Genomic DNA, 55153 nt, shown 5'->3' with positions numbered 1-55153 from the left:
TCGGCGAGCACCTGCAACTGGTGCGCGGCGCGGGCGCCTCGAAGTCCGGCTTCTTCCTGCGCGCCGAGACCATGCACTCGCTGTTCACTTACTACGAGGAGATCGGGGTGGGCGGGATGATGCACGAGCGCAGCCACGGTGAATCGTTCCTCGAGCTGGTCGCCGAGCGCTCCCGCATCCGCGGCCTCTGGATGCTCGACGAGCCCGAATCCGCACTGTCGCTGCCCGGCTGCCTGGCCCTGCTGGGGCTCTTGCGAGAGCTGGTCGACAACGGCTCCCAGATCATCCTGTCGACCCACTCCCCGGTGCTCGCCGCGCTGCCGGGCGCGGAGCTGTATGAGGTGGGGGAGTGGGGCCTGCGCCGCACCGACTACGACGACCTCGTCCTGGTGCGCACTTGGCGCAGCTTCCTCGACGCACCGCAGCGCTTTCTCCGATACCTGGACTGAGCGGTTCAGGGCTGCAGCCGGTGCCGCTCCCAGGTGCCGTCGGCCGCTGCGGTGTAGAGGATCCGGTCATGGACGCGGTGCGGGCGACCCTGCCAGAACTCCAGCGTCCGCGGGCGCACGCGCAGCCCGCCCCAGAACGGCGGCCGCGGCACCGGCCCGTCCGCGAACCGATCCTCGGCCGCGGCGTACTGCGCCTCCAGCCCCTCGCGCGAGGCGATGGACCGCGACTGATGGGAAGCCCAGGCCCCCAGCTGGGAGCCGCGCGGACGCAGCGCCCAGTACGCATCGGACTCCGCCGCAGAGACCTCCTCCACGGCGCCCTCGATGCGCACCTGCCGCTGCAGCGGATACCAGGGCAGCAGCAGCGCGGCCTGCGGCGTGGCCCGGGCCTCGCGGCCCTTGTCCGAGTCCAGGTTCGTGTACATCACGAAGCCGTCTGCGTCGTGCGCCTTCAGCAGCACGGTGCGCGAGCGCGGCCGGGGTATGCCATCGGCATCGAGCGCCACGGTGGAGAGCACCACGGCCGACGGCTCCGGCAGATCCCCGTGCTCCTCCCGGCGGGCGAAGGCCTCCGCCAGCCAGAGATCGAACAGGGCCAGCGGATCGGCCGGGGCATCATCGGGCAGCGATCCTGCGAGATAGTCGGTGCGCTCACCGGCGAGGCGAGGAAGGGTGGGACGGTCGGTCATCGGGATCTCCTGTCCCTCGGTGGTCATCATCGTCTCGCGGCCGCGACCCGCGCGCTCGGGAGCAGCGGGCCGCACGGGAGCGGTGGCGCCGACGACCGGTGGGGAGGACGTCCTCGTCCTGGGGCTGATCCTAGAGCGCGTGCGGACTTCATGCGCTGTGCTGTCCTGCGCCGTGCTGTCCTGCGCCGTGCTGTGCGGACACTGACCAGAGTGGCTGCTGATCTGACCGGCTGCTGATCAGCTCGGCATCGCGGGGTCGCCCTCGGCGATGGCGCGCAGCGCGGCCAGATGCCCGGCGAGGGCGGCATGGCCCTTCACGGTGAGCGAGACCCAGGTCAGCCGACGGGCATCATTCCGTACCGGAGAGAACTCCTTGCGCAGCTTCACCAGCTCCGCGTCGGCCAGCAGCTTGAGGTTCTTCGAGAGGTTCGCGTCCTTCAGCTGCAGGGTGTCGCGCAGCACTGAGAACTCGACCTCACTCATCGGGCGCAGCAACCCGCAGATCCGCAACCTCACCGGAGCGTGGATGAGCTCATGGAATTCTGGTGCGGGTTCCTGCCCTGCACGGGGAGCGGAAGCCCTGCTCATCGCTGCGTGGAGTGGTGGGAGGGGGTGGAGATCTCGGAGCGCAGCACCGCGTCGTACCGGCGCCCCAGCCACACCGTCGCGACGAAGCCGAGCACCGCAGGCACCAGCACCCACCACGGGGAGAGGCCGGCGATCTTCATCAGCACCCCGGATGCCATCAGCACGACCAGCGTTCCCAGGAGCAGCAGCATCATGCGCCGGCTGCGGGGGCCGGCGGGCTCGGACATCCAGACCTTGTACCGGCTGGTGTAGGCCTTGATCAGGAAGGGGATCCAGATGATGACCATCACGATCATCGACATGGAGGCGACCGAGGGCAGTGATTGGGCGATGATCGCCGCCGCGACCATCCCGCCGAGGATGGGGTGGTACCACCACGGCGTGACCAGGCGCGCGGCGAGCTGCGACGCGTCCGTGTCCATGGCGGCCAGCCTGGCGCGAGCCTCCGCGGCGGAGGGTGCGTCCTCGGGCCCGCCCTGCGCGATGTCGTTTTCCATGTTGGAAACTCTACGAGTCACTTCACTGTTCGTCAAGTGACTGAGGGTGGTGTCCGACCGTGCTCGGACTGCGGAGGCTCTCAGACTGTCGCGAGATCCCCGCGGCCACGACGCGGACGGTGATGGACTCCGGGCTCGCGCAGCAGGGAGGAGAACAGGCCCCGACGGCCCCGGCGCGTCATCACGGAGCGAGACTCCGGCGGGGAGGGGAGCGCCGCGAGCTCGAAGGTGCTGGGATCCTGGCCGCGCGCGGCGGCGCGAGCCTTCGCGGCGCGCACCTGCTGCAGCGACTCGAGCTCACCCCAGGTGGCCGGCAGCGGCCGGTAGTCGATGAGGTGGTCTTCGGTGGTGGCACGGGTGCGGCTGGTGGAGATGGTTGCGTTTCTCATGCCTCCACTGTGCGGCGCGGCGCACCGCCGCCGCGTCCTCCGGGAAGCGCGAGGGCGTCATCCCGTGGGTGGATCCTGAGAGGGTCGCTCGGGACAGTCATCCACACTCCGGGCTGACGGGCTGACGCGGGACCTCCGTCCCGCTTGCGTGATCGCAGGAGCCTGCTAGTGTTCCTCTCCGAACCACTGTGTTCACCGGATTGTCATCCCCCGTCCTTGACGGAGGAGCAAGACCTGGGACCTGCTCGTGCGCTCCAGCGCACCCGGCGGGGCCCGGGTCTTTTTCGTTGCCCGGAACCTGCCGCCCGCAGGTCCACCGACCCCAGGAAGACCGACCCAGGAAGGATGCGACGACGCATCATGAGCACCTCCTCACCAGGGACCACGTCGATCGCCGAGGACATCGTCCGCGGCGTCGGCGGGCCAGAGAACATCGAGAGCCTCACCCACTGCGCGACCCGACTGCGCTTCCAGCTCCATGACGGTGAGAAGGTGGACCGGGAGAGCCTGGACGCGCTCTCCGGCGTGATGGGCACCGTGCCCCAGTCCGGCGATCGCTTCCAGGTCGTCATCGGCGGCGCCGTCGCCGGGGTCCACTCCCAGATCATGAACCTCCCCTCGATGGCCGACGGCGGCACGCCCGTCGCCCAGTCCGACGCCGAGGTCAAAGCCGCGATCCGTTCCAAGGCGAGGGGGAAGTGGTCCTGGCTCGACAGCTTCTTCGAGTACCTCTCGGACTCCTTCCGTCCGCTGATGGGCGTGCTGCTGGGTGCTTCGCTGATCATCGCGATCGCCTCGGTGCTCGACGCCCTGGGCATGGTCGACTTCCGCGCTGAGGACAAGTCCGCGACCTGGGTGTTCGTCGATGCGATGTGGCGTTCGGTGCTGTACTTCCTGCCGATCATGGTGGCCTTCAACGCCGCGAAGAAGCTGCAGATCGACGGCTGGGTCGGCGCTGCGGTGATGGCCGCGGTGATGACCCCGGACTACATGGGCCTGCTCGACGGCACCACCCCGGGTGTCACCTGCACCACCAATGAGCTGCTGGGCACCCAGCAGTGCATCGCCCAGGTGTTCGGTCTGCCGATGCAGCTGAACGACTACGGCGGCCAGGTGTTCGTGCCGCTGCTGATGGTCGCGCTGCTGGCACTGGTCTACAAGGGCCTGCAGAAGGTCTTCCCGCCCAACGTGCAGCTGGTGTTCGTGCCCTTCCTCGCGATGCTGGTGATGATCCCGGTGACCGCCTTCCTGATCGGCCCCCTCGGCATCTGGGCCGGCAACGGCCTCGGCGCGGGCCTGGCCTGGCTGAACGGCAACGCACCGCTGGTCTTCGCGATCTTCATCCCGCTGCTGTACCCGTTCCTGGTGCCGTTGGGCCTGCACTGGCCGCTGAACGCGCTCATGCTGCAGAACATCAACTCCCTGGGCTATGACTTCATCCAGGGCCCCATGGGCGCCTGGAACTTCGCCTGCTTCGGCGCCACCGCCGGCGTGCTGCTGCTCTCGATCCGCCACCGCGAGGCCGAGATGCGCCAGACCGCCACCGGCGCGCTCGCCGCGGGCCTCTTCGGCGGCATCTCCGAGCCGTCGCTGTACGGCATCCACCTGCGCTTCAAGCGGATCTACCCGCGCATGCTCGTGGGCTGCCTCGCCGGCGGTCTGACCGTGGGCCTGCTCGGCGGCGTGAACACCTCCGTCTTCGCCTTCACCTCGCTGCTGACCATCCCCGTCTTCGACCCGATGCTCACCTACGTCATCGCGATCGTCATCGCCTTCGTGGTCGCCATGGTCCTGGTCTTCTTCTCCGACTACCGGACCGCCGAGCAGCGCGCCGAGGCGAATGCCCAGCGTGACGCCGCTGAAGCCGCCGCCGCGCCCGCCGCGGCAGAGGCCGTCGCACCCGCCGCGGAGCGCGAGCTCGCGACGGTCGGTGCACCCGCCGCCACCGGCGTCGCTGCCGCTCCCGGCGCTGCTTCGACTGGCGCTGCCGCGTCGGGCGCTGCTGGTCCCGGTGCTGCGCCGTCCAGTGCTGCGACGTCCGGTGCCGCCGCGAACGGTGCCGCCGTGCCCGGAGCCGGCGACGTGGTCCTCACCGCCCCCGTGGCCGGACGCCTGGTGCCGATCGGTGAAGTCTCCGACCCGGTGTTCGCCTCGAAGGCCCTGGGAGAGGGCGTCGGCATCATCCCTGTCGACGGGCGCATCCTCGCCCCGGCGGACGGCCTGCTGGCCACCGTCGCCACCACCGGTCACGCCTTCGGGCTGCTGGCCGACGGCGGCGCAGAGGTGCTGGTCCACGTCGGCATCGACACCGTGAAGATGGACGGTGAGGGCTTCGACGTCCGCGTCGAGCAGGGGCAGCGGGTGCAGGCCGGCGACCTGCTGGCCATGGTCGACCTCGAGGCGATCCGCGCCGCAGGATACGACTCGATCACCCTGCTGACCGTCCCGAACACCTCGACCTTTGCCGCGGTCGAACCCGCACCTGCGGCCGACGTCGTGGCCGGGGACACGGTGGTAGTGGCTCGCCGCTGAGCCGCTGGTCCGGTGCGCGTACCCTCCTGTCCAGAGGGTGCGCGCACCGTGGCAGCCGACCGCTGCCTGGCAGGAGGTGCACGTGCTCTCGACGACGAGGGCCGAGAAGAGAGGTGCTGTGCCGATGAAGGTGCTGAGGGTCCTCAACAACAACGTCGTGCTCTCCCGCGACGAGAACGGCCAGGGCGTCATCCTCACCGGGCGCGGCATCGGCTTCCGCGCGCAGCCCGGCCAGCAGGTCGACCCCGAGAAGATCGTGCAGATCTTCGTGCCGGCCGACGGGCGGGATCCCGACCACCTCGCCGAGGCGTTCGCGATGATCGACCAGGAGATCCTGCGGGCCGTCGTCATCGCGCTGCGCGAGACCGGCATCGAGGATCGCGAATCCCACCGCCCTACGCTCGCCATCGCCGTGGCCGATCACGTCTCCGGCGCCCTTGAGCGTCTGCACCAGGGGATCGAGATCGAGTACCCGTTGCAGGCCGAGGTCCAGACCCTCTATGCCGAGGAGTACGACAGGGCCCGCCGGCTGCTCGTCGAGGTCAACCGTCAGGTGGATCCGAAGCTGCCCGAGCATGAGGCGACAGCTCTCGCGCTGCACCTGGTCAACGCCGGGTTCGCGACGGGTGACCTGTCCTTCACCTACACCATGACCGGGGTCATCCAGCAGATGCTGGCGATCGTGGGGGAGCGGTTCGGGATCGTGGTGGATCGCCACTCGATGGCCGCCGCCCGCTTCATCACCCATGTGCGCTATATGTTCGTGCGCATCCAGCAGCATCGTCAGCTCGACGGTGAGCAGTCCCTGATCAGCCGCACCATCTGCGAGGCCTATCCCGAGGCGACACGCACCGCCGAGCAGCTCGCGGTGATCGTGCGGCTGCGGATGGGCGATGCTCTCTCCTACGACGAGATCGCCTACCTCGCGCTGCATGTGGCCCGGATGACCATGGAGGTGGAGGCCGCCACGACGGCGGTCAGCACGGTGGACAGCGGGGTCGGCATCACAGCCAGCAGCGGAGCTGGCGGCGCGGCCGACAACGCAGGCAGCGGCGCAGCTGGCAGCGCGGCCGACAACGCAGGCAGCAGCGCAGCCGCCAGGGAAGCCGATAGGGGAACCGACAGCGGAGCTTAGGCGCCGTCCGCGAAGGTCGGCGACCCCGCGGGCCGCCCGTGTTCCGGCTCCGCCGCCAGGGCCCAGCTCACCTCGATCAGGTGCTCCGGCTCGTGCAGATCCGCGCCGGTCAGCTCCTGGAATCGCTTCAACCGGTAGCGCAGCGTGTTCACATGCACCGGGATCGACGCGGCGGCGCGTGGGATGTTCAGTCCATGCGCCAGGTAGGCGCGCACCGTCTCCTGCAGCAGCTGCCCGAACGCACCCTCGGCGCGCAGCGGCTCGAGGCGGCGGCGCCGCAGCAGCTCGGTGGCCTCGGGGCTGGCCGTGATCCCCATCCGCCAGGAGAGCGTCCCGAGGTCGGCGAGGCCCCGGTGGCCGACCCGTGCCGCGGCCGTCTGCACACGGCTTGCCGCGACGAAGGACTCCGGCAGTCGAGCGAGAGGGCCGGGTGGGCCCAGCGCGAGGGACAGGCCCTCGGGGTCGACGCCGACGGCGGGCTCGCCGAGCACGAGGCCGACCTCGCCCATGCCGTGCGGAGTGCTCAGGACCTCCACCCCGGCGCGCGCCGCCCAGTCCTGGAGCCGGTGGGCGGTGTCGGCAGCGTCGGACCGGTCCTCGTTCTCCGGCTGACCATTCTCCAGCTGCCAGTTCTCCAGCTGTCGGGCGGAGGGAGCCGCGATGAGCGCACGTGCGGGCGCCTCGCCGGGAACGCCGTAGGCGGCGGCGCCGCTGAGCAGCTCGGTGCGCGGCAGGCCGGTCATCACCGCCTCGATCAGCCAGCGGGAGCGGCGGCCGGAGTCGGCGACGGCCTGGGCGATGCTGCGCTCCTGGTGGCCGATGACGGCGCGGGTGGAGAACGAATCCCCGAGCGACCACAGCAGGGTCGCCACGACCAGCACCTCCTCGGCGGGCAGTCCATGCGCCGGGGCGAGCCGCCGCAGGCGGTCCAGGATCTCCGTCATGCACAGGCGGAAGCCGGCCAGCACGCTGCCCAGCGGCACCCCCTGCCCCATCCGCTCGACGGCGAGCTCCTCCGCCTCGGCGATCTGCTCGGCATCCGGAGAGGCCCCGCGGCGCACGGTGCGGATGCTGAGGTCGATGTTGCGATGGATCGACGCTTCGAGCGAGGCGGAGGGGACCTCGCCGTAGCCGGGCAGGGCCGTACGGATCGCGCTCGAGATCTCCGGCACCAGGGACTCTTCGTGCTCGAGAGCGTCGAGCATCCTGTCCAGGGCCGCGCCGGCGGCGGGCAGAGAGCGGGGATGAGCCATAGGGGCACCCTATCGGCGCCATTGAGGCACCCTATCCGCGCCGTGGAGTCGCCCTTCTCGGCATGCTGGCCGGTCGGCTGACTTCCCTCCAGGTATGTGCAACCCGTAGTATCAGGAACATCAGGTAGCGTGCATCCCGCCGCACCCGCCGGCAAACCGCCCCCAGACATCGTCGTCGAAGGAGAACCCTCGTGCCCGAGGCCGTCATCGTCGCCACCGCCCGCTCCCCCATCGGTCGCGCCCGCAAAGGGTCGCTGAAGGACATCCGCCCCGACGACCTCGTCGGCCAGATGATCCAGGCTGCGCTCGACCAGGTTCCGCAGCTCGACCCCACCACGATCGACGACCTGCAGCTGGGCTGCGCGATCCCCGAGGGCCAGCAGGGCGGGAACCTCGCCCGCACCGTCGCGGTCCGCCTCGGCCTGGACACCGTGCCCGGCGCGACCGTCACCCGCTTCTGCGCCTCCTCGATCCAGACCACCCGCGCGGCCTTCCACGCGATCGCCTCCGGCGAGGCCCGCGTGGTGATCTCCGCGGGCGTCGAGTCGATCTCCTCGAGCTCCGGCAAGCTGATGGACGAGGACGCCCGCGACCCCCTGTTCCGTGACGCCTGGGAGCGCACCGAGAAGCGCGCCACCCGAGAGATCCCCGCCCCCTGGCACGACCCGCGCGAGGACGGCGAGCTGCCCGACGCCTACATCGCCATGGGCCAGACCGCCGAGAACGTCGCCGAGCTGCGCGGCATCTCCCGCGCCGCCCAGGACGAGTACGCCGTCCGCTCCCAGAACCGCGCCGAGGCCGCGATCGCCTCCGGCTTCTACGCACGGGACATCACGCCGGTCACCCTGCCCGACGGCACCGTGGTCAGCGCGGACGACTCTCCGCGCGCCTGTGTCACGCTCGAGGCCGTCGGCGGGCTGGACCCCGTCTTCCGCCCGGGCGGAACCGTCACCGCCGGCAACTGCTGCCCGCTGAACGACGGCGCCGCAGCGCTGATCGTCATGGAGGCGGAGTACGCGAAGGAGCTGGGCATCACCCCGCTCGCCCGCGTGGTCGCCACCGGCGTCTCCGGCCTCAGCCCCGAGATCATGGGCCTCGGACCGGTGGAGGCGACCCGCAGAGCGCTCGCACTCGCCGAGCTGACCATCGACGACATCGACCTGGTCGAGTTCAACGAGGCCTTCGCCGCGCAGGTGCTGCCCGCCGCCGAGGACCTCGGCATCGACCACGAGAAGCTCAACGTCCACGGCGGGGCGATCGCGCTCGGCCACCCCTGGGGCTCCACCGGCGCCCGCATGACCACCACCCTGCTCCACGGCCTGCAGGAGCGCGAGGGCCGCTACGGCCTGGCGACCCTGTGCGTCGGCGGCGGCCAGGGCATGGCCCTCATCATCGAGAGGATGAACTGATGACCAGCAACGACTCCCACGCCCAGCCCGCTCCGCAGCAGTCCGGATGGAACGCCCCAGTGCCCGGCCACATCTCCCCCGGGGGCAACCCCGGCGGCTCCGACGACGCCCGACGGGACAGCGTGGTCACCGACCGCGCCGTCGTCTCCGCACCGGATGCCACGGCCGCCACCCCGGCCGACCTGCTGCCCGCCGCGGCGGACCACTACGCGCTCTTCCAGGACGTCACCGGCGAGGACCTCCAGGCCTGGGCCGACGCCCGCTCGCTCGCCGCCGAAGTGCTTCCGCAGATCAACGACTGGTGGGACCGCGGCGAGTACCCGATCGAGCTGATCGCCCGACTCGGTGAGCTCGACCTGCTCACCGACGGCCTCGACGTGCCCGGCCACCGCACCCTCTCCCCTCTCGCCACAGGCCTGGTGAACATGGAGCTCTCCCGCATCGACGGGAGCGTCGGCACCATGGTGGGCGTCCAGGGCGGGCTTGCACTGCGCTCGATCATGCTGCTGGGCTCCGAGGAGCAGAAGCAGCGCTGGGCCGAGCCGCTCGCCACCGGCGCGGAGCACGCCGCCTTCGCCCTCACCGAGCCTGATCACGGCTCCGACTCCGTCTCACTCGAGACGGTCGCCCGCCGCGACGGGGAGCAGTGGGTGCTCTCCGGGCAGAAGCGCTGGATCGGCAACGGTGCGGGCTGCCACCTCTCCGTGGTCTGGGCGCGCGTGGATGACGAATCGCAGCCGGAGCTGCACGGCCAGGTCAGCGGGTTCCTCGTGGACCAGTCGCTGCCCGGCTACGAGGCCGAGGTGATCCGCGGCAAGGTCGCCCTGCGCGCCATCCACCAGGCCCACATCACCATGACGGACGTGCGGATCGCGCTGGATCAGCGCCTGCCCGGGGCCCGTTCCTTCAAGGACACCTCGAAGGTCCTGTTCGCCACCCGCGCCGGGGTCGCCTGGGGCGCGCTCGGCCATGCCGTGGCCTGCTACGAGGCCGCCCTCGAGCATGCCCAGAAGCGCATCCAGTTCGGCCGACCGCTGGCGAAGGCGCAGCACGTCCAGGTGCGGCTGGCGTCGATGCTGCAGACCCTCACCTCGATGCAGCTGCACTGCGTACGGCTCGCCGAGCTCGAGGCTGCCGGGAGGATCCGCCCCGAGCAGGCCTCGCTCGCGAAGGTGCACAACACCCGCGCCGCGCGCGAGATCGCCTCGGACGCCCGCGACATGCTCGGCGGCTCCGGGATCCTGCTCGAGAACCGCGTGGTCCGCCACCGCAGCGACATCGAGGCCCTGCACACCTACGAGGGCACCGACACGATGCAGTCACTCATCGTGGGCCGGTCGATCACCGGGGTCAGCGCCTTCGCGTGAGTCGCTCCTCCCGCCGGAAACGACTGTCGGGACAAGCGCAGATGCAGAGGCAGATGCAGATGCGGTGACGGGCCGGGCTCCGCGTCCGGCCCGTCACAGCGCGCGCAGCACCGTCGCGAGATCCTCGGTGACGTCGCCGGGGCACACCCGGTGCGTCCAGAGCGCTGCCGGCTCGCCCGCCCGGATGATCCGCATCTCGCCGGTGGGGTCCCCGCAGCCGATGCTGCGCCGCTCCAGGTGCACCTCGTTGACCGCGGTGAGCACGGTGCCGGTCTGAGCCCAGCTGAGCAGCACTCCCTCGGCCGCCTGCTCGACGTCCACCTCGGCGCCCCAGCCCTCCGGGGTGTTCGTCGCCGTCAGCAGCATCCCCTCGCCGCCCCAGCCCCGATCCAGGGAGTACCTCTCCGGCGGGGTGGCCTCGTCGGCGCCCTGGAGGGACTCGTCCCAGGGGCGGATCTCCACGGTCCACTGCTGCCATGGCCGGGCGAGGTGCTCATCGATCCGGCCCACTGCCTCGCGGGCCTCGTCCGACAGCGCGGCCAAGGGTGTCTCTCCCTGGCAGTTCTGCATCGTGGAGCGGTGCGTGATCGAGCCTGAGATCTCGACGATGTCGCTGCCGATGTCCGTGCAGGCGTCGCGGTCCGAGTCGGGGACCGTCGGCTCCCACTCGAGATACGCCTCGGCGGCCTGTTCGACGCGGGCGCGCTGCTCGGGCTCGAGCTCGGTCTCGACCTCGAAGAGCACGGAGTCGTCCGGCAGTTCGAAGCGCAGCACCACCCGATCGCGGTGGATCTCGACGACCTCGTCCCCGAAATCACCCTCCATCGCCATCTGGTGCGAGGTGTAGGTGATGACATCGTCGTGCGTGAGATCGATGCTGTCTGCCGCTGACCCACCGCCGCCTCCACCGCCGCCGCTGCCGGGGAATCCCGGAAGCGGCGGCAGGGTGCAGGCGCTCAGCACCATGGCGAGCCCGCCCAGCAGGGCGAGGCCCCGTGCCACCTGTGACGTCCTCATGCGGTGCCTCCTCGGCCCGGCGCTCCGAGCGCGCTTCCGGTGGATTCATGCAGGTCGATGCCCGAGCACCTGGAGTCATCATAGGGAGATGGCGGACGAATCGGACAGCAGGTCGGCAGGTCGGCAGGCAGCACGGCAGACGGGAGCGGCTCGACCGGAGACCCGCCGGGCACAGCCCTCCCACCAGCTCCGTCAACGTCATCAGAAACGGTCGCTGACGTACGCCGCAGAGCCCCGACTGCTCGCTCAGGGAATCATCCCGGAGGATGAGCGCGGTCTCGAGTGCTCCAGGGGAGGAGTTCCTGCTCCTGACCCTCGACGTCGAACACGGTGCCTGGAAGTTGTCGGACCCCGTGGAGCCACCACTCGTGCGCATCGTGGTGCGCGGCGCTGGCGGAGAGGTTGTCGCACCGCTGGACCCCACCCAGGTCCCGGGGAGCTGCCTCGTGCGGGTGGTCGCCGATCCTGCCCCGGAGGACGCGGTGCTCGAGGTGATCCAGTGGGGGAAGGCCCGGCGCCTCAGCCTGATCGACGGGTTCTCAGTGCTGGCGCTGTCGGCCCGGGACTTGCCGATGAACCGCTCCTTCGGCTGGGCGGGGGACGGAGAACAGCTGCTCCGGCTCGAGATCGATGCCTTCCACTGGTTCTCGCGTCGCGAGGGCGGCGCCGAGCGCCTGCAGCGGGGAATGCGGGTCGTCCTTGGACCTCGGACCCAGCACCCTGCGCCCAGCGCGAGATCGGCTCAGCGGTCCGGCCGGGAGTCCTCGTCCCACCCGGTCTGAGGGCTCTCGCAGGTCTCCCGGAAGACGAACTGGGAGGGCAGCTTCCGTTCGCGGCTGGACCAGTCGATCGCCGGGCGGCGCGATGTCTCGGGCAGGTAGCCGAGGCGGTAGACCGCCATCAGCTCGAGCTCGTCCGGGACCCGCAGGAGCTCGACGATCCCTCGCCAGTTCTCCGGCACCTCCATCGGGAAGGAGACGAACTGGATGCCCATTCCGAGCTGGGTGGTGGTCAGCCAGAGGTTCTCCATCGCCGCGCCCATGCTGAACACCGAGTAGAAGCCGGACAGCGCCTCGGGGCGATACTCCCCGCGCTCGAGCATCACCCCGATCAGCAGCGGCGACCCCGCCACCAGCTTCCGGTTCTCCTCGCCGAGCTTGCGCGGCACCCGCAGCCGATTCATCAGCTTCTGCCCCGAGCTGGTGAACACCTGGCTCGTGAAGGGGCGCAGCAGCGCCGGGAGACGGTCGAACAGCATGCCGCTGCGCGTCTCGTCCATCTCCTGCTGGGAGAAGCGGAAGTACTTGCGGTAGCGATGGAAGAATGTGCCCTCGCCCATCACCTGCGTCATGCTCTCGCCGCTGATCCGGGCGATCTCGCCGATCGTGTCCGGATCCTCGATCAGCACGAATCGCCACGGCTGGCTGTTGAACTGGGACGGGGCCGCGGCCGCGGCGCGGATCAGCAGCTGCTGATGCTCGGGACTGACGGGGTCGGGCCGGAACGGTCCATTGGTGGTGCGGCGGCTGAAGACGGCATCGAGGAATTCCATCATCATCTCCGGGTCAGAAGCAGGGCGGCGGCGAAGCAGGGGGCCGCGAGGGCGGCGGTCCGCGCATGGCGGGCCAGCGGACGTGACCCCCGGCGCTGCAGCAGCACGAGAGGGATCACCGCCGCGCCCAGGGCGACGGCCGACGGGTCGCGGCGGACCGTGCCGAGAGCGAGGGCCAGTCCCGTGGTGGAGGCGGTGGCGATGAAGAGCCCGTGGTGAATCCATCGCGCTCCCGAGGTGTCGACCAGGCCCGCCGCCACACTCAGCCCCAGCGCGGCATTGGCGGCGTAGCAGGTGCCGGCGATGCTCACCGCCGTGCGGACGATGCTCATGGGCGAGCCTCCTGGAGAGGTGGGGTGGTGGTGACGGGGACCCGCGGCGAGCTCAGCGGCTCCCGAGAGGCAGCATTCGCGCGAGGGCCTCCAGCCACGGTCCCAGCTCCCAGCCCTGCGCCGCGACCCAGTCATCGTCGAAGTAGGTGTCGGTGTACCGATCGCCGGGATCGCACAGCAGCGTCAGCACCGAGCCGGACTCCCCACGCTCACGCATCTGCCCGATCAGCTGCGCGGCTGCCACCAGGTTCGTGCCGGTCGATGCGCCGACGCGCCGCCCCAGATGCTCGGAGAGATACCGCGCCGCAGCGACCGACGCCGCATCGGGCACCCGGATCATCCGGTCCACCACCCCGGGCACGAAGCTCGGCTCGACCTGCGGGCGGCCGATCCCCTCGATCCGGGAACCGCGGTCCGTGGTGACCGTCGGATCCTGCTGCACCCACCCCTCGAAGAACGCGGAGTTCTCCACGTCTGCCACGCACAGCGAGGTGGGCAGACTGCGATACCGCAGCAGGCGGCCGAAGGTCGCGCTGGTGCCGCCGGTCCCGGCGCCCACCACGATCCAGCGCGGCACCGGATGGGGTTCGAGCTCCAGCTGCGCGAACGCGCTGACGGCGATCGAGTTGTTCCCGCGCCAGTCGGTGGCCCGCTCCGCGTGGGTGAACTGATCCATGAAAAGCCCGCCCTGCTCATCGGCCAGCCGCTGCGCCTCCCGGCTCATCGACTCCGCGCTCGCGACCACATGGCAGTGGCCGCCGGCGGCTTCGATCAGTGCGATCTTGCGGGTGCTGGTGCCGCGAGGGATCACCGCGACGAACGGGATGCCCAGCATCCGCGCCACATGCGCCTCACTCACCGCCGTCGAGCCGGAGGACGCCTCGATCACCGGCATCCCCGGCCGCAGCTGACCGTTGACCAGCGCGAACAGGAACAGGGAGCGGGCCAGACGATGCTTCAGACTGCCCGAGGCATGGGTCGACTCGTCCTTGAGGTAGAGCTGGATGTCCCATTCGGGGGGCAGGTCCACGTTCACCAGGTGGGTATCTGCGCTGCGTCGGCCGTCGGCCTCGAGCCGACGGATCCGCTCCGCCACCCATGCCCGCAGTGAATCATCGCTGCGATCCACATCCTCGAGGTGCTGCGGCCACGTCGCTGTGTCATCCATGCGATGACGGTAGCCCGTGCCGAGTCCTACTTGGTGCGCCGCGCAGGCTTCGGTGCGGCCTGCGCGGTGAGCTCGGCGTCCTCGAGCCGGAACACGACGTAGAAGACCGTGCCCAGCAGCAGCGAGAGGAGCACGATCACGCTCAGCGGGGTGGATTCCGGCAACAGCACGTGGAACAGGAGCGGCCCACCGGCCATCCAGCCGCTGAGCAGAGAACGGGGCCCGCCGATGGCAGGGAGGGAGGAGCCGCGGCCGTGGTGCCGGATCTGGGTACGGGCAACGATGATGGTGCCGATCGCCAGGATCAGGACCCCCAGCCCCAGCCCCAGGTCGCTCAGGGGCGAGGGGTAGCCCCCGAGCATCCCGTAGGTCCCGACGGTGTAGAGCGCGGCGCCGAGCAGGTGGGTTGCCCAGGACACGCGTTGTGCCGGGTGGGTTGGGTGGCCGGTCTGCGTGCTCGTCGTGGTGGGTGCTTCGGTATGCATCGTGCCCTCCTCGTTGCTCCCGCCACCGTACGGGCCTTGTGGCCAGCTGTCATGGAGTGCGCACGGCACCAAAGGTGAGCCGGCGCCGCAGCGCGAAGCCGAGCCTCTCGTAGCCGGTGATCGCTGCGGTGTTCTCGGCGGAGGCATGCAGCAGCGCGCGGTCTCCGCGCTCCTGGATGCGGAAGGCGACGTCGAGCACCAGGCGGGAGGCGAGTCCCTGGCGGCGGTGCGCCTCGTCCACGGCGACAGCGCTGATCTCGGTCCAGCCCTCGGGGTGCAGGCGCTCGCCGGCCATCGCGATCAGTCGGCCCTCGCGGCGGATGCCCACGTAACGGCCCAGCTCGTGGGTGCTCGGCTCGAAGGGACCGGGCCTGGTCCGGGCGACCAGTGCGAGCATGTCGGCGCTGTCCTCCTCGCCCAGCTCGATGGCCTCCTCATCAGGTCGCGGCGCGAGGCGGTCGGTCTGGACCAGCTGCACGCCGGGGATGGAGAACACCGGTGCCCACCCTGCGGGCAGCAGCGGATCGGCATGGGAGACGCTCACGGCCGCGCCATGGCCGAACACCTCGAGGATCGCGTCCCAGACGTCCGGATGTCCCCAGTCGCGCACTCCCACGAACGGTGAGACGTCGCTCGGATAGCGCAGCACGTGCTCGTTCCCCTCCGCGAGGTGGCGGTGGTGGCCGGTCAGCGAGGACCAGGCAGGGTTGTCCAGCACGGCGTGCTCCGCGGCGGGAGTGCTCGAGCCGGGAGTGCCGGAGCCGGGAGTGCTCGAACTGGCGGTGCTCGAACTGGGGATGCTCGAGCCGGCGGTGCTCGAGCTGGGGGCGGGAGCGGCGTCTGTCCGCGCCTTCCCGCGCGCTTCGATGTGCGGCGGCTCGGGGGCGGGGGAGTCCTGGAGCATCATGCGAGGTCCTCGTGCTGGGGAGGGTCGGCAGGGCCGACGGGTGACGCGGACACGCTACTCCCGACGGAGCCTCGGCATCCGATAGCGTGATCTCGTCCGCCGTGCCTCGGCGACCCCTCTCCAGGAAGGACCGCGGCCGTCACGGGCCGCACCGCGTCATGACTCAGCCTCCCCAGCCCCCTTCACCCTCCGACGCTCAGGGACCCTCCGACGCTCAGGGCTCGCAGCACCCCGGAGGCGCGCCGACGCCTGGTCCCGGTCAGACGCCCGGCCCCGGCCAGCAGCCGGGGGGCCAGCAGTGGCAGCCCGTGCCCGGCCAGGACCCCCAGCAGAGCCAGCAGGGCCAGAACGGCCAGTCCGGCACCGCCATTCCCGGCCAGCTCCCGGTCATGCCCCAGCAGGGTGCGGCAGGCGGGAAGTCCGGGCTCGGCAAGGGCCCGATCCTCGTGATGGTGGGCTGTGGCCTCCTGGTGCTGGTGCTGGTGCTCTCGCTCGTCGGGTTCTTCGGCGTCCGCGTGCTGATGGGCAGCGGCGATGATGAGCAGCCCACCTCCTCGCAGGAGGAGTCCCCGGCCGAGGAGGGGTCCACCGCGCCGGAGGAGACCACCGACCCCGAGGAAGAGACCTCGGAGCCCGTGGAGGGCGCGACCACCGAGCCCGAGGAGACCACCGAGCCCACCGAGGAGGCGGCGCCCGTCGGCGAGGCCAACGCAGTGCCCAAGGGCACCGTCGTCACCCTCGAGGACCCCAACGATTTCGCCGGCTCGATGGACATCGTCATCGGCGACGTGAACTGGGATGCCACCGAATGGGTGAGCGAGCAGAACAGCCACAACCCGCAGCCCACGGACCAGGGCAAATACATCATGGTCCAGGCCGAGATGACCTACCACGGACCGGACACGTTCAACTCCTTCGCGTTCGGTCCGATCGACTACGTCGCGGCCGACGGCACTCCCTATGAGGATGCCGGCGTCGTCACCCCGGATACCACCAGCAAGCTGGCACTGCAGGATGGTGAGTCCGGCACCATGCACTTCGTGTTCATGACGCCGGCCGACCTTCCCGAAGGCGGTCACTTCGTCGTCGCCGGCTCGCTCCCCCTGGATGAGGTGCTCGTCGAAGGGCAGTGGGTCGAGGCCGCCTGAGCCCCGAAGCCGCCTGATCCCGGGGCGGCGTAAGCCCCGCCCGCGGCAGCTCTCCCGCAGCGCCCCCGTTCACCCATGGTGACCGGGGGCGCTGCGCATGGGATCGGAGGGGTGGTCAGGCGACCAGCGCGTCGATCTGGTCGATCGCCGAGCGAGACCCCTCCTCCACGCCCATGTCGAGCACGGTCTGCAGTCCCTCCCGGCTGGCGAAGGTGGTCACGTAGACCGCCCGGGTGCCGCCGTCCTGCGCGGTGAAGGTGCTCACGCAGGTCGAGACCGGCAGCTCGGTGTTCGGTGAGAAGTCGTCATGGGCGAACCCGTCCTCGTAGGTGAAGGAGTCCGGCTCCTGGACCGCGAGCACGTTCCAATACCCCGGGAAGCGTTCGCCCTCGGGGCCGGTCATGAAATAGGTGACCCGGCCGCCGGGGGTGAGGTTGTGCTCGACCACGGTGGCGGGATACCCCACGGGCCCCCACACCTTCTCGAGCTGACGCGGATCCGCGTAGACCTCCCAGATCCGCTCCACCGGCGCGGCGAACTGCGCGGTGATCGTGAGGGTGAGGTTCTCCAGATCATGGGTGATGTCGGTGACAGGCATGGTCACTCCTTCGTGGTGGGCGCGGGGTCCCGGTGGGATGGAACGGGTGCGGGGTCGGACTCCAACAGCTCGTCAATACGGGTGATGTGGTCCCGCCAGCCGCGCTCGAGCTCGGTGAGGAGCTCGGAGGCGGAGCGGAGGGTTCCGGCGTCGCCGCGGGTCAGGGTCTCCCTGCCGTGACGGCGTCGGATGATCAGCCCGGCCCGCTCGAGCACCACAACGTGCTTCTGCACCGCCGTGAGGCTCATGGAGTAGTTCCGGGCCAGGGAGGACACCGACTGCTCGTGCTCCAGCACCCGGCGCAGGATGTCCCGCCGAGTGCGATCCGAGAGCGCGTGGAACCAGGCATCCGCTCTGGCGTCGTCGTTCCTCTGCATGCGAAAAACCTACAACCATTTGGTTGTGACTGGAAGGGGTGCAGACAGACTTCTTGCGGAGACGGCGGGCGGGGGTCGGCAGGGATGGCGCACAGCGGGCAGTGGAGGGGTCGAATCGCGGGCCCGGCGCGCCTATGCTCGATGGCATGGCACAGGGGCGGGATTCTTCCACCGGCTATGACTGGGAGGACCTCACCGACCCGTCCGAGCCGGCGCCTCTCGCGTTGCCCGATCGTGGGCTCGGCTCGACAGGCCGGGCGTCGGCGGCCGGCCCTGAGCCGCCGAGCCTCGGTGACGATCAGCCAGGCCGCAGCAGGGACGCCGCCCGTTCAGTGCCGGGGGAACCGGTCCCGCACGACATCGTCCAGGACGACGCACCTTTCGGGGCTCCCTCCTTCACCTACGACCCGCAGGAGCCCCTCGACGAGGAGCCGCGCCGCAGTGGATTGCCGGCCTGGGCGATCGTCGCCATCGTCTTCGTGCAGGCGGCCGCGCTGGTCGCGGTCGTCGGCCTCGTGGTGGGCGGGCTGCAGCGGCTCGGCGCCCCGTCCCCCGCGACGCCCGCAGCTGCCCCTGCCAGTGAGGAGGAGAGCGCGAGCGTGCCCGCCTCGCAGGCCTCCCAGGAACGGGAGCCAGGCACCGTCACCGACTCCGCAGGACGGGAGGTGACCGACGGGACCGGCGGGTACGACCGCCCGGCGACCATCGGAGAGCACACCGTCAGCTGGACGGCTTGGACCGATGGAGCTCTCAGCGTCACCCCGCTCGAGGTGGACCTCGCGGCTACCGCTCCCGGAGCGGACGGCAAGGACGTGGTCCAGGACGGCTACCGACTGGTCCTGGTGACCTTTGCAGTGCGCTACGACGGGCCCGGCCAGCTGGCTCCCGTGGAGGAGCTCTGGCTGACCGGTGAATCGGATCGCACCTACTTCCCCGATATCGCCCAGGGCCTGGTCCCGGACCCGATGACGTCGATCAGCCCTCTGGGCAGCGGCGAGAGCGCGCAGTTCCGCAGCGCCTACCTGGTCCCTGAGCGGGAGGTCGACACCTTCCGGCTGGGTGTGGAGACGTTCACCGGGGAGATCCTGTACTTCACGACCGCATGACCGCTGGCGGGCGCCCCTGCTCGAGGGCGCTGACCGGGGTGCTGAGTGAAGGTGCTCACCGCAAGCGGCCGCGCGTGCGCTAGCGTGACGGCGGATCGTGGAGTGCGATCCCGACCTGAACTGTCCGCCGAGGAGGGGAGACCGTCGCACTGCGGGCCACGAGTCCGCTCCCGCGTCGCGCACCGCCATGCACCAGAGCCCACCCCCTCACCCCTCGCACCGCACCGCCCTCACCGAGCCACTGCCTGCGCGGGCTCCTCGCACCTCCTTCTACCTGACCGTCGGCTGCCTCTCCGTGATCGCCGGACTCGTGCTCGGCGTCGGTGGATTCTTCGGCGTGCGCGCCCTCCAGCACGGGGGAGGGATCTCGATCGCCGGCGGAGGGTCCGACGGCGGCGGGGACGAGCAGGGCACGGAGACGACGCCCCCGACCTTCGACGAGATGCCGGTGGGGCCCGAGGATGCCGTGCCCTTCGGGAGCACCTTCCCGTTCCACTCCACCACGCTCGGAGCTGACGTCGACGTGACCGCGACCGCCATGGACTGGGATGCGACCTCCGAGATCCTGGAGGCCAACTCCCTCAATGCCGAGCCGGAGGAGGGAAACAAGTACGTGCTGCTCACGCTCGAGGGTCTCTATCACGGTGACAGCGACTACCCGTCGTCGTTGCAGGTCTGGATGCGGGCGGTCTATATCGCCGAGGACGGCACCGAGCACAGCCGTGCCTTCGTCGTGACCCCGCACTACGACGACCTCCTCGAGCAGCGCGGTGTCACCGCAGGAGGCACCTTCCTCTCGGAGCTCGCCTTCGAGCTCCCTGCAGAGGTCGAGGGTGGAGGGCACTTCGTGCTCCTCGACGATATGCAGGTGACTGAGGAGGGAGCCTGGATGGCGGCATCCTGAGCCAGCGCCCTGAGCCAGCGCCTCGAGCCAGTGCCTCGGGCTGCATCCTGGGCCGGCACCTGGAGCTGGCACGTGGAGCCGGTGACGTGAGCTGCCGCGCTCGCGGTGGGAACGGCTGGCGTCGGTGGACACCTGCCGTCGACCTGAGGCATGATCTACATGAAACCCGCAGTATCAGACAATCCTGCGGATGTCGCCTGCCCTCGACGAAGAGATCGCGAAAGGTCACTGATGAGCAGCTACACCGAGCACGTCACCCGAGTCCTGGCCGAGGACCGCGAGCATCCCGGACTGGGCACGGTAGCCGTGCTGACCTTCGCCCCGCCGGAGGGGGAGGAGCGACGTCCCGCCACCCTCGGGCCACGTTCGATCGACGCCGTCACCGGCGCGATCGGTGCCGCCCTGGATCGTGCCGAGGCCGGGGAGATCCAGGCGATCGCCATGACCGGCACCGGCCGCGTCTTCCTCGCCGGCGCCGACCTGTCGATGTTCGCCGACCCCACCGCGGTCGCGAACGTCAAGGGCATGACCAGCGCCGCCCATGACCTGCAGGTCCGCGTGCGCACCAGCTCGGTTCCAGTGCTCGCCCACCTCAACGGGGTCGCCCTCGGCGGCGGCCTGGAGGTGGCGCTGATGGCGGACGTCCGCACCGCGGGCCCCGCAGTGCGCGGCCTGGGTCTGCCCGAGACCAGCCTCGGCATCCTGCCCGGTTGGGGCGGCACCACCCTGCTGCAGGCAGTCGTCGGCGCCGATAACGCGGTGCGGATGATCCTCGAGGACCCGGCCCGCGACCGGCAGCTGAACGCCGAGCAGGCCCTTGAGATCGGACTGGTCGACGAGCTCGCGGAGGACTTGGACGAAGCGCTCGACGAGTTCGCCGCCCTGGTCGCCGCGCATGACGACCTCGACGAGGCCGACGCCGACGTGGTCGATCCCGCGCTCGCCGAATCCGCTCCCACCGGCACCGTCGCGGCCGACGGTGCCTGGGGCGGCCGCACCGCACCGCTGCCCGCCGCCGATACGCCGGAGGCGGAGGCGCTGCGCGATGCGCTCGATGCCGCCCACGGCCCGGCCGAGACCCGCCGCACCTGGGCCGCTCGGCTCGAGGCGCAGGGCGCCCCCGCCGTCGGCCGCGCCCTGGAGCTGCTGCAGCAGCTCCCGGGCTCCACCCTCCCCGACGCCCTCGCCCGGGAGGCTGCTGCCCTCGAGGAGCTGGTGCGCAGTGACGGTGCCGCGGCCTCGATGTACACCGCCGAGCTGCTGCGTCGCGGCAAGCCCGGACGCGCCCCCGTCGAGGGCGCACGCGAGATCCGCCGGGTGGGCGTGGCCGGCGCGGGGCTGATGGCCTCGCAGATCGCCGCCCAGCTCGCTCTCGGCCTGCAGGTCCCGGTCGTAATGCGGGATCTCGATACGGAGATCGCCGCCAAGGGCCTCGCCGCGGCCCGCGAGGTCATCGCCCAGACCGCCGCGCGGGGGCTGCTCGACGAGGCGGCCGCCGCCCAGATCTCCGAGAACCTCTCCGCCACCACGGACCTCCAGGAGCTCGCCGGCTGCGACCTCGTGCTCGAGGCCGTGCCCGAGGTGCTGAAGATCAAGCAGTCCGTCTTCGCGGAGCTCGAGACCGTCCTCGCGGAGGACGCGCTGCTGGTCACCAACACCTCCTCGCTCTCGGTGATGCAGATGGCGGAAGGCCTCGCCCACCCCGAGCGAGTGGTGGGCCTGCACTTCTTCAACCCCGTCGCCAAGATGCCGCTGGTCGAGGTGATCCACACCGAAGCCACCGACGAGACCACCCTCGCCACCGGCCTCGAGGTGGTGCGGAGGCTGCGGAAGTTCGCGGTGCGCAGCGCCGACGCCCCCGGCTTCATCGTCAACCGGCTGCTGTTCCGGGTGCTCGGCGCGGTCCTCGCCTCCGTCGACGCGGGCGCCGATCCGGCGGAGGTCGATGCCTCCCTCGACGCCCTCGGCATGCCGATGCGACCCTTCGAGCTGCTGGACCTGGTGGGCCTCGCTGTCGCGGACCACGTCGGCACGGTGCTCGCCGAAGAGCTCGGGGACCGCTTCCACGCCTCTCCGGGACTGCATTCGATGGTCGAGAAGAAGGCCCACTTCACCGAGCGCAGCAAGACGTCCGTGCACCCGCCGGTCTCCCCGACGGTCGCCGAGGTGTTCGCCGCGGAGCCGCACAGCGGCGCGGCGCCGCACAGCACGGCACGGACGGACGCGCCCGTCGGCGACGCGCTGCTGGAGAAGGTCCAGGACGGACTGGCCGAGGAGATCGCCCTGATGCTCGAGAACGGCATCGTCGAGCGACCCGAGCAGGTGGACCTCGCGCTGATCCTCGGCGCCGGCTTCCCCCGCCATCGCGGCGGCATCACGCCCTACCTCGACGCTTCGGGTGCCTCCCAGCGGGCCACCGGCCGCACCTTCCACGGGGAGCTGTTCACGGGCCGCGGCTGAGCAGCACCCTGCTGTCCGCCGCCCCGGGACCTGGCTCCGGCCGGGCCCGGGGCGGCGTGCTTCGTGACCTGATAGCGACCAGACCGAATCGGGACGGGGCCTGAACGCGCCGTACGATGTGGCGCACAGGCCCAGGGGGTCTCGGCCATCGCAGGTCGTGTCAGCAGAGAGGGGACGGCGCCGTCACCGGCGTCGGAGCAGAACATGTCGCAGCCACCGCAGAACGGATGGGGCCAGCCCCCGTCCGACGATTCCCATGCCCAGCAGCCCGCACCGGGCGGCTACGGCTCGCCGTCGCAGCCGTCGCAGGGCTATGGCCAGGACCAGGCCGGATCCGGCCAGCAGGGCTACGGCCAGCAGGGCTACGACCAGGCCTCCCCGAACGCCGGATACGGGCAGGACCCCTCTTTCGCTCCGAGCTTCGGGGACGGCGGCGGGCAGGGCTTCGCACCGCAGGGCGCACCCCCGAAGAAGTCCAACAAGCTCCCGATCATCATCTGCGCCGGCTGCGCAGTGCTCGCGCTGCTGCTGATCGTGGTGGGCGGCGGCATCTTCCTGTTCACCCGCAGCGGTGGAGAGCCCACCGGAGGTGGCGAGACCACCACGCAGGAGCCCAGTGAGGAGCCGTCCGAGGAGCCGAGTGAGGAGCCCTCGGAAGAGCCCAGCGAAGAACCGTCGGAAGAGCCCAGCGAGGAGCCCTCGGAGGCCCCGGCCGGTGACGGCGGCGGCACCGAGGACAGCCCGTACGCGCTCGGCCAGCAGTTCACGCTCGAGGATGGGGAGGGCGGCACCCTCGACATCACGATCGGCGAGATCAACTGGGAAGCGACGGAGGCGGTGATGGCGTCCAGCTCGACCAACACCGAGGTCTCCGAGAACCAGACCTACATCCTGGTCCCGGTCTCGGTCACCTATCACGGCGACGACTCGGCGGAGCCGATGCTGCTGCTCAGCCTCGAGTACCGCAGCGAGGCCGGCGGGACCTACTCGGACGAGGGCGCGCTGACTCCGGAGAGTCGAATCTACGTCGACACCCTCAACGACGGCGATAGTGGGAGCTGGGACTACGGGATCATCGTCCCGGTGGATGAGGTGAAGGCCGGCAGCTTCGTCGTCCGTCCGCTGTGGAACTTCAGCGCCGACGACACCTGGGTGAAGGCCGCCTGACTGGAGCACTGACCGTCAAGGCCACGTCGGCCTGCAGCGAGGTAGCGGCGTGGGCGGCCGTCAGCTGACCGGGCGGCGCTGATCGCTCAGCGGCGCGGCGCCGCCCAGGCATCGAGCTGCTCGAGGGCCCGCTCGATCGTGGTGCGGGACTTGCAGAACGCCATCCGCAGGTAGGCGCTCGCCTCGCCGGCCTGCCCGTCGCGGTAGAAGGCGGACAGCGGGATCGCCACCACCCCGGCCTCGGCGGGCAGGCGGTCGGCGAGGGCGTCGGCGTCGGGCTCTCCCAGCGGGCCCGCGTCCGCGACGGTGAAGTATCCGGCCTCGGGCACGCTCACCCGAAAGCCGATCTCACGCAACCCGTTAGTGAGCAGGTCCCGGCGCTCGCGCAGATCGGCGGCGAGATCGTGGAAGGCCGACGGCGGCATCGCCAGCCCCACCGCCACCGCAGGCTGGAAGGGTGCTCCGGAGGAATAGGTCAGCCACTGCTTCACCCCGGTGATCGCGGTGATCAGCTCGGGACGGGCGGTGATCCAGCCGATCTTCCAGCCCGTCACCGAGAACGTCTTGCCCGCCGAGGAGATCGAGATGGTGCGGTCCTGCGCCCCGGGCAGGGTCGCGATCGGCAGGTGGGCGGGACCGAAGGTGAGGTGCTCATAGACCTCGTCGGTGACGATCAGCGCGTCGTGCGCGACGGCCTCGTCGACGATCGCCTGCAGCGCGCCGACCCACAGCATCAGCCCGGTGGGGTTATGTGGGGTGTTCACCAGCACCAGACGGGTGCGGTCAGAGAATGCCGCACGCAGCGCGTCCTCGTCGACATCCAGCACTAGATCGCCCGAGCCAGCGTCGGCATCGGAGCCAGGACCGGAGCCGGCGTCGGGCGCGGCGTCGGAGCCAGAGCCGGAGGCGGGACGGGAGGTGACCGGCACCGTGCGGTGCACCCCGCCGGCCAGGGCGATCACCGCCGCGTACTGGTCGTAGAAGGGCTCGAGCGTGATCACCTCGTCCCCCGGCTCGACCAGCGCCAGGATCGTCGCGGCGAGCGCCTCGGTCGCGCCCGTGGTCACCAGCACCTCGGTGGCGGGATCCCAGTTCACTCCGTACCACTGGGCCTGATGCTCCGCGATCGCCTCGCGCAGCACCGCCTCCCCGGCACCGGGCGGGTACTGGTTCCTGCCCTCGCGGATCGCTGCGACCGCGGCCTCGGCCACCTCCGGCGGCGGGGAGTCATCGGGGAAGCCCTGGCCGAGGTTCAGCGCTCGGTGCTCTGCGGCGCGGGCCGACATCCGGGCGAAGACGGTGGGGCGGGCCACGCCGTCCTTCAGCAGCCCGGCAGCGGCGGTGGCACGGGTCCAGGGGCCTGAGATCTCCATGTGCCCGAGTCTGACAGAGAGGACCGCCGGCAGAGAGAACCGCCGGCAGAGAGGACCACCGGGGCACAGGTGGAGAACACCGGAGGGTGCAGACAGAGTGCACCGTAGGGTGCTGACAGAGAGCGCCACCCGCAGGGGCGCAGCGGGCCCTCAGCGGTTCGAGCGTCGCCGCACGTTCTCGATCAGGATCGGCATCAGGTCCTGCCGGGTGCGATCCGCCTTCCGCAGCGCCTGCCCGTAGGCGCGGGCATGCTTGCGCACCAGCCGACTGGAGACGATCTGGTCGCCGGCGGCGGCGATCGTGTCGTAGTCGTCCTCGGCGCGGACCATCGCGCGCAGGTAGTCGTCGCTGGCGCCGAGCAGCCGGGCCTCGACCCACTCCCGCACCACCGGCGCGGTGCGGTGCACGGTGAACCAGCGCTCGACGGCCTGCTCGAGGTCATCGGCGTCGGCCTGCAGGTTCCACAGCCGACCGCGATAGTCGCGCAGCGTCTCCGTGAGCTCGGTGGCGAGCTCCTCGTGCCAGTCATCGAGGTCGGACTGCTCGATGAGGGTCAGTGCAGCGCGGTGCTTGCGGGGGAGTACGGCGATCTCGCTGAAGCCCTGCGTGTACGTCGGCCGCTGGAGGACCAGCAGCAGTGGCTGCACGATGCGCAGCGAGACCCGGCGCGCGACCTTGCGGGAATGGCGCTGGTTGGCCCAGATCTCCAGCAGCCACAGCGCCAGACCGATGATCAGGCCCGTGATGCAGCCGATCACCATGTCCGGCCAGAACGTGGACCAGTCACCCGGCCAGGAGGGCCCTGCGGCGAGCAGGGGAGCGGGAGCAGTCATCAGCACAGGATCAGCCCCGGCGCAGGATCAACCACCGGCTCAGGAACAGCTATCAGCACAGGAAGAGCGATCAGCGCAGTCATGGCTCAGCGCCGGGGGAAGACGAAGCGGCCGTAGGTGATGTAGCGGAAGGACGTCGAGACGACCTGGCCGATCAGGGTGCCGGAGATGTTGTCCGCGAGCACCGAGTCCAGTCCCAGCACGTAGCGGGAGAACCCCAGGCAGGACAGCTGCAGCGCGGTCGCGATGAGGTTGATCAGGATGAACATCATGATTGAGCGGGCGGTGTCCGGCCGCGGCCGGTCTCCGAAGGTCCACAGTCGATTGCCGAGGTAGGTGAGGCAGGACGCGATGGCGATGGCGATGATCTTCGCCGTCAGCGGACTCGCGTGCATCAGCCCCTCACCCCAGCCGTGCGTGGGATGCCAGAACACCAGCAGGTTGTACATCGTGGCATCGAGCAGGAACACCACCCCGCCCACCAGCAGGAACTTCAGGGTGGGACCCAGATGCTCCGCCAGCAGTCCCGGAGCCCCGCGGCGCACGGCTCCTCGAGGCGCAGCGGTCCCCGGGGAGGAGGGGGACGGAGTGTTCTTCTCCGTCGTCGAGTCCGGGGTCAGCACGAGCGGCACTGTACCCGAGGCGTTACCATCGGAGGTCGGCCGCTGCGACGGGCCGGAGCGAACTCACAGGCGCCCCGGACCCTGGGAGCGCGCGGCCCGACCGTTGCGACGGGCAGGCGGGACCCACCGGGTTCCGAGCCCTGGGAGCGCGCGGTCACCGCCGCTGCGTCGGCCCGGTTCGTCACGTCTGACGGGCCACGTGCGCACGGCACCGCCACGACACCTCCAAGGAAGGCCCCCATGACTCACGTCGCCCTCACCATCGCCGGCTCCGAGACCACCGGCGGCGCCGGCGCGCAGACCGACCTCAAGACGTTCCAGCAGCTGGGCACCTTCGGCACCGCGGCACTGACCTGCATCGTCTCCTTCGACCCGAAGAACAACTGGGCGCACCGCTTCGTGCCGGTCGACCCGCAGGTGATCGCGGACCAGATCGAGGCGACCACTGCCGTGCACGAGATCGACACCGTGAAGATCGGCATGCTCGGCACCCCGACCACGATCGACACCGTCGCCGCCTCGCTCGCCGAGCGCTCCTTCACCCACGTGGTCCTGGACCCGGTGCTGATCTGCAAGGGCCAGGAGCCCGGTGCCGCGCTCGACACCGACAATGCGCTCAAGGAGAAGATCCTGCCGCTGGCCACCTTCGTCACCCCCAATCACTTCGAGGCGCTGACCCTCTCCGGGATGGAGCGCATCGAGTCCGTCGAGGACCTCACCGAGGCCGCTCGCCGCATCCACGACATCTATGACGTGGTGGTGCTGGCCAAGGGCGGCGTGGTGCTCGAGGGTGACGACGCGGTGGATGTGTTCTACGACGGGGAGCAGACCGTCGAGCTGCGCAGCCCGAAGATCGGCGAGCACCGGGTCTCCGGCGCCGGCTGCACCCTGGCCGCCGCGGTGACCGCCGAGCTCGCCAAGGGTGCGACCCCGCTCGAGGCCGCTCGCACCGCGAAGGCCGTGGTCACCAGCTCGATCGAGCATCGCCAGGAAGGCGCGACCCCGTTCGATGCGGTCTACCAGGGCGCGTACCGGGCCTGAGCGGCGCACCTGGGCTGCGGGGCAGGAGCTGCCCCGCAGCGACCAGGAGCTGCTGAGCAGGTGAGCCTCGGTCCCGAGGGAGCGGGCGGGGAGCAGGGCGTGCGGAGCATCACCTCGGATGGCTCACTGTTACGAATACGTTCCGACATGCGAACACTCGACCCAGGATGTGGACAGATGTCGCCGAGCGCCGCATTCTCGAAGGATGAACGAGAGCAGCACGCCCCCGGAGACGCCCCGCAGCGGGACGCCCGACGGGACCACCGGAGGCACCCCCGCGGCGCCACCGGCGTCCAGGTCCTCGCGCGCCCGCTCGCGGTCGACGTCGCGGTCGACGACGATCGGTGAGCCCCTGATCTCCGCGCGCGGCGTGGACAAGTTCTTCGGCGACTTCCAAGCGCTGAAGAACATCGACCTGGACATCCACCGCGGTGAGGTGGTCGCGCTGATCGGCGCCTCCGGCTCCGGCAAGTCGACCCTGTGCCGTTGCCTGAACCGCCTGGAGACCATCACCGCCGGCGAGATCACCATCGACGGAGAGCTCCTGCCCGAGGAGGGCAAGGAGCTCACCCGGCTGCGCGCCGACGTGGGCATGGTGTTCCAGAGCTTCAACCTCTTCCCGCACCTCAAGGCGATCGACAATGTGACCCTCGGTCCGCGGAAGGTGCGCGGGGTGTCCAAGGCCGAGGCGGATCAGCAGGCGATGGAGCTACTCGAGCGCGTCGGCCTCTCCGACAAGGCGAACTCCCTGCCCACCGCGCTCTCCGGCGGCCAGCAGCAGCGAGTCGCGATCGCCCGCGCGCTCGCCATGAAGCCCAAGGCGCTGCTCTTCGACGAGCCCACCTCGGCGCTGGACCCCGAGGTGATCAACGAGGTCCTCGACGTGATGACCGAACTCGCCGAGCAGGGCATGACGATGCTCGTGGTCACCCACGAGATGGGCTTCGCCCGGCACGTCTGCGATCGCGTGGTCTACATGGACCAGGGTGAGATCGTCGAGCAGGGCGACCCCGAGGAGTTCTTCACCGCCCCGCGCAGCGAGCGGGCGAAGGCGTTCCTGTCCAAGATCCTCGCCCACTGACCCGGCGCCCGGCGAGGCCCGCCCCCGAACCCACCCCCCGAGCCCGCAGATCCGAGCAGGATCCCCACCGACCACCGCGACAGCGGACCTCCGGCACCTGCCGGACCTGACCCGCCGCTCCTTCTGGAGCAGCTCAAAAAATGGAGAGAACCATGACGTCCACCAGCTTCCGACCCGGCCGCCGCGCCGTCGTCGCCGCCGCCGCAGCCCTGCCGCTGCTCGGCCTCGCCGCCTGCTCCACCGACACCGGCGCAGGCCCCGACCTCGGCGGCGGCGACTCCGATGCCTCCGACGGCGGCGGCGAGGGCGGTGGCTCCGGCGACGTGATCGCCTCCGGGCCGATCGCCGCGGACGACGCCGTCGCCGCGAGCCCCTGGGCCACCGCCATCAAGGACAAGGACCAGCTGGTGCGCGGCGGCACCGTCGCCAACCAGGTGTTCTCGCTGGCCAGCGTCTCCGGCGGGCAGCCCACCGGCTTCGACGCCGGAATCACCCAGCTGCTGGCCAAGTACATCCTCGGCGAGGGTGGGGAGGAGAAGGTCGAGTACATCGACACCACCGTCGAGACCCGCGAGACCCTCGTCCAGAACGGCACCGTGGACTGCGTGATCGCGACCTACTCGATCACCCCCGAGCGCCTCGAGGTCATCAACTTCGCCGGGCCGTACTACCTCTCCGGTACCGCGATCCAGGTGCGCACCGAGGATGCCGAGACGATCGCCGGCCCCGAGGACCTCACCGGGCTCAAGCTCGTCACCCAGGCGAACTCGACCGGGATCCAGGCCATCGAGGAGTTCGTGACGGATCCCGAGAGCGTCGAGACCCTCCCGGACAACGAGTCCTGCGTCGCCGCGCTCAAGCAGGGCCGCGTGGACGCGTACGTCCTTGACCAGGGCGTGCTGCTGGGCAACTCCGCCGCGGACCCTGAGGTCACCGTGGTGGGCGAGCCCTTCGTGGACGATCCCTACGGCATCGGCCTGTCGAAGGACAGCGAGGATGCCGTTGACTTCGTCAACACCTTCCTGCAGGAGATCATCGACTCCGGCACCTGGCAGGAGCTGTGGACCTCGACCGTCGGCGAGGTCATCGACGGCGAAGCCCCCGAGCCGCCCGTCCCCGGCGAGCTCCCCGCCTGATCCGTCGGAGGCTCCCTGAGCCTCTGACGACGCCGACCGCCCTCCGCGCGGAAGGGGATCGCCCATGCCGGGCGATCCCCGTCGGCCCCCGACCGCACCGAGAGGCACCCCATGGACGAGTCAGACGGGATCATCCAGTACCTGCGAGACAGCGTCGCCCTGCTCGCGGAGAATCTTCCGCTGCTGCTGCAGGGCATCGGCTTTACCGTCGCGCTCACGGTGCTCGGCTACGGCTTCGCCCTGATCCTCGGCACGGTGCTCGCGATCTTCCGGGTCAGCCCGATCCCGCCGCTGCGCTGGGGGTCCGCGGTGTATGTCGAGATCTTCCGCAACATCCCCCTGCTGAGCCTGCTGATCCTGATCGCCTTCGGACTGCCGGACGTCGGCCTGCTGCTGCCGTACTTCTGGTGCGGCGTGCTGGGGCTGACCCTCTCCTCGGCCGCCTTCGTGTGCGAGAACGTGCGCTCGGGCATCAACACGGTGCCGATCGGGCATGCCGAGGCGGCGCGCTCGATCGGGCTGGGCTTCTTCGGCACGCTGCGCTTCGTGGTGCTGCCGCAGGCGTTCCGCTCCATGGTCCAGCCGCTGGTGAACGTCTTCATCGGCACCGTGATCGGCTCTGCCCTGTGCTCGGCGATCGCGGTCAGCGAGATCACCTGGGTCACCCAGACCCTGAACATCCAGTCAGGGCGGGCCGTGGTCATGTTCTTGGTCGCCGGCGCCGTCTACCTCGGGATGTCATTGGGCGGTGCGGCGCTCGGCGGCGTGATCGAACGGGCCGTGGCACCGTCCAAGGGTGCCTCCCGCTCACAGTCCCGCACCACGCTGGACGTCACGGCAGGAGCACAGGCATGAGCACCACCTTCGGTCGACGAACTGCGAGGAACGAGCGGGAGGAGATGGGGAGATGAGCACAGCCACGTCCAGCACCGCCACCCAGGTCCTCTTCGACGCCCCCGGTCCGAAGGGCCGCCGCCGCATCCTGCTGCTGTCGGTCCTCAGCATGCTCGCGATCGCGGCGCTGCTGGCCGGAGCGCTGTGGCAGTTCCACGCCAACGGTCAGCTGGACCCGAACAAGTGGATCGTCTACCTGCGGGTGGACTACCTCGCATTCCTCGGACAGGGCCTCTGGGGCACCCTCAAGGTGACCGCGATCGCGGCGGTGGTCGCCTTCCCCTTCGGACTGCTGCTGGCGCTCGCGCGGATCTCACGCTTCTCGCTGCTCAACGGCGCGGCCATCACCTGGATCGAGTTCTTCCGCGGCATCCCGATGCTGCTGGTGGTCTACGCCTTCCTGCTCGCCCTGCCCGCCTTCGGCGTCACCTTCCCACGGTTCTGGATGCTCGTGATCCCGATGATCCTGGTCTCCAGCGCTTCCACCGCAGAGGTGTTCCGCGCCGGCATCAAGGCCGTGGACATCGGCCAGCACGAGGCCGCGGCGGCGATCGGGCTGAGCCGACGTGACGCGATGTTCTCCGTGGTGCTGCCGCAGGCGGTGCGCCTGGTGCTGCCCAGCCTGATCCTGGCGCTCGTGACCCTGCTCAAGGACTCCACGCTCGGCTATGTGGTCAGCTACAACGAGCTGCAGTTCCAGGGCAAGACGCTGGTCTCGATCACCCGTTACCTGGTGCAGACCTACCTGGTCGTCTCGCTGATCTACATCGTCATCAACTTCCTGCTCACCCGCATCGCGCTCGTGCTCGATGCGCGGATGAAGGCCCGCGCCGCATCGAGCTGAGCCCTGCGCCGCACTGAGCGCCGTCTTCCCTCCACCACTCGAAAGCTGGTCTGTGCATGTGCCGTCTGCTCGGTGTCGTCTCCCGTGAGCCCATCTCCCTGGATCGCGCGGTCGCGGAGGAGATCGAGCCGTTCACCGCGCAGTCCGAGGTGCACAGCGACGGCTGGGGGGTGGCCTGGTTCGAGGCGGCCGATGGGGCTGGTTCGCCGGAGGGGTCCGGTGCGGCCGGCGGGAGTGAGAGGCCGGCCGACGCTGAAGCGAGCGATGCCCGGCCGATGCCGCTGCCCAACCCCCGTCGGCCGCGGATCCGTCGGCACCTGGACGTGGCGCGTGAATCCGCCGCCTATCGCGAGGCGGTGCGCTCAGCGACCGGCCCGATGATGCTGATCCACCTGCGCAAGGCGAGCCCGGGTCTGGCGCTGCGGATCGACAACACCCACCCCTTCCGCGAGGGCGAGACCGTGTTCGCGCACAACGGCCAGTTCGACCTGCCGGAGGGCCTGGGCGAGGCGGTGCTCGCCCGCGGCGGCCGCACCCCCGAGGGCACCACTGACTCCGAGCTCTACTTCTCGCTGATCGAGCTGCACGCCCGGGACACTGACCCCGCGACCGCCGTGCAGCGCGCCGCCGCGGAGATCACCGCGCTGAGCCTCGAGCACGGGACCAGGGTGCCGGAGGCGCTGAACTGCCTGTACATGACCCCGGACCTGCTAATCGCCTACCAGCAGTCCGATCCCGCGCAGGCCCGGCCCCACCACACCGCGGACAACTACTCGCTGCGCTATCGCATCGATGCCGACCGGGTCATCGTCGCCTCCACCGGGATCCCCCAGACCGGATACCTCGAGGTGGGGGAGGGCCAGGCGCTCGTGGTCCATCGCCACGACCTCAGCGTCTCGGTGCGCCCGCGGATCGCTGCGCTGGTGACCTGAATGCTGCGCGCCGACCAGCCGGTCTGCTTCCGGCCGTGTCGTCCACCGGTCGGGCGCTCTCGGTAGGCTGGGCCTTCCGGCAGTGACAGCTCGTCGGCCCGACCCCCTCTGGGAGGCCCCGTGATCGGATTCGAGAACGTCCGGAAGGAATATCCGGGCGGGACGCTCGCCGTGCAGGATTTCCACCTCGAGATCGCCTCCCACGAATCCGTGGTGCTGGTCGGCTCCTCCGGCTCCGGGAAGACCACGCTGATGCGGATGATCAACCGCATGGTCGACCCCACCTCCGGACGCGTCCACATCGACGGCGACGATGTGGCCAGCCTGGACCCCGTCCAGCTGCGCCGCAGCATCGGCTACGTCATGCAGGCCTCGGGCCTGCTCCCGCACCGCACCGTGCTGGACAACATCACCACCGTGCCCGTGCTGCGCGGCACCGCCAAGCGCGAGGCCCGCGAGCGCGCGCACGAGCTGATGGAGACCGTGGGGCTGGAGGCGGCACTCGCCGGGCGCTATCCCTCCCAGCTCTCCGGCGGCCAGCAGCAGCGCGTCGGCGTGGCGCGCGGCCTCGCCGCCGACCCCAACATCCTGCTGATGGACGAGCCCTTCGGCGCCGTGGACCCGATCGTGCGCCACGAGCTCCAGCGCGAGCTGCAGCGCCTCCAGCACGAGCTGCGCAAGACCATCGTCTTCGTCACCCACGACATCGATGAGGCGTTCCTGCTCGGCGATCGCGTGGTGATCCTGAAGCCCGGCGGGATCATCGCCCAGGTCGGCACCCCGCAGGAGATCCTCGCCGATCCTGCCGACGACTTCGTCGCGAGCTTCGTCGGCGCGGACCGCGGCGCCCGCACCCTCCACATCGAACGCGTCGACGGCCGCGACGTCGTGGTCGACGCCGACGGGCGGCCCGCCGGGGTGCTCGCTGCACAGACGGCCGGACGCGCCGGCGACGGCCCGATGGGGGAGCGGCCCTCGTGAACTGGGTGCTCGAGAACCTCGAGGTGATCGGCGGCTACACCGGCGCTCACCTCCTCCAGGCGTTGCCGCCGATCCTCGTGGCGTTCCTGCTCTCGCTGCCGCTCGCGAAGCTCGCCAACGCCCGCGGCTGGCTGCGCACCTCCGTGACCACCACCTCCTCCCTGATGTACGCGATCCCCTCGCTGCCACTGTTCGTGCTGCTGCCGGGCCTGATCGGCACCAGCGTGCGCAGCCCCGTGAACATCTCGATCGCGCTGTCCCTGTACGGGCTCGCGCTGATGGTTCCCACCGCCTCGGATGCCTTCCGTTCGGTGAGCCGGGACGTGCTCGGCTCCGCGACCGCCCAGGGCTACGCGCCGGCCGCTCGGTTCCTCCGGGTCGAGCTGCCGCTGGCCGGTCCGGTGCTGCTGGCCGGGGTGCGCGTGGTCGCGGTGAGCACCATCTCGCTGGTCACCGTCGGCGGGGTGCTCGGCGTGCCGAGCCTGGGCATGCTGTTCGTCGACGGTGTACGACGCGGGATCGTCGCGGAGATCGCCGCCGGGATCGTCGTCACCGCCGCCCTCGCGCTGCTCACCGACGCACTGCTGGTGCTGCTGGGCCGCGCGGTGATGCCCTGGACCCGGCAGAGGGAGGTGCGCAGAGCATGACCGGAAATCCCTACGTCGGCTCCCTCGCCTGGCTCACCGACCCGGCGCACTGGTCCGGTCCGGGCGGCATCCCCCTGCGCACGCTCGAGCACCTCGGCTATACCGCCCTGGGGGTGCTCGTGGCAGCGCTGCTCGCGGTGCCCGTCGGCCTGTACGTCGGCCACACGGGCCGTTTCAAGGGCCTCGCCGTGGCCGCGGCCGGCGCCGCCCGCGCCCTGCCCACCCTGGGCCTGGTGACCCTGTTCGCGCTGCTGGTGGGGATCGGGCTCACCGCCCCGCTGCTCTCGTTCGTGATCCTCGCGATCCCGTCCTTGCTGGCCGGGGCGTATTCCGCCATCGAGTCCGCAGATCCCGCCACCGTCGATGCCGCGCGCGCCCAGGGCATGACCGAATGGCAGATCCTCACCCGGGTCGAGCTCCCGCTGGGCATGCCGCTGCTGGTGGGCGGGTTCCGCGGCGCGACCGTCCAGGTCGTCGCGACCGCGATGCTGGCCGCCTATGTCGGCAGCGGCGGGCTGGGCCGGTACATCTTCCAGGGCCTCGGCTCCCAGAACTATCCGCAGATGATCGCCGGCTCCCTGCTGGTGATCGCGCTCGCGCTGATGCTGGATCTGGCCCTGCTGCTGGCCCAGCGCCTCGCCACCCCGCGCGGGGCGAGGACGGCATGACTCGCTCCCGTCCGCAGGTCCCATCCTTCCCGCACATCCCACTCGGCCCGCACCATCATGAGGAGAACACCATGACCATCCACAGCACCCGCCGTCACCTGCTCGGGGCGTTCGGCATCGGCGGCGTCGCGCTCGGCGCCGCGGCCTGCGGCAGCTCCGACCCCTTCGCAGAGGAGGACGGCACCGGCGGCGAGGGCGGAGCTTCCGACTCCGGGTCCGGCGAGGGCGGGAATGGCGGCACCCTCGCCATCGGCTCCCAGGCCTACTACTCCAACGAGATCATCGCCGAGCTGTTCGCGCAGGTCCTCGAGGCTAAGGGGTTCACCGTCGACCGCCAGTTCCAGATCGGTCAGCGCGAGGTGTACATGCCGGAGCTCGAGGCCGGTTCGCTGGATCTGCTGCCCGAGTACCTCGGCAACCTGCTCCAGCATTACGACGCTGAGGCCGCCTCCGCGAGCCCGGAGGAGATCCACGGCGCGCTCGCCGAGGCCCTGCCGGAGGGCCTGCGGGTGCTCTCCTTCGCCGAGGCTTCCGATCAGGACTCCTACACCACCACCGCCGACTTCGCCTCCGAGCACTCCCTGGTCACGATCGGGGACCTGGCTGGTGTCGAGGAGGACCTCAAGGTTGCCGCGAACAGCGAGTTCGAGGTGCGGCCCTACGGTCCTGAGGGAGTCAAGACCGTCTACGGCGTGGACCTCACCGTCGTGCCCGTCGAGGACTCCGGCGGCCCGCTGACCGTGCAGGCGCTGATCGACGGCGACGTGCAGCTGGCCGACATCTACACCGCCGACCCCGCCATCGCCGAGAACGACCTGGTGGTGCTCGAGGACCCTGAGTCGCTGATCCTCCCGCAGAACGTGGTGCCGGTGGTGTCCGAGAAGATCGACGAGGCCGCCGCGGCGGCGATCGACGGGGTCCTCGCCCAGCTCAGCGCCGCGGATCTGGTCGAGCTCAATCGCCAGAGCGTGGTGGACCAGGCCAGCAGCGCCGACATCGCCTCGGGCTGGCTGACGGAGAAGGGCCTGGTCTGATGCGCATCGTGGTCACCGGGGCCACCGGGAAGGTCGGCGGGCAGGTGGCCCGGCTGCTGGCCCCGGCGCCCGGGATCGAGCTGCTGATGGTGGGGCGCAGCCTGCACCGCGCCCCGCAGCTCGAGGGCGTCGCCACGGCGCGAGCGGAATTCTCCGATGCAGACGCCTGCCGCACCGCCTTCGCCGGGGCCGACGCGCTGCTGCTGGTCTCCGTGGGGGAGGCCGAGGATCGCCTCGCCCAGCACCGCACGGCCATCGATGCCGCCGTCGCGGCAGGGGTGGGACATGTGCTCTATACATCCTTCCTCGGCGCCGGAGCCGATGCTGAGTTCACCCTCGCCCGCGACCACGGCGCGACCGAGGAGATGCTGCGCGGATCGGGACTGGCCTGGACCTTTCTGCGGGACAGCTTCTACGCCGACGTGCTGCTCGACTTCGCCGGGCCGGACCGGGTGATCCGGGGGCCGGGCGGCACCGGTCGCTGTGCCTTCGTGGCTCGGCGCGATGTGGCCGACGTGGCCGCCCGGATCCTGCGCGATCCCGCTCACTGGGCCGGCCGGGTCCTGGATCTGACCGGACCGGTGTCGGTGAGCCTCGCGGAGGCCACGCTGCTCATGACCCGTGCTCGCGATGAGGAGTACGAGTACGTCGACGAGACGCTCGCCGAGGCCCGTGCCTCCCGCGCCGCCTACGGGGCACCGGACTGGCAGGTTGACGCCTGGATCAGCACCTACACGGCGATCGCCTCCGGAGCGCTCGACGTGGTCGGCGACGGGGTGTGGGAGGTGCTGGGCCGGGAGCCGACGCCGCTCGCCGAGGCTGTCGCGGACCCCCTGTGACGGACCGACGCCTCGCTGTGACCAGCACAGATGCCAGCGCGCCAACCGCACGGTCGGCCCGCGGATGACATCTCGCAGCGGAGACGGCAGGGTGGGGGAGATGAACAGCAACCAGACCCACCTGACCGTCACCCGCACCGTCGATGTGCCCGCGAAGGATCTGTTCGATCTGCTCACGCTGCCGGCGCGCCACCCCGAGTTCGATGGCTCCGGCACCGTGCGCAGTGCCGATGACACCGAGCGCATCCACAAGTCCGGCGAGAAGTTCGTGATGAACATGCACCGCGAGGCCATGGGCGGCGACTATCGCACCCACAACTTCGTCACCGCCTACGACGAGAACAAGATGATCGGCTGGCAGCCCGCGCCGGAAGCCGAGGACGGCAGCGCGCCGACCGAGCCGCTGGGCTGGGAGTGGCTCTACGAGCTGAAGGCCCAGGGCGCCGGTTCCACCGAGGTGTCCCTGACCTACGACTGGTCGAGGGTCACCGATCAGAAGCTGCTCGAGAAGGTCGGCTTCCCGGCGATTCCGGAGACGGCTCTCGAGGAATCTCTGAACCTGCTCGCCGCGGCGGTCACGAAGTCCTGAGGCCCTGACCAGCACGCAGTGATCTCGGCGCCTCAGGCGCCGCTCGGCCCGGGGCCCCGGGCGCTGCTCGGCGCGGCGAGCGCCTCGAGGCCCCGGCGTCGCCCTCAGGCGGCCGTCGGGGAGGTGTCCCGGCGGACGTCGTAGACGGCCATCCGCACCCCGTTGGAGAAGTCCGCGGAGCGCACCAGCTCCAGGCGCTGGGTCGGGGCGTCGGCCGCGAACAGCCGCTTGCCGCTGCCCAGCAGGACCGGGAAGGTCAGCAGGTGGTAGCGGTCCACGAGATCCGCGGCGACGAGCGACTGCACCAGTCGGGCCGATCCGTGCACCAGGAGCGGCCCACCGTCGGTGTCCTTGAGCGCCCGCACCTCGTCCAGATCGCGCAGCAGATGGCAGTTCTCCCAGCCCGTCCCGGTGACCTGCTCGGCCGAGAGCGTCGTGGAGACGACATGCTTGGGCATCCGGTTGTACTGGCGGAACTGCTCGTCCATGCCCGGCCAGACCGGCGCGACCTCCTCGAAGGTGACGCGGCCCAGCAGCAGCGCGCCCGCCTCCTCCTGCTCGCTGCCCTTGATCTCGTACGCCTCGGGCACGAAGTCGATGCCCTGGAACGTCCACCCCGCCTGCGGGTGATCGCCGCCGCCGGGCGCTTCCATCACCCCGTCCAGCGTGAGGAACTCGGTGACGATGAGCGGATGGGCCATGGGAGCTCCTCGGGGCGGAACTGCGGGGTGGGCTGCAACATGCGCGCTGCTGCATGCGCGCCGCTGACTATCCTCGAGCTGACTGCCCTCGAGCTGACTGCTTTCGAAGCGTACGGGGGTCGCCGGGATGGCGGAAGTCTGTCAGGCTTCCTCTCAGGCGGCGACGAGGCCGCAGTCCGACCCCGAGGAGGACAGTCATGGCTGACGAATCCGCTCTCCACGCCGGTGGTGCGGTCCCCGATGAGATCGTGCGCAGCGTGCTGATCAATGCCAGCGCCGAAAACGTGTTCGCGGTCATCCGCGAGCCGGGCTGGTTCATCAACGACGGTGAGTACCGAGAGCACACCATCACCCGCCACGGTCCTCTCACCGAAGTCATCGACCCTGTCTACGGCAGGTTCCAGCTCGCGATCGAGGCCCATGAGCCACCGAACCGGATCTTCTTCCGCTGGCTCGGCGGCGGCCTCGGCGAGATCTCCGACGCGCCGAACAACACCGTCGAGTTCGTCATCGACCCCGCCGGGACGGCCAAGCGCAACCTGGTGCGGCTCACCGTGCGCGAACGCGGCTTCGCCAAACTCGGACTCGACGAGGCGGTGCGCCGTCGCAACTACGAGGAGAACCTCCACGGCTGGGAGCAGCAGCTCGGCGTGGCCCGTGATCTCGCAGAGGGCCGGCGGCGACAGCGCGACCAGGAGTCAGCGGCGCCGAGCGAGGAGTGAGCGGCGCCGGGCGAGCGATCGGCGGTTGATCGACGGCAGATCGGCCGCGACCAGGAGCGTCCACCGGGCACGGCCGCACCGCAGGTGAGCGGGCTATCCTCAAGGGATGGGCAGGGTCACCGACAGAGCACGGATCCGCACCGTCAGGGTGCGTGAGGGCAGGCTGTACGCCGGCCGCAAGGGCGACCACGTCGCCGTCGAGGAGCCGCTGGACATCCGCCTGAACGGTCAGCAGCTCTCGCTGACGATGCGCACCCCGGGCCATGACGTCGAGCTGATCCACGGCTTCCTCCACGGCGAGGGGATCATCGCCCACCGCGAGGACATCACCGAGGCCCGCTACTGCGACGGCGCCGTGGTCGACGACGGCAGCGGCTTCGCGCAGAACACGTACAACGTCATGGACTTCACGACCACCCGGCCGCAGCTGCTGCCGCTGGCCACCAAGAACTTCACCACCAGCTCGGCCTGCGGGGTGTGCGGTTCTGAGAGCATCGACGCGGTGCGGCAGAAGAGCCGCTACGCGCTGCTGAAGGACTGGCAGCTGGATCCCCGCGTTGTCCTCGCCGCCGCCCGCGCCCTGAACGACGAGCAGGCCGTCTTCGCCCGCACCGGCGGGGTGCACGCCGCCGCGCTCGTGGACCTCGAGGGGAACCTCCTGGTGGTCCGCGAGGACGTGGGCCGGCACAACGCGGTCGACAAGGTGATCGGCTGGGCGCTGCTCGCAGACCGGCTGCCGCTGCGGGACTGCTTCCTGCTGGTCTCCTCCCGCGCCAGCTTCGAGATCGCCCAGAAGGCCTGCATGGCCGGGATCCCCCTGCTGGCCTGCGTCTCCGCCGCGAGCTCCCTGGCCATCGAGACCTCTGAGGAGTTCGGCCAGACCCTCGTGGGCTTCACCCGCGCGGCCGAGGACGGCGACGGACGGATGAACGTGTACACGCATCCTGAGCGGGTGGACCTGGCGGGGGCGGAGGGCTGATCCCGCCGGATCGCCCTGTCTGCCCGCCCGCCCTGCCCGGCCCCAGCCCCGCCCGCCCGCCCGCCCTGCCCTGCCCTGCCCTGCGCCAGCCCGCCCTGCCCTGCCCCAGCCCCGCCCGCCCTGCCCTGCCAGCTCACCCAGCGCGGCGTGTACGGAATCGTGCAATTCTGAGCCGTTTCCGGGGCGATTCTGGCTCGGAATCGACCGATCCCGCTCGTGGGGCGAGCGTGCTCGCCCGGTGACGGCCGGGCGACGGTTCCTCCCCAGTGGCAGGTTTTCCACAGCCGGCCAGAGCATCCCGACGACGGTCGGGATGGCTCTAGCGTCGGGTGAATGGCGAGGGATTTCAGGCGGTACGCGGGGGCGCTGGATCACCGTTCGGCATGGCTGGAACTCGGCATGCATTCGCGGGATCTCGCCTCGGACCTCTTCACCACGGTGTTCCCCGGCTATCTGACCCTCACCAGCGGCCCTGCGACGCTCAACATCATGTCGTGGGTGCTGCAGAACAGGGTCCGTCCGGGCAGCGTCCTCAGCCACACGACCGCGGCGCTGCTGTGGGGCATCCCGATCCCTGGGGCGCTCGAGAAGGGGGTCGGCCTCCTCCGAGGCCCCGACCTGCAGGTGCGTGACGGAGTCGCGGTCATCCCCTCGGTGCAGCCGGGCCGTGCGCTGGGCGTCGACGCGAAGCTTCCCGTACTGCACTGTCGCGTCCCACCGGAGCAGAGCGGACGGATAGGGAGGGGCGCCATCGTGCATCGGCAGCGACCTGGCGGCACCGCACTGCTCGGCACGCTCGTGGTGTCGTCGCAGGCGGAGACCATTCGGGAGCTCGCGACGATGCTTCCGCTGTGGGACGTGGTCGCGGCGATCGAATCTGTGGTCGGACCAGATCCCGTGTCACCCGGGCAGACGATGAGGACTCTGGGTGCGGCCTTCGAGGCGCCTGGTGGCGGGGCGGGGACCGCACGTGCACGCCGAGCCCTCGCGCTGGCGTGTACACGGGTGCGCTCACCGGGCGAGACGGTGATGAGGCTGATGCTCGAGTCGGCAGGGTTCCCGGCACCGTTCCCGAATCTCCCGGTGCCGGACCCGCTCACGGGACGGACCCGCTACATCGATCTGGCGTGGGATGAGGTCGGCGTGGGCCTGGAGTACGACGGCGACGGTCATCGGACCACGAAGGAGCAGTGGCGCGCGGACGAGACTCGGCGCGACGAACTAGCGGCCCGCGGGTGGATGCTGGCACGCGCCAACGGCACGGACCTCTGGCGTCCACGTCGGATTCTGCTGCGTCTGCGTCGGAGCCTCGGGGAGAGAGGACTGCAGGTGCCGAGCGAGGAGCGCATCCACCGCACGCTGTCGATGCTGGCCGCGAAACGTCCCTCGATGCGCGTAAGTCCACGACCGGGGTGACCAGGGGCCGACCCCGCGGCAACCCGCGGCTGGCCCGGGCCAGATCCCGGGCCGGAGCGGTCGTTTCCGCGCCGGAGTGGTCGACCCCCAGCCGGATCGGTCGATTCCGAGCCAGATCGGGGCCTGTTCTGGCTCGGAATCGACCGGAATCGACGCAGAGAGCGCGGCGCACGGTGCGGGCGGCGCGGGGCGCAGAGCGAGCGGCTCAGGGCGCGGGGCGACTCAGGGCACGGGACGCATGACGCAGCTCGCGCGGCGCGGGGTGTGGGCGATGGCGGAGCGTCTCAGCGGAGGGCCAGCAGGTGCGCGGCGGTGACCTCGTCGAGGACCACGTCGGTCGCGACGCCGGCCCGCAGCGCCGCACGCAGGGGGAGCGCCTTGCGGGAGCCGGAGGCCACGAGCAGGCGGCGCGGGATCCGGGCGAGCTGATCCGGTGAGGTGCCGGAGCCACGGGCGTTCATCGCGATGTCGCGGTAGCCGCCGTCGGCGCGCAGGAAGACAGTGCACACATCGCCCACCGCGCCGTCGGCCCGCAGCGAGTGGAGGTCCTCCTCGGTGAGGTAGTTGTGCGTGTAGACGTGGCTGGGCACCTCGGCGTCGAACGCCCCGACACTGAACACCGCGACCGTCGCCTGCTGCTGCACGTCCAGGACCCGCTGCACGGAGCGCTCTCGCCACATCGCCTCGCGGGTCGCGGGGTAGTCGAAGAAGGCGGGCACCGGGAACTGGTGCACGGTCGCATCCCAGCGGGTGGCCGCGCGGGCGAGCACGGTGGCGATGTAGGTCAGTCCCGAGCCCTCCACGTTGATCGCGCCGTTGAGCTGCACGATCCGCATCCCCGGCACCGGCCTCGTCCGGACCTTGCTGAGCAGAGCCGCCATGGTGGTGCCCCAGGCGATGCCCAGGGTGGTCCCGGGTTCCAGCATCTCGTCGAGCAGGGTCGCGCCGGTCTCGACGACCGTGTGCAGGCGCTCGCGCTCGTCCGCGCCTGTGCCCATCGGCACCACATGCGCCTGGACCCCGTACTGCCGAGCGATGCGCCGACCGAGCTCCTCCACCCGGTGCGCCTCCGGCGGGCGCAGCGAGATCTGCACCAGCCCGGCCGTACGGGCGTCGGCGAGCATGCGGGAGACGGTGGAGCGGGAGACGGACAGCGAGCCCGCGATCGCCTCCATCGTCTGGCCCTCGCCGTAGTACATCCGTGCAGCCGCGAACGCGGTTTCCAGGCGGCCCTCGGGGATCATGCACCCAGTGTTGCACGTTCGTGCATCCGGCTTGCATCAGCCTGCACGGAGGTTCCACGATGTCGGTGACGGGTGCCCGCAGGATGCGGCACCCGAAGACGTCACGGCAAAGGAGCACCCACGTGTCCGATCAGCAGCGGTCCGCCCTCACCCCGGCCAGCCGGGAGGAGCACCTCGCGCGTCTGCGTGCCGCGACCGCACAGGACCCGCTCGACGTGCTCGTCGTCGGCGGCGGGGTCAACGGGGCCGGGGCCGCTTTCGATGCTGCCACCCGCGGTCTCTCCGTCGGCCTCGTGGAATCTCACGACTGGGCCAGCGGCACCTCCTCGCGCTCCTCCAAGCTGATGCACGGCGGCCTGCGCTACCTGCAGATGCTCGACTTCAAGCTCGTCGCCGAAGCGCTGCGTGAGCGTGACCTGCTGATCCAGCACACGGCTCCGCACCTGGTGAAGCCCATCAAGTTCGTCTTCCCCTTCTTCAAGAAGGTCGTGGACCGTGCCTTCATCGGCTCCGGCGTGATGCTCTACGACGCGATGCAGTCCATCGGCCACAAGCGTGCCGTCCCCTTCCACCGCCACCTCCTGCACGACAAGATGCTCGAGGTCTTCCCGGGCCTGGACGGCGAGAAGGCCGTCGGCGCGCTCGAGTACTACGACGCGCAGATGGACGACGCCCGCTTCGTGATGATGCTGGTGCGCTCTGCCGCGCAGCATGACGCCGTGGTCGCCAACTACACCACCGTCGTGGACTACCTGCACGAGGGCACCCGCGTCATCGGTGCCCGGATGCGCGACGAGGAGACCGGCGAGGAGTTCGACGTCCACGCCCGCGCGACCGTCCTCGCCGGCGGCGTCTGGACCCAGGACCAGCAGGAGCTCGCCGGGGCCGATGCCGGTCTCGAGGTGCTCGCCTCCAAGGGCGTCCATATCGTCGTGGACCGCGATCGGATCTCCGCTGTGCCGGACACCGGCATCATCACCCAGACCGAGAAGTCGGTCCTGTTCATCATCCCGTGGGACGAGTACTGGGTCATCGGCACCACCGACACCCCGTGGACCCAGGACCCGCGCGACGTGGGCGCGACCAGCGACGACATCGAGTACGTGCTCGAGCACGCCAACGCCGTGCTCGCGGAGGACCTCGGCCGCGAGGACGTCATCGGCGTCTACTCCGGCCTGCGCCCGCTGCTGCAGCCGGTGAAGAAGGGCGCAGGCGGCTCCTCCTCGTCCACGAAGGTCTCCCGTGAGCACACCGTCATGGAGGTCGAGCCGGGGCTGTCCGCGATCGCGGGCGGGAAGTACACCACCTACCGGGTGATGGCCGAGGACGTCGTCGACTTCGCGATCAAGGACTCCCAGCCGGGCCGCCCGAGCCTGACCCGCTCGATCCCCGTGATCGGCGCCCAGGGCTATGAGGCGCTCATGCGCGACAAGCGGGAGATCGGCCGACGCTACGGCTTCGACGAGATCCGGGTGGACCGGCTGCTGTTCCGCTACGGCGCCCTGCTGACCGATGTGCTCGCGCTGATCGATGAGGATCCCGTTCTCGGGGCGCCTCTCGAGCACGCCCCGCGCTACCTGCGGGCTGAGGCGCTGTACGCGGTCCGTGCCGAGGGCGCGCGCCACCTGGCGGATATCCTCCAGCGCCGCACCCGCCTGGACTACGAGACCCGCGACCGCGGCGTCGACGCGGCCGCAGAGGTCGCTGCGCTCGTCGGGCCCGAGCTGGGCTGGGACGATGCCGCCCGCCGCCGCGAGGTCGAGACCTACCGCAATCTCATCGCCGCCCGTCTGGACGGCGAACGCACCACCAGCGATGAGCAGGCAGCAGCCCGCCTCGCCGACGCCCCGGAGGTGCCCACCCGACGATGACCGACCCTGTGCCCGGAGACGAGATCCGGGCACTGCGTGGGGCGCGCACCGCGTGCGCCCCCGCAGAGCTCTCCCCGAGCTCTGCGACCGGCCGATCCGAGTTCCGCCCGACGCGCCCCCGCTCCATGACGAGCGGCCGGGCCGGCGTCACCCGTCCGACATGCCGTGCCCACTGATGCCGCGGCATGGACGTCGCGGAGCCCGATCTCAGCCGGAATCCGATCCGCACCGACGCGGATCGCTGAGGAGAACCACACATGGAAACACTCGGAACCATCCTGCTGTCCGAGATCGCGGGCACCGCGATGCTGACGCTGCTGGGCGGTGGCGTCGTCGCCAACGCCATCCTCGGCAAGACCAAGGGCAACGGCGGCGGCTGGCTGATGATCAACTTCGGCTGGGGACTGGCGGTCTTCGCCGGCGTCTGGACCGCCTTCAAGACCGGCGCCCACCTGAACCCCGCGGTCACCATCGGCCTGCTCACGAGCGAGGCCACCGAGTACGCGCCAGGCATCCCGATGACCTTCGGCACCACGATCACCTACTTCGTGGCAGAGCTGATCGGTGCCTTCCTCGGCGCCGTGCTGGCCTGGCTCGCGTACAAGAACCACTACGACCAGGAGACGGACGCCGGCACCATCCTGGGTACCTTCTCCACGGGTGCGGAGATCCGCTCCCGCGGCTGGAATGTGGTCACGGAGATCATCGCGACCTTCGTGCTGGTGTTCGTGATCATCATGTTCGGCAACACCCCGCATGAGCTCGGCCCCCTCGCGGTCGCCCTGCTGGTGCTCGCCATCGGCGCCTCCCTCGGCGGGCCGACGGGCTATGCCATCAACCCCGCCCGAGACCTCGGGCCGCGCGTGGCGCACGCGATCCTCCCGATCAAGCACAAGGGCGGCAACGACTGGGGATACTCGTGGGTGCCGATCGTCGGCCCCATGATCGGCGGTACCCTCGCGGGCCTCGCCTCGATCCTCTACTTCTGAGCAGCACCTCTGTTCGAACCAGCAGTCTCGCGCCCGAGCGTGGCGCTGCGACCTCACGACCTCTCATCCACGACGAAGGAGTTCCGATGAACGACCAGACGATGTACATCATGTCGATCGACCAGGGCACCACCTCGACCCGCGCGATCATCTTCGACCATGCCGGTCAGATCGTCTCCAGCGGCCAGAAGGAGCACGAGCAGATCTTCCCGAAGTCCGGCTGGGTCGAGCACGACCCCAAGGAGATCTGGAAGAACACCCGCGATGTGGTCGGCAAGGCGCTCGTGAACGCCGAGATCAACCGCCACCAGATCGCGGCCGTGGGCATCACCAACCAGCGCGAGACCGCCGTGGTGTGGGACAAGGCGACCGGCGAGCCGGTCTACAACGCGATCGTCTGGCAGGACACCCGCACGCAGAAGATCTGCAACGAGCTCGCCGGCGACGAGGGCGCCGACAAGTACAAGGAGCGCGTGGGCCTGCCGCTGGCGACCTACTTCTCCGGTCCCAAGGTGAAGTGGATCCTCGACAACGTCGACGGTGCCCGGGAGAAGGCCGAGGCCGGGGAGCTGCTGTTCGGCAACACCGACTCGTGGCTGCTGTGGAACCTCACCGGCGGAAGCAAGGGCGGCGTGCACGTCACCGACGTCACCAACGCCTCGCGCACGATGCTGATGAACATCGACACCCTCGACTGGAACGAGGACATCGCGAAGGACATGGGCATCCCGCTGTCCATGCTCCCGGAGATCCGCTCCTCCTCCGAGGTGTACGGCAAGGGCCGCAAGAACGACCTGCTCATCGACACCCCGATCGCGGGCATCCTCGGGGACCAGCAGGCCGCGACCTTCGGCCAGGCCTGCTTCGAGGTGGGCCAGGCCAAGAACACCTACGGCACCGGCAACTTCATGCTGATCAACACCGGTGAGGACCTGGTGCGCTCCGAGAACGGGCTGCTCACCACCGTCGCCTACAAGATCGGCGACAACAAGCCGATCTACGCCCTCGAGGGATCGATCGCGGTCACGGGCTCGCTCGTGCAGTGGGTGCGCGACAACCTGGGCCTGATCAAGGACGCCCCCGAGATCGAGGATCTCGCGAAGAAGGTCGACGACAACGGTGGCCTGTTCATCGTCCCGGCCTTCTCGGGCCTGTTCGCCCCGCACTGGCGCTCCGACGCGCGCGGTGCGATGGTCGGCATGACCCGCTTCCACAACAAGAACCACATCGCCCGGGCCACCCTGGAGGCCACGGCCTTCCAGTCCCGCGAGGTGCTGGATGCGATGGTCGCCGACGCCGAGAGCGAGGGCGTGGAGCTCTCGGAGCTCAAGGTCGACGGCGGCATGGTCATGAACGAGACCCTCATGCAGTTCCAGGCCGACATCCTCGGCGTGCCCGTGGTGCGTCCGAAGGTCATCGAGACCACCGCGCTCGGCGCCGCCTACGCGGCCGGGATCGCCGTGGGCTTCTGGGACGGCGAGCAGGACGTCATCGACAACTGGGCCGAGGACAAGCGCTGGGAGCCCGCGATGGACGACGAGACCCGCGACCGCTACATGCGCCTGTGGAAGAAGGCCGTCGAGCGCACCCTGGACTGGGTCGACGACGACACCGAGGCTCTGTACAGCTGACCCGCTGAGCACAGCGGAGTTGCACAGCCCTGTGCACGTGCTTCCCGATGGGAGCCGCGTGCGCAGGGCTGTCGTACACGGTCGACGCGCGAGGGTGACCCTTCGGTAGCAATCTGCTCGTGTGAGACCCTGGCGGGTGAGGTGGATCACGCTCCGCCACGCCGGAGGGCAGGGCCCGTTTCACAGTGCTGTGACCAGCAGGGTCGTCGACGATCCGTCGTCGATGCATGACTGCGATTCCCCCACCTCGGCAGTTCGCGGCGAGTACGGTCGGAGAGATCACCACCGACCCAGACGCCGTGCGGCGTTCCGTTGCCGCGCCGTGAGGTGCTGAGCAGGCGCGCCGAGCAGTCGTCCTGTCCCATTCCCCACTCCCCACCTCCCCACTTCCCCGCATCTGAGATCGGAGTCCTCCCATGGATCTCGCCTTCAAACTCGTCGCACTGGCCGTCTACTTCCTCGCGATGATCGGCATCGGCATGTACGCCTTCCGCAAGACCAAGGGCGGTGAGGACTACATGCTCGGCGGACGCCAGCTGCATCCGTTCGTCGCCGCCCTGTCCGCCGGCGCCTCCGATATGTCCGGTTGGCTGCTGATGGGCCTGCCGGGTGCGCTCTACATGAATGGTCTGGTCGAGGCGTGGATCGCCGTCGGCCTCACCGTCGGCGCCGGCCTGAACTGGTTCTTCGTGGCCCCTCGGCTGCGGCAGTACACGCAGATCGCCGGCAATTCGATCACCGTGCCGAGCTTCTTCGGCAACCGCCTTCACGACCGCACCAACGTTCTGCGGATCGCTGCGGGCCTGATCATCCTGGTGTTCTTCACCTTCTACGTCTCCTCGGGCATGGTCGCCGGCGGCGTGTTCTTCCAGTCGATGTTCGGCGGGCCCTATCTCACCGGCATGCTGCTGGTCGGCGGCGTCACCATCCTCTACACCCTGTTCGGCGGGTTCCTCGGCGCCAGCTATACGGATGTGGTCCAGGGCATGATCATGCTGGTCTCCCTGATCCTGGTGCCGGTCACCGCGATGTTCGTGGTTGGCGGACCGGCGCAGATGTTCGCCTCCGTGCGCGAGGTCAATGCCGACTTCGGCTCCATGACCTCCGGCGGCACCGCCATCGGCATCATCTCGGCGCTGGCCTGGGGCCTGGGCTACTTCGGCCAGCCGCACATCATCGTGCGCTTCATGGCGCTGCGCTCCTCGCGGGATGCCAAGTACGGCCTGGTCGTGGGCATGAGCTGGATGATCATCTGCGTGATCGGCGCCGTGTTCACCGCACTCGCCGGCCTGGCGTACTTCCAGCAGAACGCGGACGCGATCCTCACAGACACCAAGAACGGCGAGTCGGTGTTCCTGGACCTCTCGCAGCTGCTGTTCCATCCGCTGATCGCCGGCGTGCTGCTGGCTGCGGTGCTCGCAGCGATCATGTCCACCATCTCCTCACAGCTGATCGTCTCCAGCTCGGCGCTCATCGAGGACCTCATGGGCGGCATCGGTATCAGGCTCAGTGCCAAGGGCGCCCTGTGGGGCGGCCGCATCGGTGTGCTGGTGGTCTCGATCATCGCGGTGCTGCTGGCCCTGGACCCGGGCAGCTCCGTGCTCGGCCTGGTGGCCTTCGCCTGGGCCGGCTTCGGCGCCGCCTTCGGGCCGATCGTGCTCCTGTCGCTGTTCTGGCGTCGCCTCACCGCGGCCGGTGCCGCAGCGGGCATGGTCGCCGGTGCCGCGGTGGCCTTCGTCTGGGGACAGTTCTCCCCCGATGTCGCGTGGGGTCTGTTCGGCGAACAGCACCTGTACGAGATCATCCCCGGCTTCCTGGTCTGCCTCGTGCTCGCCGTCCTGGTCAGCATGATCACCCCTCAGCCGCCGGCGAAGGCGATGGAGGAGTTCGACGACATGCTCGAATCCTTGGCCAGCGGTGAGGCCCGCGACCGCAGCGCGGAGGCGGCCGGGGCCGCACCCGCCGCCGATACCACGGGCACCACCGGCACCGTCTGAGCCGCAGGGAGCACCGGGCCACCACGTCCGAGGTGCGCTCCCGCTTGAGGCCATGCGGCCGCGATGGATCGGACGATTCCGAGCCAGATCTTCCACATTTTGGCTCGGAATCGTCCGATCGCGGGTGCGGGTGCGGGTGCGGGTGCGGGTGCCGGGTGCCGGGTGCGGGTTCGGGTGCGGGGTGCGGCAGTGCGCCCGGGCCGGGTCAGCCGCCGAAGAGCAGCTCTGTCTCCGGCCCGCGCACCCCGGGTCGCACTGCGAACAGCGATCCGGCCGCCGGATCCTCCCCGTCGGGCAGGTTCTCGCGGCTGGTGGTGATGAACAGGGTCGACCTGTCCGCGCCGCCGAAGGTGCAGGCGGTGACCTGACGGGCGTCCACCGAGATCTTCTCGGCCACCGCGCCGTGCTCGTCGAGGCCGAGCACCTGACTGCCGGAGTGCATCGCCACCCACACCCGGCCCTCGGCATCGAGGCAGAGGCCGTCGGGATGGCCGTCCTCGCCGCTCAGGTCGGCGAAAGGCCTGCGCTCCACGAGCCCGTCCTCGTCGGACCAGTCGAAGAGATCCACCCGGCCGGTCGGAGTGTCGACGTAAAAGGCGCGGGTGCCGTCGGCCGTGAACGCGAGACCGTTGGAGATCGTCAGATCACCGAACTCACGGGTGGTGGTGCCGTCGGGTCGCAGCCGCCACATCGCGGCCGCACCCTGCGGAGCTCCGTAGCCCATCGTGCCGCACAGGAACGAGCCGTCCGGGGCGATGGCCCCCTCGTTCATCCGTACCGGCTCGTCCCACAGGTCTGGCAGCGGCTCGATCGAGCCATCGGCGTCCTCGAGCCCGAAGCCCTTCTCGAGCGCGAGCACGGCGCCGCCGCTCGAGGCCGGACGCACACAGGCGACCACCGAGCTCGGGGCCGGGAAGCGGGTCACCTCGCCACCGGGGCCGTCCGCCAGCAGGGGCGCGCCGCCGGCCCGGACCGATCCCTCCGGGCCCAGGTGCATGATGTCCCCGGCGAGCATGTCCACCCAGCGCAGGCCGCCCCAGGTGTCGGACCAGTACGGTCCCTCGGCGTGATGGCAGATCGAATCGGTGATGCGTTCGGCGTGCATGGGACCCTCCAGTTCCGCGGGGTGATGCAGAGCGCCGACGAGCAGCTCGTCGGTCCGGCCCACCGTACGCGGGGTCCGCGCGTGGCGGGCGATGATGCCGGCGTCGGCCCGACCCTCCACCGGGGCGAGTCGAGGCACGGCGCCCGGACTCGCGCAAACCCGGACTCGCGCAAACCCGGACTCGTGCAAACCCGGACTTGCGCAAACGTGACCCGGAACTCCCTGCAGTGCCCATAATGGGGTCCACCGCCGGCACCGAGGCCGGTGGGACGCTTCCTCCCTGACCGAATGAGCTCCTCATGACCGATTCCCCGAATCGGGTCCCGGGTGCAGATACCCCGCGGGCCCTGGTTCCGGAGGCCGCCGGCCGCGCCCAGGCATCGACGGGCAGGCCCCCGCTGCGACGCCGCCGGATGAGCCGACGAGCGCGGCGCGACGCCCTCGTGTTCCTCGCCTTCGCCGCCCCGAACCTGGTGCTGATCGCGATGTTCACCTACCGTCCCCTGATCCTGAACATCCAGTACTCGATGCTGGACTGGACGCTGGGCTCGCGCACCGCGACGTTCATCGGGCTGGGCAACTACGTCGAATTCTTCACCTCCGAGGAGGGCCTGACGAGCCTGCGGATCACCGTGATCTTCACCCTGGTCACCGTGGGCGGCGCGATGGTGCTGGGACTGCTGATCGCGCTCGCGCTGAACATCAACATCCCCGGCCGCACCCTCGCCCGCTCGGCGGTCTTCGCTCCCTACGTGCTCTCCGGCGTCGGTGTGGGCCTGGTGTGGCTGTTCATCTTCGACCCGAACTTCGGGGCGCTGGGATGGATCCTGCGCCAGCTGGGCATGGGGAGCCCGCAGTGGTTCCTGGACCCGGACATGTCGCTGGTCATGGTGATGATCGTGTACGTCTGGAAGAACCTCGGGTACTGCGCGATCGTCTACCTCGGCGGGCTGCAGTCTCTGCCGCAGGACGTCATGCACGCCGCCCAGCTCGACGGCGCGGGTGCGGCTCGCCGCTTCTTCAGCATCTCGATCCCGCTGCTGTCGCCCACCACGTTCTTCCTGCTGATCACCACCACCCTGAACAGCCTGCAGGCCTTCGACCTGCTGCGGATCATGACGCCCACCGGGCGTGGCACCAACACGATGATCTTCGAGTCCTACCTGCAGGCGTTCGGCGGCTACTCCCGGGCCGGCTATTCGGCCACGATCTCAGTGCTCCTGTTCGTCATCCTGATCGTGATGACCGTCGCCCAGATCATGTTCGTCGAGCGGAAGGTGCACTACGCATGAGCACGCCCACCCTTCCCCGCCCCGAGCAGGCGACCATGGACCGGCCCGCACCGAAGCCCCGGAAGAACGGCCCCTTCACCCGGGCCAACCTGGTCTCCACGATCACCGGTGGCTACGTGCCGCTGATCCTGGCGACCCTGGTGATGGTGCTGCCGCTGCTGTGGATGATGATCAGCTCCTTCAAGGCGCCGCACGAGATCCTCTCCACCGATCTGGTGGTGCTGCCCGAGAGCCCCTCGCTGGCGAACTATGAGGCCGCCTGGAACTCGGTGCCGATCCCGCAGTTCTTCCTGAACTCGGTCATCGTCACCACGATCGGTTCGAGCATCAAGGTGCTGCTGGCAATCTTCACCGCCTATGCGCTGGTCTTCGTGCGCTTCCCGTTCAAGCGCGTCATCTTCGTACTGATCCTGGTCGCTCTGATGGTGCCGCCGCAGGTCTCGATCCTTCCCAACTACGTGCTGATCGCTGGTCTGGGCGGGGTGAACACCTACTGGGGGATCATCCTGCCGGGCCTGGGCACCGCCTTCGGGACGTTCCTGCTGCGCCAGTACTTCCTCACCATCCCGCCGACGATGATCGAGGCCGCCGAGATCGACGGCGCCGGGCATCTGCGCACCCTGTGGTCCGTGGTGGTGCCGATCGCGGTGCCGACGGTGGCCACAGTCGCCCTGGTCACGATCGTCACCGAGTGGAACGACTACATCTGGCCCCTGATCATCACCTCCGATGCCAGCCGGATGACCCTGCCCGTGGGGCTCACCGCCCTGCAGAACTCCGAGGGCAACACCGGCTCCGGCTGGGGCATCCTCATGGCCGGCACGGTCCTGGTGATCGCCCCGGTCCTGATCGTCTTCGCGATGCTGCAACGGCACATCGTCTCCGGCCTCACCCAAGGCAGCGTGACCGGCTGACGCGCCCGCGTCCGTCCACCACCCCTGAAAGGACCATGTCCCATGACCAGTTCACTTCACCTTCCGCGCGGGTTCAGCCGACGCTCCCTGCTCGGCCTCGGTGTCGCCGGTGCCGGGGCATTGGGCCTCGCCGCCTGCGGCGGCGGCCCTGAGGTCGGCGGTGGCGGCGGCGGTGCCGGCGGCGGCGAGGAGCTCGACCTCGACTTCTCCGGTGTCGAGCCCGCCAAGAAGATCGACTTCTGGACCAACCACCCCGGTGGCTCCCAGGAGGTCGAGGCGCAGCTGCTCGCCGCCTTCACCGAGGAGACCGGCATCGAGGTCAACCACGTGACGGCGGGCTCGAACTACGAGGAGATCGCCCAGCGCTTCCAGACCGCGCAGGCCGCGAACTCCGGGCTTCCCGCCGTGGTGGTGCTCTCGGACGTCTGGTGGTTCCGGTACTTCCTCAACGGCAACGTCATCCCGATCGACTCCCTCGTCGAGCAGCTCGAGATCGACCTGTCCGACTACCGGGACTCGCTGGTCCAGGATTACCAGTACGACGACCAGCAGTGGGCCCTGCCCTATGGCCGCTCCACGCCGCTGTTCTACTACAACAAGGACCACTTCTCCGCCGCCGGGCTGCCCGACCGCGCCCCGGAGACCTGGAGCGAGTTCGAGGAGTGGGCGCCGAAGCTCACCGAGTCCGAGACTGCGTATATGTACCCCGACCTCGCCGGCTACGCAGGCTGGACCCTGCAGAACGTGCTGTGGGGCCAGGATGCCGCATGGTCCGACGAGTGGACGATCACCTGCGCAGAGCCGGCAGCCGTCGAAGCCCTGCAGTGGGTGCAGGACTCGGTGTTCTCCAAGGGCTGGGCACAGGTCGCCTCGAGCGACTCGGCCGACACCTTCGCCGCCGGGGTGTGCTCCTCGACCATCGCCTCCACCGGCTCGCTGGTGGGGGTGCTCGAGTCCGCGACCTTCGACGTCGGCGTGGGCTTCCTGCCCGGCGGGTCCGTGGACGGGCCGGTCTGCCCCACCGGCGGCGCCGGGCTCGGAATCCCGGCCGCGGTGACCAAGGAGGAGCAGCTCGCCGGGGCCATGCTGATGGAGTTCATGGGCCGACCGGAGAGCACCGTCGCGTTCTCCGCCGCCACCGGCTATATGCCGATCCGCAAGAGCGCGGACCTCACCGAGCTCACCGCTGAGACCCCGCAGATCCAGCTCGCGGTCGACCAGCTGGACGTCACCAAGCCCCAGGACTTCGCCCGCGTGTTCCTGCCTGGCGCGGACCAGGAGATGGCCGAGGCCATCGCCTCCGTCGTCACCACCGAGGGCGATGTCCAGGAGGCGATGGACGGGCTCAAGGAGACCCTCGAGGGGATCTACACCAAGGAGATCCAGCCCAAGCTCGAGGGATGAGCCACCGGCGGGGACGGGGGCCGGATCCACGGTGCCCGGCCCGCTGGGGGCCCTGCCTGCCTCAGCCCCGCTGCATCCGGGCCAGGGCGTGGGTGATCTCCCGGGTGGCCGGGTAGAGCTCGCGGTAGAGCCGGTTCAGCTCGTCGTACCGGGCACGGTGCGCCGGATTCGGGACGCACCGATGGTCGGTGCGGTTCCAGGTGCTGGTCTCCACGCCGTGGGCGAGGCGGGCGGCCAGCATCGCGCCGCCGTAGGAGGCGCCGACGGTGCTGCGGGGGATCTGCTGGGTCAGCCCCGTGACGTCGGAGACGATCTGGGGCCACAGGTCGTGCTGGGTGCCGCCGCCCACCGCCATCACCCGGCCCGGGGTCAGGCCCGCCGCCTCGAGCGTCTCCAGGTGATGGCGGACCCCGTAGGCCACCGCCTCGAGCGTCGCGCGGTACAGGTCCCCGCGGGTGTGGGAGAGGGTCAGCCCCGCGACCACGCCGCGCGCGTCGGGGTCGGCGATGGGGGAGCGCTCGCCGGCGAAGTACGGGAGCATCACCAGGCCTCCCGCGCCCGGGCCGCTGCGCTCGGCCTCCGCGAGGAGCCCCGGGAAATCCGCTCCGCCGGTGAGCTCCCGCAGCCAGCCGGTGATGGCCCCGGAGGCGGCCATGCCGCCCGCCAGGCTCGACGAGCCGGGGGTCACCCCCGGGGTGGACCAGAGCGTGCGGCTGGCCAACGGCTCGGGGGTCGTGGCCAGCAGGAGCGTGGTGGTCCCGTACATCAGCATCAGGTCCCCGGGCTCGGTGGCGCCGACGCTCACCGCCTCCGCCCACGCATCGATCGTCCCGCTGAGCACCGGGATGCCTGCCGGCAGGCCGGGGACCAGCGCGGCGACCTGCGGGTCCAGGGAACCGGCGGCCTCGCCCGCCCAGCGCAGCTCCGGCAGCTCGATGCCGGGGGCGACGTGCTGCGACCAGTCGATGTCGGTGCTGCCGTGCCCGGACCGGGAGGAATGCCATTCCTGCTGGCGCAGGCAGTACAGCGGGGCTGTCTGGCTCGCGCTGACATGATCCATCACGTACTGCCCGGTCAGTCGGAACGCGAGATACGAGGCGGGCATGAACAGGCGCCGAGCGCGGGCGTAGAGCTCGGGCTCGTGCTCGGCGACCCAGGTGATCTTCGGCCCCGCGGACTGTGCGGTGAGGACCACGCCGCAGTGGGCGAGGATCTCCTCCTGGCCGAGCACATGGGTGAGGGACCTGATCTGCTGCTCGGCGCGGGAGTCGACGCCGTAGAGGATCGCCGGCCGCACCGGGATCCCCTGCTCATCGGTGAGCACCACGCAGGGCCCCATCCCCGAGAGCCCGATCGCGGACACCTCGAGGCCTGCCGTCCGGGCGGCGGAGGTGAGGGATCGGGCGATCGAGACGAACTCGTCCCACCAGGTCTCCGCGTCCATCTCCACCTGGCCGGGAGCAGGGCGGCGCACCTCGTGCCCGCGCACCTCGGTGCGCAGGATGGTCCCGTCGAGAGCGACCAGCACCCCTTTCGTGCTCGAGGTGCCGACGTCGATCCCGAGCACTGCGTTCGCGTGTCCGACACTCGCGCCCGCGCCAGCCCCAGCGCCCGTGCCTGCCGCAGCCCCAGCACCCGCCGCAGTTCCTGCACCAGCAGCCATTCGTCGTCTCGCCTCCCGTTCGGAACGGAGTCCGGTCCGAATTCTGTCGTCGGCCGCGCCGATGCTCGCCCCGCGCTCTATCCTGCCATCGAGGCCTCCCCTCGCCGGAGGGGGTCCGAGCCTGAGCTCGAGCAGCACTCGGGCTGCGCTCGCGGCGTGCACCCGCAGCACACTCGAGGC

Annotated in this window: 53 protein-coding genes (1 of these 53 cut by a window edge); 33 read left to right on the top strand and 20 right to left on the bottom strand. The window is 70.2% G+C overall.

Annotated features, from left to right (window positions below; all coding sequences use genetic code 11):
* On the top strand, window positions 1-449 hold the 3' portion of the coding sequence (locus ACT3UF_RS05315) for an ATP-binding cassette domain-containing protein (protein WP_441445407.1). Its footprint begins 235 nt before the window's first position; 449 of the gene's 684 nt are visible here — the last part of the coding sequence; its start codon lies off the left edge, out of view; its stop codon occupies window positions 447-449.
* Window positions 450-454: 5 nt separating this feature from the next.
* Here ACT3UF_RS05315 and pdxH read toward each other — a convergent pair whose 3' ends face one another.
* The 4 genes from pdxH to ACT3UF_RS05295 form a co-directional block, all read right to left on the bottom strand.
* On the bottom strand, window positions 455-1138 hold the full coding sequence (gene pdxH / locus ACT3UF_RS05310) for a pyridoxamine 5'-phosphate oxidase (RefSeq protein ID WP_441445391.1): 684 nt from the start codon (window positions 1136-1138) through the stop codon (window positions 455-457).
* Window positions 1139-1375: 237 nt separating this feature from the next.
* Window positions 1376-1726 carry a transcriptional regulator gene (locus ACT3UF_RS05305; RefSeq protein ID WP_441445392.1) on the bottom strand — a complete coding sequence of 117 codons (351 nt, stop codon included), beginning with the start codon at window positions 1724-1726 and terminating at the stop codon, window positions 1376-1378.
* Window positions 1723-2223, bottom strand: a complete 501-nt coding sequence (locus tag ACT3UF_RS05300; protein ID WP_441445393.1) for a hypothetical protein — start codon at window positions 2221-2223, stop codon at window positions 1723-1725. Before ACT3UF_RS05300 ends, ACT3UF_RS05305 begins: the two co-directional genes overlap by 4 nt.
* Before the next feature lie 80 nt (window positions 2224-2303).
* Window positions 2304-2612: a hypothetical protein gene (locus ACT3UF_RS05295; RefSeq protein WP_441445394.1), complete on the bottom strand. Its 309-nt coding sequence runs from the start codon at window positions 2610-2612 to the stop codon at window positions 2304-2306.
* Window positions 2613-2972: 360 nt separating this feature from the next.
* On the opposite strand from ACT3UF_RS05295, the gene ACT3UF_RS05290 reads away from it, so the two are divergent.
* Both ACT3UF_RS05290 and ACT3UF_RS05285 read left to right on the top strand, forming a co-directional pair.
* A complete protein-coding gene (locus ACT3UF_RS05290; RefSeq protein WP_444502153.1) occupies window positions 2973-5144 on the top strand; it encodes a glucose PTS transporter subunit IIA in 2172 nt (723 codons plus the stop codon).
* Between the two features lie 124 nt (window positions 5145-5268).
* Window positions 5269-6279: a PRD domain-containing protein gene (locus tag ACT3UF_RS05285; protein ID WP_442331902.1), complete on the top strand. Its 1011-nt coding sequence runs from the start codon at window positions 5269-5271 to the stop codon at window positions 6277-6279.
* Here the strand turns inward: ACT3UF_RS05285 and ACT3UF_RS05280 are convergent.
* Entirely contained in the window at window positions 6276-7532 is a 1257-nt protein-coding gene (locus ACT3UF_RS05280; RefSeq protein WP_444502154.1) for a helix-turn-helix domain-containing protein, read from the bottom strand. The two genes, ACT3UF_RS05285 and ACT3UF_RS05280, sit on opposite strands and share 4 nt — an antisense overlap.
* Window positions 7533-7723: 191 nt before the next feature.
* On the opposite strand from ACT3UF_RS05280, the gene ACT3UF_RS05275 reads away from it, so the two are divergent.
* Complete coding sequence (locus tag ACT3UF_RS05275) at window positions 7724-8941, top strand: acetyl-CoA C-acetyltransferase (protein ID WP_441445398.1); 1218 nt, start codon at window positions 7724-7726, stop codon at window positions 8939-8941.
* The gene (locus tag ACT3UF_RS05270; RefSeq protein WP_444502155.1) at window positions 8941-10308 is read left to right on the top strand and encodes an acyl-CoA dehydrogenase family protein; all 1368 of its coding nucleotides are present in this window, start codon (window positions 8941-8943) and stop codon (window positions 10306-10308) included. Before ACT3UF_RS05275 ends, ACT3UF_RS05270 begins: the two co-directional genes overlap by 1 nt.
* A 93-nt stretch (window positions 10309-10401) precedes the next feature.
* Here ACT3UF_RS05270 and ACT3UF_RS05265 read toward each other — a convergent pair whose 3' ends face one another.
* Window positions 10402-11325 carry a hypothetical protein gene (locus tag ACT3UF_RS05265; RefSeq protein ID WP_441445400.1) on the bottom strand — a complete coding sequence of 308 codons (924 nt, stop codon included), beginning with the start codon at window positions 11323-11325 and terminating at the stop codon, window positions 10402-10404.
* 266 nt (window positions 11326-11591) lie between these two features.
* Between ACT3UF_RS05265 and ACT3UF_RS05260 the strand changes: the two genes are divergently transcribed.
* Window positions 11592-12107, top strand: a complete 516-nt coding sequence (locus ACT3UF_RS05260; RefSeq protein ID WP_442331905.1) for a hypothetical protein — start codon at window positions 11592-11594, stop codon at window positions 12105-12107.
* On the opposite strand, the gene ACT3UF_RS05255 is transcribed toward ACT3UF_RS05260, so the two are convergent.
* Genes ACT3UF_RS05255 through ACT3UF_RS05235 form a run of 5 tightly spaced genes read right to left on the bottom strand, consistent with a single transcriptional unit; the run spans window position 12068 to window position 15769 of the window.
* Window positions 12068-12877: a nitroreductase family protein gene (locus tag ACT3UF_RS05255; protein WP_444502169.1), complete on the bottom strand. Its 810-nt coding sequence runs from the start codon at window positions 12875-12877 to the stop codon at window positions 12068-12070. The two genes, ACT3UF_RS05260 and ACT3UF_RS05255, sit on opposite strands and share 40 nt — an antisense overlap.
* Before the next feature lie 2 nt (window positions 12878-12879).
* Window positions 12880-13209, bottom strand: coding sequence for a hypothetical protein (locus tag ACT3UF_RS05250; protein ID WP_442331906.1), 330 nt, complete (start codon window positions 13207-13209; stop codon window positions 12880-12882).
* 52 nt (window positions 13210-13261) lie between these two features.
* Window positions 13262-14377 carry a PLP-dependent cysteine synthase family protein gene (locus tag ACT3UF_RS05245; RefSeq protein WP_444592010.1) on the bottom strand — a complete coding sequence of 372 codons (1116 nt, stop codon included), beginning with the start codon at window positions 14375-14377 and terminating at the stop codon, window positions 13262-13264.
* A 26-nt stretch (window positions 14378-14403) separates the two neighbouring features.
* Complete coding sequence (locus ACT3UF_RS05240; RefSeq protein ID WP_441445404.1) at window positions 14404-14862, bottom strand: hypothetical protein; 459 nt, start codon at window positions 14860-14862, stop codon at window positions 14404-14406.
* 49 nt (window positions 14863-14911) lie between these two features.
* The gene (locus ACT3UF_RS05235; protein WP_441445405.1) at window positions 14912-15769 is read right to left on the bottom strand and encodes a GNAT family N-acetyltransferase; all 858 of its coding nucleotides are present in this window, start codon (window positions 15767-15769) and stop codon (window positions 14912-14914) included.
* A 308-nt stretch (window positions 15770-16077) separates the two neighbouring features.
* Here ACT3UF_RS05235 and ACT3UF_RS05230 point away from each other — a divergent pair, with 308 nt between their 5' ends.
* Window positions 16078-16917: a hypothetical protein gene (locus tag ACT3UF_RS05230; protein WP_444608122.1), complete on the top strand. Its 840-nt coding sequence runs from the start codon at window positions 16078-16080 to the stop codon at window positions 16915-16917.
* Between the two features lie 115 nt (window positions 16918-17032).
* Here ACT3UF_RS05230 and ACT3UF_RS05225 read toward each other — a convergent pair whose 3' ends face one another.
* Together ACT3UF_RS05225 and ACT3UF_RS05220 are read right to left on the bottom strand one after the other, a co-directional pair.
* A complete protein-coding gene (locus tag ACT3UF_RS05225) occupies window positions 17033-17515 on the bottom strand; it encodes an SRPBCC family protein (protein ID WP_442332704.1) in 483 nt (160 codons plus the stop codon).
* A 2-nt stretch (window positions 17516-17517) separates the two neighbouring features.
* On the bottom strand, window positions 17518-17892 hold the full coding sequence (locus tag ACT3UF_RS05220) for an ArsR/SmtB family transcription factor (protein WP_444592009.1): 375 nt from the start codon (window positions 17890-17892) through the stop codon (window positions 17518-17520).
* 146 nt (window positions 17893-18038) lie between these two features.
* On the opposite strand from ACT3UF_RS05220, the gene ACT3UF_RS05215 reads away from it, so the two are divergent.
* From ACT3UF_RS05215 to ACT3UF_RS05200, 4 genes are all read left to right on the top strand, one after another.
* Window positions 18039-18998 (top strand): hypothetical protein, encoded by a 960-nt coding sequence (locus ACT3UF_RS05215; RefSeq protein ID WP_444502157.1) that lies wholly within the window; start codon window positions 18039-18041, stop codon window positions 18996-18998.
* 187 nt (window positions 18999-19185) lie between these two features.
* On the top strand, window positions 19186-19902 hold the full coding sequence (locus tag ACT3UF_RS05210; RefSeq protein WP_444502158.1) for a hypothetical protein: 717 nt from the start codon (window positions 19186-19188) through the stop codon (window positions 19900-19902).
* A gap of 231 nt (window positions 19903-20133) precedes the next feature.
* Window positions 20134-22362: a 3-hydroxyacyl-CoA dehydrogenase NAD-binding domain-containing protein gene (locus ACT3UF_RS05205; RefSeq protein ID WP_444502159.1), complete on the top strand. Its 2229-nt coding sequence runs from the start codon at window positions 20134-20136 to the stop codon at window positions 22360-22362.
* Between the two features lie 204 nt (window positions 22363-22566).
* Complete coding sequence (locus ACT3UF_RS05200; RefSeq protein WP_441444551.1) at window positions 22567-23529, top strand: hypothetical protein; 963 nt, start codon at window positions 22567-22569, stop codon at window positions 23527-23529.
* An 86-nt stretch (window positions 23530-23615) separates the two neighbouring features.
* Here ACT3UF_RS05200 and ACT3UF_RS05195 read toward each other — a convergent pair whose 3' ends face one another.
* From ACT3UF_RS05195 to ACT3UF_RS05185, 3 genes are all read right to left on the bottom strand, one after another.
* Window positions 23616-24902, bottom strand: coding sequence for an aminotransferase class I/II-fold pyridoxal phosphate-dependent enzyme (locus ACT3UF_RS05195; RefSeq protein ID WP_444502160.1), 1287 nt, complete (start codon window positions 24900-24902; stop codon window positions 23616-23618).
* Window positions 24903-25052: 150 nt separating this feature from the next.
* Complete coding sequence (locus tag ACT3UF_RS05190) at window positions 25053-25736, bottom strand: hypothetical protein (RefSeq protein WP_444502161.1); 684 nt, start codon at window positions 25734-25736, stop codon at window positions 25053-25055.
* 86 nt (window positions 25737-25822) lie between these two features.
* Window positions 25823-26359 (bottom strand): GtrA family protein, encoded by a 537-nt coding sequence (locus ACT3UF_RS05185; RefSeq protein ID WP_444502162.1) that lies wholly within the window; start codon window positions 26357-26359, stop codon window positions 25823-25825.
* Between the two features lie 240 nt (window positions 26360-26599).
* Between ACT3UF_RS05185 and ACT3UF_RS05180 the strand changes: the two genes are divergently transcribed.
* The 12 genes from ACT3UF_RS05180 (at window position 26600) to ACT3UF_RS05125 (ending at window position 37045) form a co-directional block, all read left to right on the top strand.
* Window positions 26600-27400, top strand: coding sequence for a hydroxymethylpyrimidine/phosphomethylpyrimidine kinase (locus tag ACT3UF_RS05180; RefSeq protein ID WP_299303149.1), 801 nt, complete (start codon window positions 26600-26602; stop codon window positions 27398-27400).
* 205 nt (window positions 27401-27605) lie between these two features.
* The gene (locus ACT3UF_RS05175; RefSeq protein WP_444502163.1) at window positions 27606-28481 is read left to right on the top strand and encodes an amino acid ABC transporter ATP-binding protein; all 876 of its coding nucleotides are present in this window, start codon (window positions 27606-27608) and stop codon (window positions 28479-28481) included.
* A 152-nt stretch (window positions 28482-28633) separates the two neighbouring features.
* A complete protein-coding gene (locus ACT3UF_RS05170) occupies window positions 28634-29617 on the top strand; it encodes a glutamate ABC transporter substrate-binding protein (RefSeq protein WP_444502164.1) in 984 nt (327 codons plus the stop codon).
* A 111-nt stretch (window positions 29618-29728) separates the two neighbouring features.
* On the top strand, window positions 29729-30472 hold the full coding sequence (locus ACT3UF_RS05165; protein ID WP_299303144.1) for an amino acid ABC transporter permease: 744 nt from the start codon (window positions 29729-29731) through the stop codon (window positions 30470-30472).
* Between the two features lie 52 nt (window positions 30473-30524).
* Window positions 30525-31355, top strand: coding sequence for an amino acid ABC transporter permease (locus tag ACT3UF_RS05160; protein ID WP_441444545.1), 831 nt, complete (start codon window positions 30525-30527; stop codon window positions 31353-31355).
* A 56-nt stretch (window positions 31356-31411) separates the two neighbouring features.
* Window positions 31412-32287, top strand: a complete 876-nt coding sequence (locus ACT3UF_RS05155) for a class II glutamine amidotransferase (RefSeq protein ID WP_441444544.1) — start codon at window positions 31412-31414, stop codon at window positions 32285-32287.
* A gap of 120 nt (window positions 32288-32407) precedes the next feature.
* Entirely contained in the window at window positions 32408-33268 is an 861-nt protein-coding gene (locus ACT3UF_RS05150; protein WP_441444543.1) for an ABC transporter ATP-binding protein, read from the top strand.
* Window positions 33265-33915 (top strand): ABC transporter permease, encoded by a 651-nt coding sequence (locus ACT3UF_RS05145; RefSeq protein ID WP_442332469.1) that lies wholly within the window; start codon window positions 33265-33267, stop codon window positions 33913-33915. The genes ACT3UF_RS05150 and ACT3UF_RS05145 overlap by 4 nt, the downstream gene beginning before the upstream one ends.
* Entirely contained in the window at window positions 33912-34583 is a 672-nt protein-coding gene (locus ACT3UF_RS05140; protein WP_299303133.1) for an ABC transporter permease, read from the top strand. Before ACT3UF_RS05145 ends, ACT3UF_RS05140 begins: the two co-directional genes overlap by 4 nt.
* A gap of 71 nt (window positions 34584-34654) precedes the next feature.
* Complete coding sequence (locus tag ACT3UF_RS05135) at window positions 34655-35617, top strand: ABC transporter substrate-binding protein (protein ID WP_441444541.1); 963 nt, start codon at window positions 34655-34657, stop codon at window positions 35615-35617.
* On the top strand, window positions 35617-36456 hold the full coding sequence (locus ACT3UF_RS05130) for an SDR family oxidoreductase (RefSeq protein ID WP_442332468.1): 840 nt from the start codon (window positions 35617-35619) through the stop codon (window positions 36454-36456). The genes ACT3UF_RS05135 and ACT3UF_RS05130 overlap by 1 nt, the downstream gene beginning before the upstream one ends.
* Window positions 36457-36556: 100 nt before the next feature.
* A complete protein-coding gene (locus tag ACT3UF_RS05125; protein WP_442332467.1) occupies window positions 36557-37045 on the top strand; it encodes an SRPBCC family protein in 489 nt (162 codons plus the stop codon).
* A 104-nt stretch (window positions 37046-37149) separates the two neighbouring features.
* Here the strand turns inward: ACT3UF_RS05125 and ACT3UF_RS05120 are convergent, their stop codons facing one another.
* Window positions 37150-37746, bottom strand: coding sequence for a dihydrofolate reductase family protein (locus ACT3UF_RS05120; protein WP_442332466.1), 597 nt, complete (start codon window positions 37744-37746; stop codon window positions 37150-37152).
* A gap of 197 nt (window positions 37747-37943) precedes the next feature.
* On the opposite strand from ACT3UF_RS05120, the gene ACT3UF_RS05115 reads away from it, so the two are divergent.
* The 3 genes from ACT3UF_RS05115 (at window position 37944) to ACT3UF_RS05105 (ending at window position 40863) form a co-directional block, all read left to right on the top strand.
* Window positions 37944-38468 (top strand): polyketide cyclase, encoded by a 525-nt coding sequence (locus ACT3UF_RS05115; protein ID WP_441444537.1) that lies wholly within the window; start codon window positions 37944-37946, stop codon window positions 38466-38468.
* Between the two features lie 106 nt (window positions 38469-38574).
* Entirely contained in the window at window positions 38575-39447 is an 873-nt protein-coding gene (gene fdhD / locus ACT3UF_RS05110) for a formate dehydrogenase accessory sulfurtransferase FdhD (RefSeq protein WP_441444536.1), read from the top strand.
* A gap of 399 nt (window positions 39448-39846) precedes the next feature.
* Window positions 39847-40863, top strand: coding sequence for a hypothetical protein (locus tag ACT3UF_RS05105; protein WP_441444535.1), 1017 nt, complete (start codon window positions 39847-39849; stop codon window positions 40861-40863).
* A gap of 284 nt (window positions 40864-41147) precedes the next feature.
* Here ACT3UF_RS05105 and ACT3UF_RS05100 read toward each other — a convergent pair whose 3' ends face one another.
* Window positions 41148-42107: a sugar-binding transcriptional regulator gene (locus tag ACT3UF_RS05100; protein ID WP_441444534.1), complete on the bottom strand. Its 960-nt coding sequence runs from the start codon at window positions 42105-42107 to the stop codon at window positions 41148-41150.
* Window positions 42108-42229: 122 nt separating this feature from the next.
* Here ACT3UF_RS05100 and ACT3UF_RS05095 point away from each other — a divergent pair, with 122 nt between their 5' ends.
* The 4 genes from ACT3UF_RS05095 (at window position 42230) to putP (ending at window position 48595) form a co-directional block, all read left to right on the top strand.
* Window positions 42230-43978, top strand: coding sequence for a glycerol-3-phosphate dehydrogenase/oxidase (locus ACT3UF_RS05095; protein WP_441444533.1), 1749 nt, complete (start codon window positions 42230-42232; stop codon window positions 43976-43978).
* 257 nt (window positions 43979-44235) lie between these two features.
* Window positions 44236-44967 (top strand): MIP/aquaporin family protein, encoded by a 732-nt coding sequence (locus ACT3UF_RS05090; protein ID WP_441444532.1) that lies wholly within the window; start codon window positions 44236-44238, stop codon window positions 44965-44967.
* A gap of 86 nt (window positions 44968-45053) precedes the next feature.
* Entirely contained in the window at window positions 45054-46598 is a 1545-nt protein-coding gene (glpK, locus tag ACT3UF_RS05085; protein ID WP_444502166.1) for a glycerol kinase GlpK, read from the top strand.
* 416 nt (window positions 46599-47014) lie between these two features.
* The gene (gene putP, locus ACT3UF_RS05080; protein WP_442332792.1) at window positions 47015-48595 is read left to right on the top strand and encodes a sodium/proline symporter PutP; all 1581 of its coding nucleotides are present in this window, start codon (window positions 47015-47017) and stop codon (window positions 48593-48595) included.
* Window positions 48596-48800: 205 nt separating this feature from the next.
* On the opposite strand, the gene ACT3UF_RS05075 is transcribed toward putP, so the two are convergent.
* Window positions 48801-49700 carry an SMP-30/gluconolactonase/LRE family protein gene (locus tag ACT3UF_RS05075; protein ID WP_441444529.1) on the bottom strand — a complete coding sequence of 300 codons (900 nt, stop codon included), beginning with the start codon at window positions 49698-49700 and terminating at the stop codon, window positions 48801-48803.
* A gap of 299 nt (window positions 49701-49999) precedes the next feature.
* On the opposite strand from ACT3UF_RS05075, the gene ACT3UF_RS05070 reads away from it, so the two are divergent.
* Genes ACT3UF_RS05070 through ACT3UF_RS05060 form a run of 3 tightly spaced genes read left to right on the top strand, consistent with a single transcriptional unit; the run spans window position 50000 to window position 53310 of the window.
* Window positions 50000-50992 carry a carbohydrate ABC transporter permease gene (locus tag ACT3UF_RS05070; RefSeq protein WP_441444528.1) on the top strand — a complete coding sequence of 331 codons (993 nt, stop codon included), beginning with the start codon at window positions 50000-50002 and terminating at the stop codon, window positions 50990-50992.
* Window positions 50989-51906, top strand: coding sequence for a carbohydrate ABC transporter permease (locus ACT3UF_RS05065; RefSeq protein ID WP_442332911.1), 918 nt, complete (start codon window positions 50989-50991; stop codon window positions 51904-51906). Before ACT3UF_RS05070 ends, ACT3UF_RS05065 begins: the two co-directional genes overlap by 4 nt.
* 42 nt (window positions 51907-51948) lie before the next feature.
* On the top strand, window positions 51949-53310 hold the full coding sequence (locus ACT3UF_RS05060) for an ABC transporter substrate-binding protein (RefSeq protein WP_441444526.1): 1362 nt from the start codon (window positions 51949-51951) through the stop codon (window positions 53308-53310).
* A 61-nt stretch (window positions 53311-53371) separates the two neighbouring features.
* Here the strand turns inward: ACT3UF_RS05060 and ACT3UF_RS05055 are convergent, their stop codons facing one another.
* Window positions 53372-54877, bottom strand: a complete 1506-nt coding sequence (locus ACT3UF_RS05055; protein ID WP_441444525.1) for an FGGY-family carbohydrate kinase — start codon at window positions 54875-54877, stop codon at window positions 53372-53374.
* Window positions 54878-55153 lie beyond the last annotated feature (276 nt).

Origin of the sequence: Brachybacterium sp. AOP24-D1-21 (assembly GCF_052378665.1) — a bacterium.
GTDB lineage: Bacteria > Actinomycetota > Actinomycetes > Actinomycetales > Dermabacteraceae > Brachybacterium.
The sequence above is the reverse complement of the archived record's forward strand: the minus strand, read 5'-3'. Positions and strand labels throughout refer to the sequence as shown.

Excerpts from the sequence above, each read along its gene's own strand:
- pdxH (WP_441445391.1), bottom strand. The coding sequence starts at position 1,138 with ATGACCGACCGTCCCACCCTTCCTCGCCTCGCCGGTGAGCGCACCGAC.
- ACT3UF_RS05305 (WP_441445392.1), bottom strand. The coding sequence starts at position 1,726 with ATGAGCAGGGCTTCCGCTCCCCGTGCAGGGCAGGAACCCGCACCAGAA.
- ACT3UF_RS05300 (WP_441445393.1), bottom strand. The coding sequence starts at position 2,223 with ATGGAAAACGACATCGCGCAGGGCGGGCCCGAGGACGCACCCTCCGCC.
- ACT3UF_RS05295 (WP_441445394.1), bottom strand. The coding sequence starts at position 2,612 with ATGAGAAACGCAACCATCTCCACCAGCCGCACCCGTGCCACCACCGAA.
- ACT3UF_RS05290 (WP_444502153.1), top strand. The coding sequence starts at position 2,973 with ATGAGCACCTCCTCACCAGGGACCACGTCGATCGCCGAGGACATCGTC.
- ACT3UF_RS05285 (WP_442331902.1), top strand. The coding sequence starts at position 5,269 with ATGAAGGTGCTGAGGGTCCTCAACAACAACGTCGTGCTCTCCCGCGAC.
- ACT3UF_RS05280 (WP_444502154.1), bottom strand. The coding sequence starts at position 7,532 with ATGGCTCATCCCCGCTCTCTGCCCGCCGCCGGCGCGGCCCTGGACAGG.
- ACT3UF_RS05270 (WP_444502155.1), top strand. The coding sequence starts at position 8,941 with ATGACCAGCAACGACTCCCACGCCCAGCCCGCTCCGCAGCAGTCCGGA.
- ACT3UF_RS05265 (WP_441445400.1), bottom strand. The coding sequence starts at position 11,325 with ATGAGGACGTCACAGGTGGCACGGGGCCTCGCCCTGCTGGGCGGGCTC.
- ACT3UF_RS05260 (WP_442331905.1), top strand. The coding sequence starts at position 11,592 with ATGAGCGCGGTCTCGAGTGCTCCAGGGGAGGAGTTCCTGCTCCTGACC.
- ACT3UF_RS05255 (WP_444502169.1), bottom strand. The coding sequence starts at position 12,877 with ATGGAATTCCTCGATGCCGTCTTCAGCCGCCGCACCACCAATGGACCG.
- ACT3UF_RS05250 (WP_442331906.1), bottom strand. The coding sequence starts at position 13,209 with ATGAGCATCGTCCGCACGGCGGTGAGCATCGCCGGCACCTGCTACGCC.
- ACT3UF_RS05245 (WP_444592010.1), bottom strand. The coding sequence starts at position 14,377 with ATGGATGACACAGCGACGTGGCCGCAGCACCTCGAGGATGTGGATCGC.
- ACT3UF_RS05240 (WP_441445404.1), bottom strand. The coding sequence starts at position 14,862 with ATGCATACCGAAGCACCCACCACGACGAGCACGCAGACCGGCCACCCA.
- ACT3UF_RS05235 (WP_441445405.1), bottom strand. The coding sequence starts at position 15,769 with ATGATGCTCCAGGACTCCCCCGCCCCCGAGCCGCCGCACATCGAAGCG.
- ACT3UF_RS05225 (WP_442332704.1), bottom strand. The coding sequence starts at position 17,515 with ATGCCTGTCACCGACATCACCCATGATCTGGAGAACCTCACCCTCACG.
- ACT3UF_RS05220 (WP_444592009.1), bottom strand. The coding sequence starts at position 17,892 with ATGCAGAGGAACGACGACGCCAGAGCGGATGCCTGGTTCCACGCGCTC.
- ACT3UF_RS05215 (WP_444502157.1), top strand. The coding sequence starts at position 18,039 with ATGGCACAGGGGCGGGATTCTTCCACCGGCTATGACTGGGAGGACCTC.
- ACT3UF_RS05210 (WP_444502158.1), top strand. The coding sequence starts at position 19,186 with ATGCACCAGAGCCCACCCCCTCACCCCTCGCACCGCACCGCCCTCACC.
- ACT3UF_RS05205 (WP_444502159.1), top strand. The coding sequence starts at position 20,134 with ATGAGCAGCTACACCGAGCACGTCACCCGAGTCCTGGCCGAGGACCGC.
- ACT3UF_RS05200 (WP_441444551.1), top strand. The coding sequence starts at position 22,567 with ATGTCGCAGCCACCGCAGAACGGATGGGGCCAGCCCCCGTCCGACGAT.
- ACT3UF_RS05195 (WP_444502160.1), bottom strand. The coding sequence starts at position 24,902 with ATGGAGATCTCAGGCCCCTGGACCCGTGCCACCGCCGCTGCCGGGCTG.
- ACT3UF_RS05190 (WP_444502161.1), bottom strand. The coding sequence starts at position 25,736 with ATGACTGCTCCCGCTCCCCTGCTCGCCGCAGGGCCCTCCTGGCCGGGT.
- ACT3UF_RS05180 (WP_299303149.1), top strand. The coding sequence starts at position 26,600 with ATGACTCACGTCGCCCTCACCATCGCCGGCTCCGAGACCACCGGCGGC.
- ACT3UF_RS05175 (WP_444502163.1), top strand. The coding sequence starts at position 27,606 with ATGAACGAGAGCAGCACGCCCCCGGAGACGCCCCGCAGCGGGACGCCC.
- ACT3UF_RS05170 (WP_444502164.1), top strand. The coding sequence starts at position 28,634 with ATGACGTCCACCAGCTTCCGACCCGGCCGCCGCGCCGTCGTCGCCGCC.
- ACT3UF_RS05165 (WP_299303144.1), top strand. The coding sequence starts at position 29,729 with ATGGACGAGTCAGACGGGATCATCCAGTACCTGCGAGACAGCGTCGCC.
- ACT3UF_RS05160 (WP_441444545.1), top strand. The coding sequence starts at position 30,525 with ATGAGCACAGCCACGTCCAGCACCGCCACCCAGGTCCTCTTCGACGCC.
- ACT3UF_RS05155 (WP_441444544.1), top strand. The coding sequence starts at position 31,412 with ATGTGCCGTCTGCTCGGTGTCGTCTCCCGTGAGCCCATCTCCCTGGAT.
- ACT3UF_RS05140 (WP_299303133.1), top strand. The coding sequence starts at position 33,912 with ATGACCGGAAATCCCTACGTCGGCTCCCTCGCCTGGCTCACCGACCCG.
- ACT3UF_RS05135 (WP_441444541.1), top strand. The coding sequence starts at position 34,655 with ATGACCATCCACAGCACCCGCCGTCACCTGCTCGGGGCGTTCGGCATC.
- ACT3UF_RS05130 (WP_442332468.1), top strand. The coding sequence starts at position 35,617 with ATGCGCATCGTGGTCACCGGGGCCACCGGGAAGGTCGGCGGGCAGGTG.
- ACT3UF_RS05125 (WP_442332467.1), top strand. The coding sequence starts at position 36,557 with ATGAACAGCAACCAGACCCACCTGACCGTCACCCGCACCGTCGATGTG.
- ACT3UF_RS05120 (WP_442332466.1), bottom strand. The coding sequence starts at position 37,746 with ATGGCCCATCCGCTCATCGTCACCGAGTTCCTCACGCTGGACGGGGTG.
- ACT3UF_RS05115 (WP_441444537.1), top strand. The coding sequence starts at position 37,944 with ATGGCTGACGAATCCGCTCTCCACGCCGGTGGTGCGGTCCCCGATGAG.
- fdhD (WP_441444536.1), top strand. The coding sequence starts at position 38,575 with ATGGGCAGGGTCACCGACAGAGCACGGATCCGCACCGTCAGGGTGCGT.
- ACT3UF_RS05105 (WP_441444535.1), top strand. The coding sequence starts at position 39,847 with ATGCATTCGCGGGATCTCGCCTCGGACCTCTTCACCACGGTGTTCCCC.
- ACT3UF_RS05100 (WP_441444534.1), bottom strand. The coding sequence starts at position 42,107 with ATGATCCCCGAGGGCCGCCTGGAAACCGCGTTCGCGGCTGCACGGATG.
- ACT3UF_RS05090 (WP_441444532.1), top strand. The coding sequence starts at position 44,236 with ATGGAAACACTCGGAACCATCCTGCTGTCCGAGATCGCGGGCACCGCG.
- glpK (WP_444502166.1), top strand. The coding sequence starts at position 45,054 with ATGAACGACCAGACGATGTACATCATGTCGATCGACCAGGGCACCACC.
- putP (WP_442332792.1), top strand. The coding sequence starts at position 47,015 with ATGGATCTCGCCTTCAAACTCGTCGCACTGGCCGTCTACTTCCTCGCG.
- ACT3UF_RS05075 (WP_441444529.1), bottom strand. The coding sequence starts at position 49,700 with ATGCACGCCGAACGCATCACCGATTCGATCTGCCATCACGCCGAGGGA.
- ACT3UF_RS05070 (WP_441444528.1), top strand. The coding sequence starts at position 50,000 with ATGACCGATTCCCCGAATCGGGTCCCGGGTGCAGATACCCCGCGGGCC.
- ACT3UF_RS05065 (WP_442332911.1), top strand. The coding sequence starts at position 50,989 with ATGAGCACGCCCACCCTTCCCCGCCCCGAGCAGGCGACCATGGACCGG.
- ACT3UF_RS05060 (WP_441444526.1), top strand. The coding sequence starts at position 51,949 with ATGACCAGTTCACTTCACCTTCCGCGCGGGTTCAGCCGACGCTCCCTG.